Annotated in this window: 35 protein-coding genes and 1 pseudogene (1 of these 36 running past the window's edge); 17 read left to right on the top strand and 19 right to left on the bottom strand. The window is 42.2% G+C overall.

Annotated features, from left to right (window positions below; translation table 11 throughout):
- The 4 genes from HYS07_06660 to HYS07_06645 form a co-directional block, all read left to right on the top strand.
- Positions 1–76, top strand: the end of a protein-coding gene (locus HYS07_06660; GenBank protein ID MBI1870855.1) for a cytochrome C. 797 nt of this gene lie to the left of the window's left edge; the window shows 76 of its 873 coding nt (coding positions 798–873); its start codon lies off the left edge, out of view; its stop codon occupies positions 74–76.
- An 11-nt stretch (positions 77–87) separates the two neighbouring features.
- Positions 88–2,892, top strand: coding sequence for a c-type cytochrome (locus HYS07_06655; protein ID MBI1870854.1), 2,805 nt, complete (start codon positions 88–90; stop codon positions 2,890–2,892).
- A gap of 70 nt (positions 2,893–2,962) precedes the next feature.
- Positions 2,963–3,163 (top strand): hypothetical protein, encoded by a 201-nt coding sequence (locus HYS07_06650; GenBank protein ID MBI1870853.1) that lies wholly within the window; start codon positions 2,963–2,965, stop codon positions 3,161–3,163.
- A gap of 44 nt (positions 3,164–3,207) precedes the next feature.
- On the top strand, positions 3,208–3,606 hold the full coding sequence (locus HYS07_06645; GenBank protein MBI1870852.1) for a hypothetical protein: 399 nt from the start codon (positions 3,208–3,210) through the stop codon (positions 3,604–3,606).
- A gap of 2 nt (positions 3,607–3,608) precedes the next feature.
- Here HYS07_06645 and ubiE read toward each other — a convergent pair whose 3' ends face one another.
- The 4 genes from ubiE to HYS07_06625 all read right to left on the bottom strand — a co-directional run bounded on the left by ubiE (position 3,609) and on the right by HYS07_06625 (position 7,154).
- Complete coding sequence (gene ubiE / locus HYS07_06640; GenBank protein MBI1870851.1) at positions 3,609–4,265, bottom strand: bifunctional demethylmenaquinone methyltransferase/2-methoxy-6-polyprenyl-1,4-benzoquinol methylase UbiE; 657 nt, start codon at positions 4,263–4,265, stop codon at positions 3,609–3,611.
- 96 nt (positions 4,266–4,361) lie between these two features.
- Positions 4,362–4,943: a UbiX family flavin prenyltransferase gene (locus tag HYS07_06635; protein ID MBI1870850.1), complete on the bottom strand. Its 582-nt coding sequence runs from the start codon at positions 4,941–4,943 to the stop codon at positions 4,362–4,364.
- A gap of 185 nt (positions 4,944–5,128) precedes the next feature.
- On the bottom strand, positions 5,129–5,974 hold the full coding sequence (locus HYS07_06630) for a 4-hydroxybenzoate octaprenyltransferase (protein MBI1870849.1): 846 nt from the start codon (positions 5,972–5,974) through the stop codon (positions 5,129–5,131).
- Positions 5,967–7,154: an amidohydrolase family protein gene (locus HYS07_06625; GenBank protein MBI1870848.1), complete on the bottom strand. Its 1,188-nt coding sequence runs from the start codon at positions 7,152–7,154 to the stop codon at positions 5,967–5,969. Before HYS07_06625 ends, HYS07_06630 begins: the two co-directional genes overlap by 8 nt.
- A 194-nt stretch (positions 7,155–7,348) precedes the next feature.
- Here HYS07_06625 and glpX point away from each other — a divergent pair, with 194 nt between their 5' ends.
- Positions 7,349–8,269, top strand: a complete 921-nt coding sequence (glpX, locus tag HYS07_06620; protein ID MBI1870847.1) for a class II fructose-bisphosphatase — start codon at positions 7,349–7,351, stop codon at positions 8,267–8,269.
- A gap of 20 nt (positions 8,270–8,289) precedes the next feature.
- On the opposite strand, the gene HYS07_06615 is transcribed toward glpX, so the two are convergent.
- From HYS07_06615 to HYS07_06545, 15 genes and pseudogenes are all read right to left on the bottom strand, one after another.
- Positions 8,290–8,670 carry a HEPN domain-containing protein gene (locus HYS07_06615; protein ID MBI1870846.1) on the bottom strand — a complete coding sequence of 127 codons (381 nt, stop codon included), beginning with the start codon at positions 8,668–8,670 and terminating at the stop codon, positions 8,290–8,292.
- A complete protein-coding gene (locus HYS07_06610) occupies positions 8,663–8,983 on the bottom strand; it encodes a nucleotidyltransferase domain-containing protein (GenBank protein MBI1870845.1) in 321 nt (106 codons plus the stop codon). The genes HYS07_06615 and HYS07_06610 overlap by 8 nt, the downstream gene beginning before the upstream one ends.
- Before the next feature lie 52 nt (positions 8,984–9,035).
- The gene (locus HYS07_06605; protein ID MBI1870844.1) at positions 9,036–10,454 is read right to left on the bottom strand and encodes an NADH-quinone oxidoreductase subunit N; all 1,419 of its coding nucleotides are present in this window, start codon (positions 10,452–10,454) and stop codon (positions 9,036–9,038) included.
- A 1-nt stretch (position 10,455) separates the two neighbouring features.
- On the bottom strand, positions 10,456–11,913 hold the full coding sequence (locus HYS07_06600; protein MBI1870843.1) for an NADH-quinone oxidoreductase subunit M: 1,458 nt from the start codon (positions 11,911–11,913) through the stop codon (positions 10,456–10,458).
- Positions 11,914–12,097: 184 nt separating this feature from the next.
- A complete protein-coding gene (nuoL, locus tag HYS07_06595; protein MBI1870842.1) occupies positions 12,098–13,951 on the bottom strand; it encodes an NADH-quinone oxidoreductase subunit L in 1,854 nt (617 codons plus the stop codon).
- A 5-nt stretch (positions 13,952–13,956) separates the two neighbouring features.
- Positions 13,957–14,268 carry an NADH-quinone oxidoreductase subunit NuoK gene (nuoK, locus tag HYS07_06590; GenBank protein ID MBI1870841.1) on the bottom strand — a complete coding sequence of 104 codons (312 nt, stop codon included), beginning with the start codon at positions 14,266–14,268 and terminating at the stop codon, positions 13,957–13,959.
- Entirely contained in the window at positions 14,261–14,767 is a 507-nt protein-coding gene (locus HYS07_06585; GenBank protein ID MBI1870840.1) for an NADH-quinone oxidoreductase subunit J, read from the bottom strand. The genes nuoK and HYS07_06585 overlap by 8 nt, the downstream gene beginning before the upstream one ends.
- A complete protein-coding gene (locus HYS07_06580) occupies positions 14,764–15,228 on the bottom strand; it encodes an NADH-quinone oxidoreductase subunit I (protein MBI1870839.1) in 465 nt (154 codons plus the stop codon). Before HYS07_06580 ends, HYS07_06585 begins: the two co-directional genes overlap by 4 nt.
- A 158-nt stretch (positions 15,229–15,386) precedes the next feature.
- Positions 15,387–16,349, bottom strand: coding sequence for an NADH-quinone oxidoreductase subunit NuoH (nuoH, locus tag HYS07_06575; protein MBI1870838.1), 963 nt, complete (start codon positions 16,347–16,349; stop codon positions 15,387–15,389).
- A gap of 95 nt (positions 16,350–16,444) precedes the next feature.
- Positions 16,445–18,073 carry an NADH-quinone oxidoreductase subunit D gene (locus tag HYS07_06570; protein ID MBI1870837.1) on the bottom strand — a complete coding sequence of 543 codons (1,629 nt, stop codon included), beginning with the start codon at positions 18,071–18,073 and terminating at the stop codon, positions 16,445–16,447.
- Positions 18,074–18,086: 13 nt separating this feature from the next.
- The gene (locus tag HYS07_06565; GenBank protein ID MBI1870836.1) at positions 18,087–18,596 is read right to left on the bottom strand and encodes an NADH-quinone oxidoreductase subunit B; all 510 of its coding nucleotides are present in this window, start codon (positions 18,594–18,596) and stop codon (positions 18,087–18,089) included.
- Entirely contained in the window at positions 18,587–18,943 is a 357-nt protein-coding gene (gene ndhC, locus HYS07_06560) for an NADH-quinone oxidoreductase subunit A (protein ID MBI1870835.1), read from the bottom strand. Before ndhC ends, HYS07_06565 begins: the two co-directional genes overlap by 10 nt.
- 153 nt (positions 18,944–19,096) lie before the next feature.
- Positions 19,097–19,447, bottom strand: coding sequence for a hypothetical protein (locus HYS07_06555; protein ID MBI1870834.1), 351 nt, complete (start codon positions 19,445–19,447; stop codon positions 19,097–19,099).
- A 248-nt stretch (positions 19,448–19,695) separates the two neighbouring features.
- Positions 19,696–21,147, bottom strand: a complete 1,452-nt coding sequence (locus HYS07_06550; protein MBI1870833.1) for a HAMP domain-containing protein — start codon at positions 21,145–21,147, stop codon at positions 19,696–19,698.
- A pseudogene (locus HYS07_06545) lies at positions 21,144–21,824 on the bottom strand (response regulator transcription factor). Before HYS07_06545 ends, HYS07_06550 begins: the two are co-directional and overlap by 4 nt.
- Before the next feature lie 190 nt (positions 21,825–22,014).
- Between HYS07_06545 and HYS07_06540 the strand changes: the two are divergent.
- The 12 genes from HYS07_06540 to HYS07_06485 all read left to right on the top strand — a co-directional run.
- Positions 22,015–22,428: a DUF2203 domain-containing protein gene (locus tag HYS07_06540; GenBank protein ID MBI1870832.1), complete on the top strand. Its 414-nt coding sequence runs from the start codon at positions 22,015–22,017 to the stop codon at positions 22,426–22,428.
- 176 nt (positions 22,429–22,604) lie between these two features.
- Positions 22,605–39,098, top strand: a complete 16,494-nt coding sequence (locus HYS07_06535) for a hypothetical protein (protein MBI1870831.1) — start codon at positions 22,605–22,607, stop codon at positions 39,096–39,098.
- A 188-nt stretch (positions 39,099–39,286) separates the two neighbouring features.
- Complete coding sequence (locus tag HYS07_06530) at positions 39,287–39,706, top strand: putative toxin-antitoxin system toxin component, PIN family (GenBank protein ID MBI1870830.1); 420 nt, start codon at positions 39,287–39,289, stop codon at positions 39,704–39,706.
- 111 nt (positions 39,707–39,817) lie between these two features.
- Entirely contained in the window at positions 39,818–41,749 is a 1,932-nt protein-coding gene (locus tag HYS07_06525) for a hypothetical protein (GenBank protein ID MBI1870829.1), read from the top strand.
- A 5-nt stretch (positions 41,750–41,754) separates the two neighbouring features.
- The gene (locus HYS07_06520) at positions 41,755–42,624 is read left to right on the top strand and encodes a ParB N-terminal domain-containing protein (GenBank protein MBI1870828.1); all 870 of its coding nucleotides are present in this window, start codon (positions 41,755–41,757) and stop codon (positions 42,622–42,624) included.
- A gap of 11 nt (positions 42,625–42,635) precedes the next feature.
- On the top strand, positions 42,636–43,376 hold the full coding sequence (locus HYS07_06515; GenBank protein ID MBI1870827.1) for a metallophosphoesterase: 741 nt from the start codon (positions 42,636–42,638) through the stop codon (positions 43,374–43,376).
- Between the two features lie 234 nt (positions 43,377–43,610).
- Positions 43,611–48,206 carry a glutamate synthase large subunit gene (gene gltB / locus HYS07_06510; GenBank protein MBI1870826.1) on the top strand — a complete coding sequence of 1,532 codons (4,596 nt, stop codon included), beginning with the start codon at positions 43,611–43,613 and terminating at the stop codon, positions 48,204–48,206.
- A gap of 131 nt (positions 48,207–48,337) precedes the next feature.
- Positions 48,338–49,822: a glutamate synthase subunit beta gene (locus HYS07_06505; GenBank protein ID MBI1870825.1), complete on the top strand. Its 1,485-nt coding sequence runs from the start codon at positions 48,338–48,340 to the stop codon at positions 49,820–49,822.
- Positions 49,823–49,897: 75 nt separating this feature from the next.
- Positions 49,898–50,263: a hypothetical protein gene (locus HYS07_06500; protein MBI1870824.1), complete on the top strand. Its 366-nt coding sequence runs from the start codon at positions 49,898–49,900 to the stop codon at positions 50,261–50,263.
- The gene (locus tag HYS07_06495) at positions 50,253–50,924 is read left to right on the top strand and encodes a nucleotidyl transferase AbiEii/AbiGii toxin family protein (protein MBI1870823.1); all 672 of its coding nucleotides are present in this window, start codon (positions 50,253–50,255) and stop codon (positions 50,922–50,924) included. Before HYS07_06500 ends, HYS07_06495 begins: the two co-directional genes overlap by 11 nt.
- A gap of 170 nt (positions 50,925–51,094) precedes the next feature.
- Positions 51,095–55,357, top strand: a complete 4,263-nt coding sequence (locus HYS07_06490; GenBank protein MBI1870822.1) for a hypothetical protein — start codon at positions 51,095–51,097, stop codon at positions 55,355–55,357.
- A gap of 80 nt (positions 55,358–55,437) precedes the next feature.
- Positions 55,438–57,671, top strand: a 2,234-nt coding sequence (locus HYS07_06485) for an SAM-dependent methyltransferase (GenBank protein ID MBI1870821.1), incomplete at its 3' end; no start/stop codon positions are given.

Here is a 57,671-nt window from a genome sequence, read left to right as displayed (position 1 = left end):
TTTACCGATCAAAATGATTTTACGTTATGCATTCAATGTCAAATATGTTTGGGTGACGCCCTGGTTTAATATTTAGAAGGATGCATTATGGTTTTGGGACAATTAGGGGCATGGCGGAAAAAACCTACGGAAGAACAGTCTTATCGAATTCCTTTTTTTGCCACGGTTATTCTGCTTATTATTTTGACCCTTTGGGCAGTATGGGATGAAACTTTTCATCGAAGACCCTGGAAGGATTTTCAAAAAGCCTTTTTCAAATTAGAATTAGAGAAAGTAAACAAAGAATATGAAGAGGAAAATAAATTATTTAACTCTCCTCGCATTCAAAAACAATATCAAACTCTTCAAGAAGGGTTAAAAACCCTTGAAAAGGGCCCTCAGGATTCTTCCCAAGCTCGAGCTTATCATGAGGCAAAGGAACATCTCGATCAGTTAAAATTAAAACTTCAGGATTTCTCTCGAGCTTCTCAATTTTCCAAAAGTGAATATGATGCAGCCTATTACAAGTATGAGAAAGCTAAAATAGATCGATCTTCAGATGCTGAGAAAAGAAAAAAGCAAGTAGACAAACTTCAAAAGAAACTGGACGAATTTTCTTTGAAAATTAAAGAAGTTGAATCCCAGATGGCGCCGCTTTGGAGTCAGGTGAAATCGCATGACGAAGAGCTCTCAGAGACTCTAGTTAAAATCGCTCAAATGACTTCTAAACGGGAAGGTCTTCAGAAAAAGATTGCGGATATTAAAGAGAAAAGTCCCAAGATACAACAAATTGTCGTTAACAATTTGAATCGCGTGGATCGCTGTCAAACCTGTCATTTGGCGATTGATCGATCCGGTTTTGAAGATGCTAAAAAATATCCTCAACCTTTTCGAACCCATCCAAAGTTAGATGTTTTACTCAAAAATCATCCTCCAGAAAAGTTTGCTTGCACCATTTGCCATGGAGGGCAGGGTCCAGCTTTAACGGTTCAAACGGCTCATGGAGAGATTCCACATTGGGGAACGCCTCTTTTGAGAGGTGAGAAAGTCGAGAGCTCGTGTCAGAAATGTCATTCAACAGTCCAGGTTCCTGAGGCCCCCCGTGCCACTGAAGGGAAAATTCTTTTTACAAAATTAGGATGTGTGGGATGTCATTTGGCGCCTGGATTTGAAAATGCAAAGAAGGTAGGCCCCGAGCTTAATCATATTCATCAAAAGACAACCATTCCTTGGATGACGCAGTGGATTATGAATCCTAAGGGCTGGAGTCCAAGCACGCGTATGCCTCAATTCAGAGTGACCCAGGAAGAAGCCAAGGAGATGGCTCATTATTTATCTTCTTTGAATGAATCTCAAGCGATGACGGATGAAGAAAAAGAAGCCTTAAAGAAAGGGACCCCCGAAGAAGGCAAAAGGCTTTTTACGGAATTGGCCTGTATTGCTTGCCACCCGATTGGAGAAGAAGGGAATACCTTTGCACCCAATTTGACAAATGTGGGCAGTAAGGTTCGACCCGAGTGGCTTTATCGTTGGTTGAAAAACCCTCGCGATTATCTTCCTCATGGCAAAATGCCCAACATGCGTTTATCGGATACAGACATTGCTCACTTGGTGAGTTTTTTAACTAGCCTAAAACGTGAAGGATCGGATCTTGTTTCCATTGATGAACCCGTGAAACCAGAGTCAGCCGAAAAAGGGAAACAGCTGATTGGAACTTTGGGCTGCTTTGGTTGCCATGATATTCAAGGGATGGAAAATAGCCCCAGGGTAGGTGCAGAATTAACCACCTTCGGTTCAAAGGATTTGGATCTTCTTTATTTTGGTTATGCAGAAAATATTCCTCATACGCTATGGGACTGGACCTTTAATAAAATTAAAAATCCTCAGAGCTATGCCACGGAGAGAATTGCTCAAAAAATGCCTCATTTTCATTTGGCGGATGAAGAGGCGACATCGCTTGTAACCCTTTTGACAGGCTTTACAGAAGAAGCAAAAAGTATTCCTTTAGAGGCTCGTAAAACATTCACTGAAAAAGAAAAAAACATTGAAATAGGGAGGAATCTAGTAAGAGATCTTAATTGTATTGGATGCCATACGATTGAGGGGAAAGGTTCAGAAATTGCTCCCAATTTGAATGGAGAAGGAGCAAAGGTTCAGCCTCAGTGGCTCTTTAACTTTTTGAAAAGTCCATTTGCCATCAGACCTTGGTATACGGTTAGAATGCCCAGATTTAATTTAACGGATGAAGATGCTATTCATTTGGTAAATTATTTTTCATCCGCTTCAGATGCGCCTTATCCTTATGAATCTCCCTTAGTAACTCAGGGAAAAGATTTTCAGAGAGATCGTGAAGCAGGAGGAAAACTTTTTGAAATGTTTAAGTGCATGTCTTGTCATCCCGTGAGTTTGGACCCATTGGCTCAAAAAAATCAGGTCACGACACTAGGTCCAAATTTAGGCTTAGCGAAGGATCGTCTGCGTCATGAATGGATCGCAAATTGGATTTTAAGTCCTGAAGAGTTTCAACCGGGAACTAAAATGCCCACCAATTTTCCTAAAATGAGTGGGAAACGGATTTCTTTTGTTCCCAATCTATTAAAATCTCCTCAAGTTCAGGAAATGAAAAAATTCTTTGAAGACCTTTATGGCTCTGATTTAGAGGCTTTCCTTGCAGATGCTTCTTGGCAGACACGGGCCATTCGAGATTATTTAGTGACGATGGGTCTTTCAACTTCTTCTGAGAAACCTGTTCAGTCTTCTCAACCAGCTCAAGCCTTGTCTGAATCAAAATCTCAAACTGAAGAAAAATCAGTTTCTGTACCTGTCCAAAGTGAAAGCAGTTCAAGTCTTCCAAACACAGCTCATCCCGAGGAAAAAAAGGCTGAAGATAAAAAGGTTGAAGAAGAGTGGTAAAGCTTGTATGCGAATGACATGCCGTTTGATATAATTGCCTCGTGGGATTTTTTTAGGAAAGAATGATATTATGATGAAGCTCATTACGAAGAGATTTGGAAAGGTGGATTTTTTCCGCGATGTATCTATTCTTCTTAGAACCATTAATAAGCTTCGAAAAGGGGCTTTAATTCCAAAGGGAGTCTATCGGTTCTCGTCAATGGAAGAGGCTGATCAATGGATGATCAAAGCAATCGTGACTACTCACGTGCGCCTGAACTCGAAGATTTAGTGTCCCTATGTAAATCTTTAAATGATCAGGGGGTTAAATATTTACTGATCGGTGGATTTGCAGTTATCATTTACGGATTTGTCCGTGGTACCAAAGATATTGATTTACTCGTAGACCCTTCCCCTGAAAATATTGAAAAAATTAAAAAAGCTCTTTCGATCCTTCCTGATAATGCAATTTCAGAAATGAACAATGACGAAGTAAACAAATATTCTATCGTTCGTATTGCCGATGAATTTGTGATCGATTTGATGGCCAAGGCATGTGGAATTGGATATCAAGAGGCTTCACAAGATATGGATTTCATTACTTTTGAAGGTGTCAAAATTCCCGTTCCCAAAAAGCTTCTTCTTATTCGTATGAAAAACACGCTAAGACCCAGTGACAAGATGGATGTAGAGTTTTTAAGGTTAAGTTTGGATGAAGAAAAAAAGATTAAATAAGACTATTTTTCCCCGCTGTAGATAGAAGCAATTCCAAGATGAAGTCGTTCCATTTTGATGTTTTTAAATTTTTCTTTCCTCATCAAATTTAGAAATTCCTCCCCGTCTGGAAATGCCCCGACCGTTTTCGCAAGATAGTGATAGGCTTCTGAGTCATGTGAAATCCATCCTCCCAAGCGAGGGAGAATCTTATTGAGATAAAAGAAATAAATTTTTGAGAAAAAGAGTCTTCGAGGTTTAGAAAATTCTAGAATGACCATTCTCCCTCCCGGGGTTAAAACTCGATACATCTCTGAAAGCGCTTTAGGGACATGAGGAATATTTCTGATTCCAAAACCAATAATGATTTTTTTTATAGAATGATTCTTAAGGGGAAGATTTTCTCCATCGCCGCAGACAAGAGAGTTTGAAATTCTTTTCTGAGCCTCACGAAGCATCTGGAAAGAAAGATCTATCCCTATTCCTGATTTTTGTACTTTTAAAAAATCTCCTGTTCCACAGCAAAGGTCTAACAGTTTTTCGCCTCTTTGATATTGGAGTATCTTAAGGGCTTTTTTTTTCCATCGTCGGTGAATACCCAAACTCAATAAATCATTGGCAAGGTTATAACGTTTGGCAATTCTTGAAAACATGCTTCCGATTTCTTGGTTTTGATTCACGGTTAGGTATAATCCTTTAGGTCACTCAAAATTGAAAATGGATAATTGAGAATTGATAATTTAGGAATTAATTTATTCTACCTTTATTATCAATTCTCAATTATTAATTATCAATTCATGCTCATTTCCCCACGGTTTAAACAGTTGGTGTTCAATTTCTAAAAGATTCATGATTTTTCCAGCAATAAAGTCCGCTAAATCTTCTATTTTTTTCGGCCGTATATAAAATCCTGGATCACAGGGCATAATTTTCCCACCGGCCTCGCAGACACGGAGCATGTTCTCAAGATGGATTCTGCTCAAAGGCGTTTCACGTGTTGCGAGAATTAGCTTTTTTGATTCTTTAAGGCAGACATCAGCTGCACGTTCAATGAGGGTTCTTGACGCCCCTGTAGCAACTGCCGAAAGGGTTTTCATTGAGCAAGGAAGGATGACCATCCCATGGTGGATATGAGTTCCGGAGGAAGGTGGGGCAGCCAGGTCATGAAGATCATAGGTTTTAACCTTTCCCTTGAGAATAGAATCCCCATATTTTTCATGGAGGAAATCAACCAGACTTTGCTTGGGTTTAAGGCCGATTTCAAAGTTCAAAAGATCAAAAGAATTTTCAGAAACAATTAACTCAATCAAATGTCCAGCTTCTAAGAGGGCTTTTAAGAGTCTTTCAGCGTAAAGCATACCGCTGGCTCCCGTGATTGCGATGATAAGCTTTTTCAAAATAGAATTCTCACATTAATGTTATTCTCTAAATGTTTATCAATATAAGCAGATGAGAAGAGTCCACAGTCTACAGTCGATGGTCAACAGTTTTAAAGGAATCATTTATTTCTATGGACTGTAGACCGTTGACGATGGACTCAATCTCATCTCATCCCCATCCATATGGCCAATAAATAAATAAATCCAATGGTTCCATTGGTATTAAAAGCCTTTTCGACTCGAGACAAATCTTTTGGGCTGATTAAATAGTGTTGATAAAGCATCGCGATGCTAATGATGCCACAACCCATAAAGTAAAATAAATTTAATTTAAAAGAAATTCCAACCCAAATAAAACAGGAAATAGTCAGGCCATGAAAAATCATGGCTAATGTCAGTGCTTTAGGAATGCCAAATTTTTGAGGAATACTCAAAAGATGATGGGTTTGATCAAATTCAAGATCTTGACATGCATAAATTACATCGAAACCTGAAACCCAGAAAAGGACTCCCAGGCTTAATAAGAGAACAGGGCCTTGAAGAGAATTTGCAATGGCAAGCCATACCCCGATGGGAGAAAGGGCAAGAGAGAGGCCCAAAAAAAGGTGACAGGTCCATGTGAGCCGTTTGGCGTAAGGGTAAAAGAAAAAGAGAATCAGGGTTGGGATGGAAAGAAGACCGCAGGCAGCATTCAGTTTAAAAGCTGAAAAAATAAAAATAATTGCACATAGGATTGTGAATAAAAAGGCTCCTTGGAGAGTGACAATTCCTTGGGGAAGTTCTCTTTGGGATGTTCTTGGATTTTTTTTATCTATTTCACGGTCAATGATGCGATTAAACCCCATGGCTGCGGATCGTGCACTGACCATTGCGATTAGAATCCAGATTATTTTATGCAGGGTCACTTCATGATAAGGATGAACTAAAATAAGAGTCGACAGTGCAAATGGCAGTGCAAAAACACTGTGGCTCAATCGAATCAGTCGGGCATAATGAACTAGTCTATTCACAAATTTTACCTTCTATTTCATGATCTTCTTCAATTAAAAATGAATAAGGGTTTTTCAATTTTTGATCTGTTTTAATCCAAATTAAGTCAGCTTTTTTCCCCTTTTCGATGGATCCATGCGTCTTCCCAAATCCAAGCGCAAGGGCTCCATGAAGCGTCGCCATGCGTAGGATAGTGGGATAGGAGAGAAAAGGAAAGAGTTTTTTGAGCATTCTCATTTCTTTCCAAAGATTCAGATCGGAGTTGCTTGCGAGACTGTCTGTTCCGATGCAAAGCATGATTTTATTTTGTAAAAGTTGCTTGATGGGAGCTTTCCCTGCCCCTGTATAGAGATTGCTTCTAGGACAAATTGCAATAGGGGCCCTTGTTCTTTGAAGAAGTTTTTGTTCTTTAATAGATAGATGAACACAATGAACACAAAGGGTTTTAGAATTTAAGAATCGGTTCTCGAGAAGGTATTTTACTGGGCCTTTTCCCTTTCCAAATTGAGAATTATTTTTAAGCACTGAATCCTGAATAAGATCTGAAAAGCCTCCTCTTTTATTTTGGATCCACTCCATTTCTTCACGAGACTCAGCGAGGTGAAGGCTTGTAGGAGTTTTTATTTTTTTAAGATAATTTTTTACTTGAATGAGGAGTTTTTCAGGCACTGTATGAGGGGCATGACAAGCCGGGACGATTTCAAATGAAGAAGATGAATAAACATTTTTTAGAATTTTTTCAAAAATATTAAAGGTTTGATTTCCAACCAACTCAAAAAATAGAATGCCAGAGAGTCCACTCTTTTTAAGAAAACTCGTAGAAAGTCCTGTGTTAGTCACTTCTCCTAAAAGAACGGTTCCTGATTTTTGAAGTTGAGTAATACCCTGCTTTATTCCAACTTGTATTTCATTGGTTTGAAGTTCTTTTTTTAATTCAATCATGGGATAGAGCCAATCTAAAAACTTCTCAGAAGGTTTAATCTTTTGATGAAGACAAGAATATTCCAAATGAGTGTGCGCATTAACTAGGCCAGGCATGATAATTGCTTCTTGAAGATCTTCAAAAGGGATTTTAAACTTTTTTAAAATAGCTGAAGCTTTTCCATAATCTTTAATTATGCCACGATCAATGAGAACGGCTCCATCTTTGATAGGAGGTTGATGAATGGGAAGAAGCCACTGTGCACGATATATTTTCATGGTTGTAATAAATTAAAATTTAAAAATCAAAATGACATATTAAAATTCAAAATTTCTAATCCATTGCAAGTAAGATATTTTAAATTTTACATTGTCATTTTGATTTTTGATATTTGATTTTTGGATTTTCATGATTGTAATCATAAACGAAAGTTTATAGGATGGGGTAAAAAATTTATAAAAAGAGGTATTTCGTGAGAGAGATTAATTTGGATATTGTACGTGTGACTGAGGCTGCTGCTCGTGCAGCTGCGACTTGGATTGGGAGTGGTGATAAAGAGTCGGCGGATAAGGCTGCTACGGATGCGATGCGTAGTCGCCTGAATGGAATGGACTTTAGAGGTCGGATTGTGATTGGGGAGGGGATTAAGGATAAGAGCCCAGGTCTTTTTGCTGGTGAAATGCTTGGAAAACTGGAAGGCTCTCAAAATTATGAAGTCTATGATATTGCGGTGGATCCCATTGAAGGGACAAGACCTGTCGCAAATTCAGGGCCGGAGGCCATGAGTGTGATGGCTGTTGCGGGTGAAAACTCTCTTTTTTCTACCCCAGAATTCTACATGAATAAATTAGCTTATGGTCCTGAAATCGCTAAAAAAATTCATTTGGATATTACGGATCCATTGGATAAGACGCTAAAGGTTGTCTCTGCTGTGACAGGAAAAATCCTTGGAAAGATTGTTGTTTGTGTTCTGGATCGACCTCGACATGAGAAGGTGATTAAAGAACTTCGGGGAATTGGAGTTCGTATTAAATTGATTCAGGATTGCGATGTTTCAGGTGCAATCGCAACATGCCTGCCCGATAGCGGGATTGATTTGCTTTATGGGATGGGTGGATCACCTGAAGGAGTCATTGCTGCGTGTGGTATTAAATGTTTAAGAGGTGGTTTTCAGGCTCAAGTAGTTAAAAAAGATTTTTCTTTGGCTGACTCAAAAGTTTATTCTATTGAAGATCTTGTGAAGGGTCCCTGTACTTTTGCAGCAACTGGGATTACCAATGGAAGTCTCCTTAAGGGAGTTCGATATACGAGTCTTGGAGCTGTGACTCACAGTGTTTTTATGAGGTATGAGAGTGGGACTGTGAGGTGGGTGACAGCCTACCACGGGAACTGAGTGCTGATAATTTGATTATTCTATTTTAATTTTTGTTGGACGAAATTCTTAATTTCTTTTGCGAGTGAAAGGGCATATTTTGCCTCTTGGTGATTGGCATCCTCCCCAGGATATCTAAATTCTACTGAGTATGGATTAAGGGATCGAACAAGATCAGCGATAAGTTCGAAGTTGCTTTCCTCTTTAGCACATAACTTTTGTAGCAAAATTAGATCATGAGTTTTAGGGAAAAGAACTTTTTCAGAGCTAAGATACGCCTTGAGGTATTTCTCTGCGGCTTGTTGACTATGAAAGCAAACGGAATTTGAGAAGGAAGGTTTTCTCTTTCGAGATAAAAGAAAGGCAGCTTGAAAATCTTCTTCGGCTTTAGCAAGCCATTCGAGTGAAAGGAGATCACCCATAAAGTACTTTTCCTTTATGGATGATGCTTAAATAAAAAGGGTCTTTAAGTTGTAAACGATGATTAATCTCTTGAGGGGTTCGAACAAGAATATCCATGGGAAAAGGGTAAAACTGGATCGCCTTGGTTATTTCAGGTGCACGTTTAACAGGCCTTTTTCTAGTCTTCATGATGACAAGAAGATCAACGTCACTGTCTTGATTAGGTTTTCCGTAGGCGTAGGATCCAAAAAGAATAATTTTATCAGGATGTACACTTTTTACAATCTGTTGGGCGACATTGGAAATAAGCTGTGATAATTTTTTTTTTCTCATAAACATCTCTCATACCAAGCTATCAAAAATACGGTGAGAAAACGAGCAGGAATTAAAGCAATGGTTTAATGATGCTTTCCAACCAATGAACCAAGCCAGTAGGAAAAACCCCAAGAATGATGAGAGAGGCAATGCTTGCATAACTGAGTAGGCGTGTCTTGATTCCGAGGAAGAGCAATCCTTGCCCTGATTCAGGCTTTCCGAGATAGGCTTCTTTAACCACCATTAAATAGTAATAAAGAGAAATGACGCTGTTAACAACGCCTACCAGAACTAAGATCCAGTGGCCTTTTTCCATGGCGGCACTGAAGAGAAACCATTTTCCTGTAAAACCTGCTAGGGGAGGGATTCCTGCGAGAGAAAGAAGGCTGATCATGAGGGTTAGGGCAAGGAGAGGAGATCGGTCTGCCAGGCCAGAAAAATTTTTAATCGTTGGGTTATCGTTATGAGAGTTGATGCGTGCCATGACCATAAAGGCAGCAAAATTCATGATGAGATAGGCGATGGTATAAAACGTGGCCGCAATAAAGCCTGAGCTTGTTTGAGACAAGAGACCTGCCAGAAGGTAGCCCGCTTGTGCTACGCTTGAATAAGCTAGCATGCGCTTCATGTCTTTTTGAATCATTGCAGCTAAATTTCCAAGGGTCATTGAAACAAAGGACAGAGTAATGAGGATGTAAGTTAAAGAGGCATGATCGACAGAAAAGATTTGGAACAGTCGAATTAAGACGGCGACGGCTGCGGCTTTAGAGGTCGTTGCAATAAAGGTCGTTACTGGAGTTGCAGCGCTCTCATAAACATCAGGGGCCCAAAAATGAAAGGGAAACGAGGCGAGTTTAAAAAGGAATCCAGCTGAGGTTAGAAAAATTCCCACCCCAAAAAGAGGAAGATGAATCAGGGAGGTGATGTTTTGTAAAATTTCATTTAAGAAGAGCGTTTTGGCTGTTCCAAAAATGAAACTGAGTCCGTAGAGGGTTAAAGCGCTTGCAGCCGCCCCGAAAAGAAGGTATTTGATTCCTGCTTCTGCATTTAAGATTTTACCACGTCTTAAAGGGACGAGAATATATTGAGAGATAGAGGCAAGTTCTAAAGATATGAAAAGGCCGATCAGTTCACATGCGCTGGTCAGCATCATCATGCCCAAAGTTGCTGTCGAAAGAAAAAGAAAAAATTCAGGTTTTACTTCCCCTGAGAGAGATTCTGTGTGGTCGCAAATCGAAAGCACTAAAAGGAGTGAGCCTGCAAGAATGAGCTTAAAAGCCTGAGAGAATAAATTAATTTGATAAGTGTTGAAGAAAAGAGATTCCTCTTGGTTTAAGCTGAAAATACTTGAAGTGAGCGTAACAAGCCCTAGAATCAATATCGTTGGATAGAGGAGTTTTTTACCAGTCTCTTCTTTAAAAAATACAAAAAGGAAACTCACAATGGCCATCAAACTTACAACAATTTCTGGGAGAACAAGTTTAATCATTTTAAAATGGTTTCATGAGTAAATACGTTGTAATCGGATTAACAATATCTAAAAATAATTTTGGCCAAACGCCTAAAAGAAGGAGAAAAGCGACAAGAATACTTCGTCCAAAATATTGCCATAAATTAATGTCTTTGATGTGTTCAAAGTGCTTATTAAGCGGGCCATAAAAGGCCTTCATAATGGCTGAAACAATGTAGAAAGTGGTCACGACCACTCCAATGGCTGTACAAATTCCTGAAACAGGATAAGTTTTGATGGCTGCAATTAAAACAAGAAGTTCAGACGGAAAACCGCTCAATCCCGGTAGACCCAGCCCTGTAAGCCCTGCAATGATGAAAAAAGTCGATAGAATGGGTATTTTGTGAGCAAGGCCTCCCAGTTCATCAAAATAGCGGGTGTGGCATTCATCATAGACATGTCCCACGCAAGCAAAGAAAAGAGCGGTCATGATTCCGTGAGAAAACATTTGAAAGAGGGCGCCATTAAGGCCTGTTACGGTTAGAGTTGAAATTCCTAATAGAACAATGCCCATGTGAGAGACGCTAGAATAACCAATGACATATTTTAAATCTTTTTGCTGGGTGGCGACCAAGGCTCCATAAAGAATGTTAAAAGTGGCGAGCGTCACGGTGAAAGGGGCCCAGGTATGGGCGGCCTCAGGAAAGAGAAAAAGGGCAACACGAATAATGCCATAGGCGCCCAACTTCATGAGTACACCCGCATGGAGCATGCTCACAGCCGTAGGGGCAGCCACGTGCCCATCAGGGCTCCATACGTGAAAGGGCCAGCAACCCGCTAAAACACCGCACCCCAAAAAGAGTCCAATATAGGCAACTTTTTGGAAAGCAGGATCGAAGGTGACTTGCTTTTTAATGGTCAATAAATCAAAAGTATGGGCGCCTGCGAGAGAGTAAATTGCAAGGAAGATGGCAAACATGAAGGCGCTCCCCAAAAGGAGGTATAGGGTCAATTTTAATGCTGCATATTCTTTATTCGTACTTCCCCAAATGGCGATCAGAAGATACATGGGGAGAACAGCCACTTCGTAAAAAAGAAAGAAGAAAAAGAGGTTCAGGGTCATAAAAACACCAAAAACTCCAATCACGAGAAAAAGAAGCAGGGCAAAAAATTCTTTGACCCGATAAGAGAGTTTCCAGGAAATGATGACTCCCGTAAAAATGACAATCGAAGTGAGAAGGATCATGCTGATATTTAGGCCATCGACCCCGTTCCAATAGTTAATACCATACTGGGGAAGCCAGGAGATTCTTTCTTCCATTTGAAGAAGCACATTTCTTGGATCAAAGCGATTGTAGGCAATGAAAGAGAGAATGACGGAAAGTCCTGAAACGATGAGAGAAATAATTTTGATCGCCTTTTCAGATTTTCGGGGTGTCAAAAGAATAAGAATCATTCCAATGACAGGGCAAAGCAAAATGTCAGTTAAGATTCCCATAAAAATAGCTCAAAGTTTAAGGTTTAAAGTTTAAAGAAAAAACAAACCCAAAAATCTAAATTCAAGTAGGCTGCTCAAAAAGGTCCCAGAGCTAAGAGCGCCCGCAAGCGACTGCGGAGGCGTACTTTTTTATCGTACGCCGCACAAAGGAGCGCAGCGGGAAACGTTGTCAGATGGGCCTTTTTCAGCGGCCTACAAGAAAATAGATCATGGCAGATGCCACTACAAATAAAATCATCAAATAATCCTGGAGCTCTCCCGATTGAATCTTTGTCAAAATAGCTCCCAGACGAAAGGTGCTGAGGCCCGTTCCATTCACCATCATTCCATTGATCATTTTTTTATCGAACCAGTTTAGAAATCCTGAAAAAGCTAAAACAATTCTTCCCAAAACTTTTTCAAAAAGGTCGTCCATAAAATATTTTTTGTCTAACAAAATGCGCATCCCTTTAGATTCCAGAATAGGCTCTGCTTTTTTATAGAGGTAGTTCCAGTAGGCTGCTCCAAGGCCTAAAAAGGCAATGGCACTTCCGGCCAATGCCATTTTCATTGAAAGTTCGCCCTCAGCTTGAGGCAAAATAAATTTTAAAAGCCAGTAATGAAAGAGCCCTGTTCCCATGAGTCCAACAATGAAAGACCCTATGGCAAGCGTTACAAGAGGGAAGTTGAGGCATACGCTTAAAAAGTCTTTCTTTTCATGATGCCCATGGCCCTCTTCAGGGAGGGCGGACCTGAAATAAAGAATAAAGAGGAGTCTAAAAATATAATAAGAGGTTAAGAAGCTAACAATCATTCCTGCTGAGTAAAAGAGGGGTTTGGTGTGAAGGGCCTCTAAAATGAGGTCTTTGCTCCAGAATCCTGCAAAAGGAAAAATTCCAGCTAAAGAAAGTCCGCCGACGGTAAGAGCAAGAAGTGTCAAGGTTTGAGAGCATGAACCTTTTTTTGCCATTTCCCATATATCATTGGTATGAAAATGATGAATCAGGCTTCCTGCGCATAAGAATAAAAGAGATTTAAAAAAGGCATGGGTTGTTAAATGAAACATTCCTCCCTCGTAGCTACCTCCCCCTAGGGCCATCATCATTAAGCCTAATTGGCTAATGGTCGAGTAGGCCAGAATTTTTTTAATATCATTCTGAATGGTTGCAAGTGTTGCACCGACGAGAGCGGTCAGGGTTCCAAAAATTAAAACGATATTCATGGAGGTAAGAGAAGCGCTGAATAAGGCAAAGTTACGGGCCGTAAGAAAAACGCCGGCTGCAACCATGGTTGCAGAATGAATCAATGCACTGACTGGAGTGGGGCCTTCCATGGCGTCAGGTAACCAAATATGTAAAGGAAACTGAGCGCTTTTTCCCATCACTCCTCCAAAGATAAGGAGGGTGATCCAAGTAATAAAATGAGGGGATAAAGCGTGAATTGCTTCAGGAGAATTTAAATGGGAAAAATTTAAATTGCCAGAAGTGATTGCAAGGAGAGCTACAGCAACGTAAAATCCAAAATCCCCTAGGCGAGTGACCACAAACGCCTTCCTTGAAGCATCGGCTGCTGAGGGCTTATGGTACCAAAAACCAATCAGAAGATAAGAAGCTAGGCCGACAAGTTCCCAAAAAATAAAGGTTTGAAGGAGGTTGTTGGAGATCACCAGGTTAATCATCGAGAAGGAAAAGAAAGATAAGAAAGCAAAATATCGCGATTTACCTTTTCCTTCCTCAGCCATATAACTGATCGAGAAGACTTGAACGAAGAAGCTAACAAGAATGACGATGAAAAGCATGAGAAGGTTAAGCCTGTCGATCAAGAACCCTACATTAAATGTAAATTGGCTTGAAACCATCCATGTCCATTGGACCTCAAAAGGGGTTTGGCGAATTTCGGGATGGCGAAGAGCAAATACGAGTACTGAGAAGAATGAAAGCAGAATGCCTGTAAGGGCAACAGGGATCGCAAAGCCTTTAAGCCTCTTAGGAAGGCTTACAATTTTTAAGAAAGCGATTAAGGGAGAAGCGGTAATGAAAAAAATAAATGCTAAGTCCATTTGTTTTAGCCTTTAAGATTATTTGCCTGTTCTATATTGATTGAAGTCATCCCGCGATAAAGAACGAGAATGATGCTTAAAGCCAAGGTCACTTCTGCTGCTGCAAGGCCAATAATCAAAATTACAACAACCTGGCCGATGCCCTTATCAGGCGCAACAAATTTATTAAAGGCAAGAAAGTTGATGCTTGCTGCATTTAAAATAAGTTCAATCGAAATTAAAATTCCAATCAAATTTCGCCGTTCTAAGAAGCCGTAGACTCCGATGGCGGCTAAGAGTGCTGAAAGAATGAGATAGCTTTGAAGATGATCACTCATTTGAACCTCGCTTTTTAGCCATGATAAGAGCCCCTAAAATGGCAATGAAAAGGATGATGCCAATCACTTCAAAAGGGAGGGTGTAAACTCCCAGGAGAATTTTACCTAAATGTTCAATGGAATAATCTCCATTTTGAGACATGGATTCAAATTCAATCCAGGGGGGGGTCAATGTTGTTGCTTTATAAAGTGCAAGAAAGAAGAATAAACCTACAACGATAGAACGAAGCGTTTTGATCAATTTTCGGTCGGGCTGGGTCATAAAATGGGGAGGAGAAAACATAATCGCAAAAATGATTGCGATGGCAATGGCTCCCACATATACAATAATCTCCATCACCGCCAAAAATTCACTTGAAAGAAAAAGGAAGATCCCGGCAATTCCTGCCAGACATAGCATCAGTGAAAAAGCATTGTATAAAACTTTTTTAAAGGACACGGCCATGATGGCAGAGGCAAGGGTCATCATTGATAAACTGATGAATGCGATGTCTTTCATAAATTTTGCTTGGGTGCTTCGTTTGCCTTCTGTTTTTCTCTAAAAGGTTTTAAAAAATCCATGATCAACTCGCTTTGTGAAAAAGCAGGCAGTTCGTAATCTTTTGCATGAGTGAGAGCGTCCGTTGGACAAACTTCTATACAAAGACTACAAAGGCTACAGAGCGTATAATCAACTTTATAATTTACCAAGTGAAATTTTTTGTCGTCCCCTCTTTCTTTGTCGATCTGGATACAAAGGGAGGGGCAAATTTTAGCGCATAAGTCACAAGCGATACAGCGATGGTCTTTCGTTTTTTCATCCACCACGAAAGAAGTTGGCCCCTTAAAACGAGGAAACATCTCTTTTTTTTTCTTTGGATAGACTTCGGTCACAGGACGGCGCAGCATGTACTTGAGTGTTACGCGCATCCCCGAAAGGAGACTATAAAATCCGGATAGAACATTTGAAATATAGGACATTTAGTGTTTCTTTCAGTTACAGTTTTTAGAGGATTCTCAAAAAGGTCCCAGAGCTAAGAGCGCCCGCAAGCGACTGCGGAGGCGTACTTTTTTATCGTACGCCGCACAAAGGAGCGCAGCGGGAAACGTTGTCAGATGGGCCTTTTTCAGAGTCCTCATCATCTAAAAAAATTGAGTGCTATGGCGGTCGAAATAATATTAAAAAGAGCCAAGGGAATCAAGACCTTCCAGCCAAAATTGATCAATTGATCGCTTCTTAATCTTGGAAAAGTCCATCGGACCCACATAATTACAAAAACGAGAAAATAGACCTTGATCAAAAACCAAATCCATCCTGCGAAAAAAGGACCGTGCCAGCCGCCCAGAAAGAGAGCCGTTGCAACGCATGAATTAATAAAAACATAAGTGTATTCAGAAATGAAAAAGATTCCAAATTTGAGTCCTGAATATTCTGTGTGAAAACCGGCCACCAATTCTGATTCCGCCTCTGGTATATCAAATGGGGTCCGGTTTGATTCAGCTAGCGAAGCAATAAAATAAATCATAAATCCTAGAGGTTGAAGAAAAACAAAGGGAATGTGATTTTGGGCTGTGACGATATCAGAGAGTTTGAAGGATTTTGCAACCATGATCACTCCCAGAGTTGAAAGAAGAAGGGGAATTTCATAAGAGATATTTTGAGCAACGGATCTCATTCCTCCCAGGAGACTGTATTTATTGTTGGAGGCCCAACCGGCCATAAAGATGCCGATAAAAGAGAGACCCGAGAAGGCAAAAATGAGTAAAACTCCGACATTTAAATCGGCAATTTGAAGGTTTTGAGAGAAAGGAATGACAAGAAAAGTTCCAAAAATGGGTGCGAAAACAATTATGGGAGCTATGAAGTAAAGGACTTTGTCGCAATTTTGAGGCATGATCAATTCTTTGCCTAAGAGTTTAATTGCGTCAGCAAAGGTTTGTAAAAGTCCGTGCCATCCTACGTAAAGGGGGCCATAACGTAATTGAATACGGGCGCTGATTTTACGCTCTAACCAGACTAAAATGAGGGCGTTGATCAGAACGAAATTGATTACACTGAAAAGACTGATTCCAATTCGCATAAGTCCCATAAGACAGTTCATCAAAACAGTTTAAAGTTCAAAGTTTAAAGTTTAAAGTTCAAGGAAAAAACACCAGCATGCAGAATCTTTAAACTTTAAACTTTGAACTGTAGTGACTACCGATCAATTTCTGGTATAACTACATCAATGCTTCCCAAAACAGTCACAACATCTGCAACAAGATGGCCGTGGAGAAGGGTTCCCAGTGCACTTAAATTTGCATAGGAGGGAGTTCGCTGCTTGAGCCGGTAAGGATTAGCCCCTCCGTCGCTTACCAAATACTCTCCATAACTCCCTCGTGCTGATTCCACTGCAAAGTAAGTTTCCCCCTTAGGAACTCTGGGAGAGGTTTTTGGCGCCTTATCTCCCTTAATTTGTCCTTCGGGCATCTTTTCAAAAGTTTGCTCTGCGATTCTGAGACTTTGCTCAATTTCTGCCATTCTAACCTGATATCTTGCAAAAGTATCACATCCTGAAAAAACAGGAATTTCAAAATTAAGTTCCGGATAAATCGAATAGGGCTCACATTTACGAAGATCGTAGGGAATGCCACAGGCCCGTAGAGAGGGCCCTGTAATGCCGTAAGAAATGGCATTTTCCTTTGTCACGACTCCAATCTCTTTAGTTCGCTTTTCAAAAATAATATTTTTTTCGATCAGAATTTTGTAATCCTTAAGTCGTATTCTCATTTTTGGAATAAAGGCCTTCAATCGATTTTTGAATTCTTCGGGAATGTCAAAAGCCACTCCGCCAAATCGGAAGAAATTATAAGTGAGACGTTCCCCGGTGAGAAGTTCCAGCATGTCCAAAATATCTTCACGGTCATCAAAGCAATAGAAAAAGGGTGTAAAGGCTCCCAAATCGAGAAGATACGTTCCCAGCCAAAGAAGATGACTGGCAATTCGATTCAGTTCCGTTGAAAGAACACGAATGTATTCAGAACGCTGAGAAGGGATGATTCCCATGGCTTTTTCAATCAGGCCGATGTAGCCAAAATTAAAACTCATCGCCCCCACATAATCCATTCGGCCCATATTAGGGGTAAATTGAAGATAATTCTTTTTCTCGGCCATTTTTTCATGGTCGCGATGAGAATATCCAATAATCGGAAGAACATCCAAAACACGTTCTCCATCCAAATGAAGAAGGAGTCTCAAAACGCCGTGTGTGCTGGGGTGTTGAGGTCCCATGTTAATAAAATAATCTTTCTGATATTTATTTTTAAGATCCGAACTTACACGTTCATAAGCACGATCCTCGTATTCCATAAGCTTTAGAACATCTTCGACGTCGGTAGGTTGTTCTTCAGGTTTAAAATCTTTTCTCATCGGATGAATCGTCGCATTTTCGGGGAGAAGGAGCCGGGTCAGATTTGGATGGTTGTCGAAAATCACGCCAAAAAGGTCATAGCCTTCTCGTTCATACCAGTTGGCCCCCTGATAAATATCAGAAATGGTTGGAAAATGCGGATTGGATTTTTCAGTACGGACTTTCACTAAAATCCGATCGAGTTTTTCCCATCGGTTAAATTGATAACAGGCCTCAAAACGATCGGGATAATCCACAATGCTCAAGACTTCAATAAAATATTTTTGGTCGCGAAATCGCTTGGCTAAATCACGTAAATTGGATTTTGGGACGATGATTTCAAGATTAAAACCCGTTTTGGCATAAGTATGCTCGACCGAAGATTCGACAGGAATTCCCTGAAACAATTGATTTCTTTGAGTGTTTACTTCGGTCATGTACGGGATCCTCTTATACCTTTATTTTCGGTGCTGTGATTTTTTCTTGAAGTTTGAGAATAGCGCTGATGAGGGCTTCAGGTCGAGGAGGACACCCTGGAATATAAACATCAACCGGAATAATTTTATCAATTCCTTCAAGAATCGCGTACTGACCTGGATATTTGAAAGGACCTCCAGCAATGGCGCATCCTCCCATGGCAATCACATATTTGGGGGCAGGCATCTGGTCATAGAGTGTTTTAATTCGGGGAGCCATTTTTCTTGAAATGGTTCCTGAAACAATCATGACATCGGCCTGGCGAGGGGAAGGCCTAAAAACCCCATATCCAAAGCGGTCCAAATCATAGCGAGCGCTTCCAACGGCCATCATTTCAATCGCACAACAGGTGAGCCCAAAGGTTAAGGGCCAAAGAGAATTGGATCGAGCCTTATCTAAAAGGACGTCCAATTTAAAAAGGCCAATTCCCTCTGAAACCTGTATGTCATCGGGGGTTATTTTTTGAGTATCGATTATTTCCATGAGAAAATTCCTTTACGCCATGCGTAGAGAAGCGCCAGAGCTAATATACCGATAAAGACAAGTATTTTTCCGAAATCTGCAAGAGACGGCTCGATTCCATAAGAGAGAAGGACCGGAAACAAATAAACCACTTCGACATCGAACGCGATAAAGATCAGAGCAAAAAGATAGTAAATAATATCAAACTGAACCCAGGCGCTTCCGATGGTGTCCTCACCGCTTTCATAGGTCGTAACTCTTTTTTTGCCCCGGCTGCGTGGACTTAGGATGAGGGGGATATTGGTAAAGGCCAGTCCAAAAAGCACTCCAACCAAAAGAAAAATAAAAATATAGGCATGAAGACCCATAAAAATACTCCTTAATCCCAGATTTTGTTCGCAATAAATTAAGAAAATTAGAGGCTTCCGTCAATCGTTATTTTGTTTTCTCCTCTGTAAATTACAAAGCCGTGGTTTTTACCACGGCTTTGTAAAAATACTGATGAATCGCTTGAGGAAAATTTAGGCCTTGATCTCGATAGATCTGGCTTCCTGCATATCCCCCTTTGCTACGTGACGGATCTTAACTTTCTGGCCTTCTTTCAAATCTTCATGCTTGCCCTTTTTACCACTGGCCCATACGGTTGCCATCTTGTAGGACACATTGACATCCGTACCATTGACATCCAAAACAAGCTTTGATGCTGCGGTGTCCAAAGACTTGATCATTCCTTCCGTCGTTACAACCTTAGGAAGTTTCAGTGAGGTTAATGATGGAGGGGCTTTTTTTGTGCTAGAATCAGTTGTGGTATCCAAGGCAAAACCTGCGGCACAAACCATAAGACTCATCGTAACAATAAGTGCTTTCTTCATATTTAGTTCTCCTTTTTAAAACCTTTTGTGAATTTTTCTCTGGTAGCTGACAGAGCTACAAGGAGTTGAAAATCATCACTCAGGCTTATGAAAAAAGTGTATCAAAGAAAGATGACAGGAAAATGAATTTAAGATTACAAATTTTTAATGTTGCTTCTTACGGTTATAACCCCTCCAGCTCCCCTTTAAACTAAAGGGGAGGGCTCCCCTCTTAAGGTAAGAGGGGATGGGGGAGTTAGATAGGTGGTTTATTTTTTTGCGAGTGGGAGCCACACAGAAAAACAGCATCCTTCGTTATGCTTACTTTGGACTTCAATTCGCCCTTGATGGACCTCTGCAATCCATCGACATAATCCTAAACCAAAGCCTTTGGGATAAGGATCATTTCCCGATGCATGTCGACTAAAAAATTGGTTAAAGACATTGGAAAGTTCTTCGTTGGCAATTCCTGGTCCTGTATCTTTGACCTGAAGACACGCCTCGTCGTTTTGAAGGTAAGCTTGAAGGGTGATCGATCCATTGATTGGGGTATGTTTGATGGCATTATCAATCAAATTAGAAAGAAGTCTTTCTAAAAGTCGCTTTTCTCCATGAATCCAAATAGGTTGAGGATGGATCATTTTAAGCTTGATCGTTTTTCCATTCGCTATTTTTTCCCAAGATGGATAAACTTTTTTGATCAATTGTCCTAATTCGATCAAGCTCCATTCAACAGTTCCAACGCCTGCCTCACTTCGGGCGAGGGTAAGAAGTTCTTCTACAATTCGGACCATTTCGTTGAGCATGTCGAGTTGAACGTGTAGAACGCGGTTGTATTCATTGGAATCTCGAGGTTTTCTGAGGGCGAGTTCTAATTCACCTTTCATCACGGTTAAGGGTGTACGTAATTCATGAGAGGCCGCTGCACTAAATTGTCTTAATCGATTAAATCCACGTTCGATTCTTAAGAGCATTTCATTAAAGGTTTCAGACATTTGCTCAAGCTCATCGTGAGTGTTCGGGACCTCGATTCTTTTGCTTAAATTTTCTACACCAATTTGGCGAACTTGAGAAATCATTCGCCCGATGGGTTTAAGGGCTATCGAAGCCAAAAACCATCCGCCCAGAGAGGTCATCAAAATGGTTAAGGGGATGAGTCCCATCAGCCATAATTTTAAACGATTAAGGGAACGATCAATTTGCTGAAGAGACGAGCCAACTTGAATAAAATAAAGAACTTGTTCATTCTCCATAATGGGTTGTGTGATCCATCTCACTCGATGTTCTTCAAGATCAAAAGTTTGATAGACCCGTCGTCCTTCTTTTGCTTCTCTCAGTGCAGCTGGAGAAAGGGGGATATCAAATTTAGAAAGACTTGCAGAGGAAGATAAAATTTGGCCTTCTCGGGTAATCAGTCTTATGGGTTTACCTGTGTCAAGCTCTCGTGTTTCTCCAGCCCAACGCGCAATTAATTGGGGAAGTCGCCCATGCTCAATTTCACCTTCGATGCCTTCCTTAATGACTTTCGTCTCTTTTTCTGCTTCCCAAAATGCAAAGATTGCATCCGCGACTCCGTCTGCTTGAGAAGCCAAAATTTCATCAACATCTTTGGATAAGTTGAGTGACACTTGAGCGTAAAGAACCCAGCTGAAGAGGGACAGAATCACAATAATGATACCGATATACCAAAGGGTGAGCGTGAACCGGATCGAGCGAATCATGATTTTTGTGGGCCTTGGAGGCTGTAGCCGCTTCCTCGAATGGTTTTTAAAAGTTTGGGTGAAAAATCATCATCGATTTTTCGTCTCAGGCGTGCAATATGGACATCAATCACATTGGTTAGGGAATCAAAATCTTGCTCCCAGATATGCTCAGAAAGCTGAGTTCTTGTGACCACTTGGTCAGCATGTCTTAAGAAAAATTCTAAGAGGGCATATTCTCTCTGGGTGAGAATGATTTCTTTTCCGCTGCGGGTCACCCGATGGCGGAGCGTATCCATTTCAAGATTAGCCACTTTAAGAAGGGTTGGAATTAAATCACCCCGTCGCCTCATCAGGGCCCTGACGCGGGCAAGAAACTCCTCAAATTCAAAAGGCTTGGTCAAATAATCATCCGCTCCACCATCAAGTCCCATTACTTTATCTTTGGGTTCATCTTTCGCTGTTAGAATGAGGACAGGGGTTGTGACGTGATCCGTTCGAAGTTCTTTAAGAACATCAAGGCCCAATTTTTTGGGAAGAAGAAGATCTAAAACGATTAAATCATGTTCACCGGTTTGGGCAAGAAAGAGGCCTTGTTCCCCGTCATGGGCAACATCAACCGTGTAATTTTCCTCTTTCAAACCTCTTTCCAGAAAACTAGCTACACGTGGATCGTCTTCAACTAAGAGAATTCACATTTAATTGATAAACTCCTTTTTGCTAAATGCACCTTACAGTTGCGCCATTCTATAATAATTCATAATAAAATGTTTTGCTTTTTTTATACCATTTCACTACGCTTGACAGTTGTTGCTATGAATTTTTTTTATTCAAGTTACTGGCAACCGGCGACCGGTAACCGCTTTTCGTTATTCTGGAGGTGTTCCTATGCTCAACATGAAATTTTTTAGTATTGAAGGTGCGAGCGAGCTCATTCCCCAATTAGAAGTTTATGTCGAGAAACTTCGCAAAATCAAAAATAAAATTCTTCAAAAGCAAATTCAAATTGATACCCTTCTCATGGTTGGCGGGACGGCCGAACCCATTACTTACGACTCAAGCCAAGCCTCCGTTCAGAAGGATGTAGAAGAGCTTAATCTCCTGATTGAAGAATTTAATCGTGTTTTGGAAGAGATTAATAAACTGGGTTGCCAGTTGAAAGATCCTGATTTGGGCCTTATTGACTTCTTTTATATTCACAATGATAAAATTGTTAACCTCTGCTGGAAATCAGGCGAGTCAAAAGTAGAATTTTTGCATGATCTTGAAAAAGGATATACTTCAAGGCAAAAGATTTCATAGCCTCGTCTGTTGACTTTTGTTTTTGACCCCCTCTTTTTGTATCACTCCCCAATGCAGTGTATATTTGGAAGAACAAAATAATAATAATTTTTTTTGACGATTTGTTCATATTTCGTGTCTTAACTAACGAATACGTGTTGTCTTATATAAAATAATTTTTGTAACTCATTGGTATAATGATGCTTAAATATTATTTCTTTAAAAAAGTGATTTCTTCCATCACAGTGGTGGCCTTTCTTTGTTTAGATGAAGGCTTTCTTTGGGCGTCTATTTCTGAAAGTGCGCCTAGTCTTAATTATCCTAAAGAAACAGATTATCCTAACCTTTTTATTCCAAAGGAATTAGGAAGCATTATTGCCCATGGTGAAGCGACAGGGGCCCAACATACCGTTTTGCTCTTTCAGGATGTACACTCCAATTATAATGCACAAAAAAGTACGGCTGAATTGTTGAAGTACCTAGCCCGAAAATATGGCATTAGTCTGATTAATATAGAGGCAGCTTCAGGTTCTGTTCCGATTGAGAATTTTCGGTCCTTCCCTGATAAAGAGGTTCTAAAAGATGTTAGTGATTATTATATGAGTTTGGGAGAGCTCTCCGGTGCTGAGTTTGAGGCCATCAATGGAGAGGAAAAAATAGACATCAATGGAATAGAGGATGTGGATCTCTATCTAAAGAATTATGAATCCTATCGGAAAACGGCCCCGCTTCGAAAAGAAGTGAAAACGGATCTTGTCCATTTAAGAGATTTGATTATTTGGCTTCAGGACTATATTTATTCCGGAAGTGCAAAGGATTTTGGCCGCCAATTAAGTGATTATGGACAACATAAAATCTCACTTGAACAGTTTGCCCCTCAGCTTGTTAAGAAAGCCAAGGATGCTGGGATTGATTTGAGTTCTTATATGGAGGTGAAGGCCTATATTGAAGTTCTTGACTTAAAAAACAAAGTCGACATGAAAAAACTTCATGATGAAATGGCCAAACTCCTAACCTCTCTAGATGGCAAGGGCAATAAAGAGGAAATGGAAAAATTTTTGGAATTAACTTTGCGTTATCGCCTCAATGATATTCCGCCGCTAGAATTTTATCAGAGGGTAAAGACGCTCGAAGCTCGAAGCTCGAAGCTCGAAGTAAAAACAAAGCCTGCAGAAGATTTTGCCTCGAGCCTCGAGCCTCGAACCTCGAGCTTTCTAAAGACTTATCCTTCCCTTCAATCCTACATGGAATATCTCAAAGCAGATCTTGCGGTGAATGACTTGGAATTATTTGAAGAAATGAAAACGCTGGGCTTCCAGACGCTTCTTTCTCAGTGTTATTCGGATGAAGAAAAAGCTCTATGCCGATATTCCTCTTTTGTAGACACCCTCATTCATGTGGCTGATTTATCGATTCAGAAATCAGTCTATGAAGATTACAAGTCTAAAAAAACTAAAATCATTCCTGAAATTTTTAAATTTATCAAAGAACAGTCAGAACTGTATGGAATCGATGAAAAGCAGCTCGAGGCTCGAAGCTCGAAGCTCGAAGGAAAAACAAAAGCTGCAGGAGCATTTGCCTCGAGCCTCGAGCCTCGAGCTTCGAGCGAAGGAGCTTTAAAAAATCCTGCTATCAATGTAGAACAATATATACAAGAAGCGCTTTCTAAGGTCGAGCGTTACTACGACTTTGCTCTTGAACGAGACAAGGTGATGGGGGCGCATGCCCTCGAAAAATTAAAATCGGAACGATCTCCTTACAGCATTATCATTACGGGAGGCTTTCATACCTTTGGACTCACCGAAATTCTAAAAAAAGCAGGTTATTCGTATGCTGTTATCATCCCTCAATTTAAAAACGTCTCTTCCGATCGATATGAAAAAGTGATGATGGGGGAGAAGACGCCGTTTGAGGAATGGGTGGAGGAGAATATTAAGCTAGAAGCAAAATCAAACGAGCTCGAGGCTCAAAGCTCGAAGCTCGAGGCAAAAACAAAAACAAAAGAAAAAGAAGAAACAGAAACGGCGGAAAATAAATCTCTTCCTATTTTTTCCTCGAGCCTCGAGCCTCGAGCCTCGAGCAAGAAGTCAGCCTCGAGCAAAAAAAGCCTCATGCCCTATCTCTTGACCCTCTCCGATCAAATCAATCAACCTTATCGCAAAATTTGTATGGAAGTTCAAATGGTGGGAGAGGGACTGCGCCGATTATATGAAAAATTAGGCAACAAGAGATTTGACCCCTCATCCTCATCCTCATCATTCTCATCTGCAATGGATGTACTTGATTTAAAGGGAATAACTGTGAGAGGTGATGGAGAAAATCTTAGATGCCTCGTTCCCATCAGAAATTCAGGTTCTGCAATTGAAATTGATCCAAAAATCTTTCAGGTGGATCGAATGACGGGAGAGGTCCAGGGATTAAGTGTAGCTGAGGCTCGTGTTTTACATTCTACTACGGTTTTAAAGAGTTCTCTCTCGCCCGCTCCAGCGTTAGTCGTTCCTGGTGGGCCTGGTCTCGCAGCGGATCTAGGAAAATGTGTTACAGCAGATACAAGGTTGCCGATTTTAAGAAAGCGAGAGAATAGAAGTATAGGAGAAAAAGAAGAAGCCGAAGTTTATTTTTCGCAATCAGTCCCCATCGTCCAAGTTCACCCTGGCGACTATGCCTACTCTCTCAATGAAAACACGGGTCAGGTTGAACCTCATCAGATTATCGGACTCCTCGATATGGGGATTAAGCCGGTGTTTAGGCTCACAACCGTTAGCGGTAGATGCATCAAGACCACAGCGAATCATCCGTACCTTAAAAAGACGGTCGTCAGTCGTCAGTCGTCAGTCGTCAGTGAAAGAGAATGGACAGATGAGAATCAGCTACTTACGACTTACCATTTACCACTTACAACTGTTTCCGAGTGGATCAAAGTGAGCCAGCTTCAGGTGGGCGATGAGATTGCGGTGCCGAGATTAGGATTTTCTAGGGAGGAAGATCACGGTTTTCTTAACATCATCAAATGTTACTATGAAATGGCCAAAGATGTCCTTTCTACCCAGAAGATTAAAACCTACTCCAAGACGGGGCGAGAATCCGATGGTGGCTTTGAAGGAGATATTGCCTATCTTGACGGGCAAGACGTGGAAGTATACTGGGATCAAACTTCCATCGCCGACCGTTGCAAAACTTTGCTTGCCTTTTTGATAATCAATGCCTATCAGTTCTGCATCCTGAATGCAAAATATGGAATAGAAAGCTCCCGAATCAACGTAGGCATCGACACTAAACCACTCATGACGTCCCATCAATTCCAGGGTGATAATGGGGCATGGTATGTTTTTGTAACCTTTATAAGAGAACTTTATAGCGCGCTTAGGGCGCATATAAAATCTCGTGGGGATGGCACCCTCATGCCTAATATTTTAGCGTTGGGGTGTTCTGTCTTTGCTTTTTCTCTTAACTGGGCAGGTGTTCCACCGCGGTATATCTTGCCTTCAGCTACAACGATATATTCTCCTGCAAGTGTATCGACTAACCTCTGGAGGTTATGTTCTAACCACTTATCTGTATCAAATAGCTTTTTCCCTGACATTCAATTATCTCCTTGCCGAGGGAAGGATACCACATTAATTTCACGATTGTCAAACTTTTTCTCTTTTGGAACACTGGCTGAAGCGGCGGTGGTTACGCCCCTCTCCCTTACCCTCTCCCCAGCGGGGAGAGGAATGGGTGAGGGGGATCTCCTTTGGGACACGATTGCTTCTATTGAATATATCGGAAATGAACATGTCTATGACATCGAAGTTGAAGGGACGCATAATTTTATCGGTAACGGCATCTTTGCGCATAATACAGCGATTGGGCCAAATGCTGGGGCGGCGGGGTTAAATGTTGACCAAAGTGTTTCTATCGATAGTGTTTCTATCGATTGGCGAGAGAAGCGTATTCAGGAATTGAGTCTTTTAGAACAACTAGCTCTTCTTTTACTTTTAAAAAGTCGATTCGCTCGTACACCCATTCCCGCCTCCATCTTTGGCCCTGAGCATGCTGAAAAGGCTCACAAAATAGAGACGCTGGCCTATTTTATTCCTGTGCTGAACATTTTTCCTAAGGAAGTGATTGGGTGGATAAATACGAGATATGGTTGGAATTTGCCGATGGAGAGGTTGGGGGCGACGTTAGGAGGGTATCGGGTTTTATCGGGTGTGGGATCGGTGGCGTTTATGGCCGGTATCGTTTTGAGAATTGTTTTGGGTGGTTCCACCCTTGGAACGGTGTCATCTGTAATGGGCTTACTGGTAGTCTGGCCACTCGTGATAGGCACTGTGTTCGGCAGCGCTCATGAGAAGACATGGCCTGAAGCCTATCGGCGTTATTTTTTCGCGGTTGGAACAGGCCTTGCTCTATTGACATCATTGCCAGTTGCGGCTGTTTTACTGGGATGGGTTGTGATTCAAGTTCCGATCTTTTTATCATTGCCTGCGGCGTTTATTGTGGGACTCTCTCTCAATAGGGGGGCTCATTGGCTCCAGAACAAGTTGTTTTTAAAATCTTTCAAACGTCACAGCGAGGCCGATCGAGCTTTGTTTGAGCAATACAAATGGGATTTGATTTATATGGAGTATGCAGATTTGTTGAGAAAATTTAGTAGAGGACGAGTTGCGAGTGAAAAACCAGTTGCGTATGATGATATTGTGAAATATGTGAGATCAGTGTTGAAACAAAACGAAGAGGAAAGTGATTCCCAAGTGCTTCAAAGGATGAATAGGCTTCTTGCGGGGGCCCTTCGTCCTCATCAAAATTTTAGGAGGATGGTAGATTCTCTGAAAGAGGGGAAAATGTCTGTTGTGGTTCGACTGCGGGGGATAAAATATCTCAACGATGTTGTTTTTGGAGGGAGCCAGGCCAAGGCGGATGTGGTTAAAGATAAGTTTTATGAGCTTTCAAGAGAGATTTTAGGGCGAGTTATTCATGGTAAAGGCTATGCCTCTACGTTCAAGTCCATTGAATTTGCGCTTGAACCTCGTGCCAGTGAGATTAAAATTTTCACAAGCGCGGATGGTTCTGAAACAGGTCTTTATCAAATAGGTGATGAATATTGGCATATTACTGAAACAGAAGGTGGAAATTTCGATTGTAACCGGTTAGGAGAAGATTCTGGACAGACTGAAAGTCAGGCTCAAGGTTCTTGGACCACGATTAAAGTGGTGGATGCCTTAAAAGGGGAGTTAACACATGCCCTGCAAAGTTGGACGAAGGGAGAGGAAAACTATATTGTTTTTAATGGGATTTCCCTGGTGAATGGAGAAGGTGTTGTCCATACAAAATATAGTGCTAGGGCTGGAAAAGCCCTTCAGTTGGCGTTTTCAAAGGAGCCTCCTTCCCGCAAAAGTGAGATCCAACTAAATCCGAGAGAAGACATCATAAATGCTTTTCGAAGGTATCCGACGAATATCACCCTAGCGATTGGGGTTTGCGCTGTTCAGAAATCTTCCTCGATTGAGACCTCGTTTAAGGCCAATATTGCATCTCTCTTCCAGGATCTTTATCCCTTGGCTCCTCGAGAATACGATGAGGAGTGGATCTCCAAAGCCATCTCCACTTATCAATTGATTCATGAGCACTTCTTGAAACTGACATCATCTGTTTGGTTTCCAGACCCTGTTGCGAAGGGGGCTTTTTCTGAAGTTTCGGCCCGTGTCATTCGTGGGGAAGAAAATTTTCTATATGAAAAGCTTTTTGGAGAGATCACTCCAACCGATGAACAAAGGGAATCCGTACAAAGTTTAAGAAATATTCTGAGTAAAGAATTGATAGGGACAAAGTTTTCAGAAAGTGGAACAAAGATTCGCTCAACGGGGCCAACGGATGTCAGTTTTTCACATGATCAATATCGAGGTCAAACTTCTCTCGATGAAAAGCAGTTTAAAATAGTGAGCGAGTTGGTTCTTTTGGAACGGGCATTTAATATTAGAGAATCGATTTTAGGTGTGTTTCATGAATTTCCTCAGAGAAAGGAGATAGGAGAAGGGGATAACGGTAACCTTTACAGGAGCGGCGTTTTGGAACAAGCGAGGCGTGTCGAGGAAATCGAGTCAACTTTAAAGACTTTAGAAGGGGAGCTTTTAAGTACGGATATGACGATGGACAAAGTTTCTGAAAATTTAAAGAGAGTTGGAGAGACTTTATACAGTGTTCTCTCTCAAGATCCTCGTTTTTTATCTAAAGAAGAGGTTAGCCTTCGCATGAGTTCCAGGGCTTTTATTTCAAATGCCGTTTCAGCCTATGAGGCCTATCAGGATAAAAATCAAAAGCAGCAGTTTTTTGTAGGGTACGCGGATTTAAAGGGCTTTGCGCTTGGAAATCATGCAGGATTTCATGAGCGAATGATGCGTTTGGTGGAGGCCAATAAGGACTTGAAGGTGAAGTTAGGTAAAGGCATCACTCCTCATCTCATGAAGGAACTAGAATATGAATTATCTACCGATCAACTCCTTCGAAATTTGACCATTGATTTTCTAAAAGTTTTAATGGCTCAAAAACTTCATTTAATGTATCAGGCAGCTGCTCTATCAGGATTGATTGGAAGTGAGCAGGTGATGAGTTTGCAGAATTGTTACGACAAAGTTTCTGGCACCGATCCCCCAGCCGGAGAAGAAATATCATTCTATGATGACAAATTTTTATCCACGCAATTTCAAAAATTAAACCCAAGTCTGAGTGCCCCTGATTTATCGTCTGATAAGACGCCATTCGTGATTGTGAATGGAGAGCTTCGTAAGGTTGTAAATGGAAAGTCAGGTTTTACCTTGGCAGAACTTTTTGCTCCAAAGAGTAATTCCATTCGCATTGGGGGCGATGAAATTTATTTTGCCAGTCCTTTGATCTCACGAGATGTTTTGACCTTGTTCTCAGATGTCACGAGATTACGAAATGAGGCCGTACGTATTTTTGCATCTGATCCCATGACGTATCGGGATCCTCTGAGATCTAAGAAAGTGGACGTTCTCAAAGCCATTTCAGATGGGCGCCCGATTGATCAACTTAAGAAATATGAAAAGGAACATCTAGATGCGGTGCCATCCACTCGAGTTCGTCAAATGGATTGGAAACCGGACGGAAGCTATGAAAAAGTTATCCTCATGCACAACGGTAAGGGTTTTGATAGAACCGTTCTGCGCAGTTCTAACTCTACTTTGAGGAAAACAGACATTCTTTTAATGAGCTTGAGTTTAATTGTTCCTATCATTATTCTTCTTGGAAAATCATATATGGGACACATTCATCCCGAGATCTTGACGGCTGCAGCAGGTCTTTTTAATTTTATTCTCTTGGCAAGATTTCTCTCCCATGTCAGAAAATGGATCGCACAGGTCTTTGCGCAATTTAAAATGGCCGGGTGGCTTCTCAGGTACAGTGGTGACTTCCGTTGTGTGAAACTCCTCTTTCCTCACATTCAGATTCGACATTTCCCTGGGGGCCCTGAAGCAACCTTTGCCATTTTAAGCGTTGCGAATAGCGAAGAAGCGACTTCGACCATTTCGACTCAGACCAAAACCGTGAGCGGGGCGCATCCGGTGAATGCTTTAGTGGTTAATGCTGCGACAAATGCGATTGATTTAGTTATGAAAGCTGGTGGAAGGATCAAAGGAGAGACTTTGACTCGAGATAATGAATTTATAGCGAAGGTGGAAGAAATAGCAGATCCATTCTTGAGAAATTTTGGAATTATGACAGATAGAATTAAAAGCGGAGGAGTGGAGGGAGTCGTGGTGGTGGATGGATTTGGATCCATTGAAATACCCGATGACGTGGTTCTGACCCTTTCTCCAGGAGACCCTTTCTTTACGGTCACGGAAGTAGGGAAAGAGCCTGTCCAGGTTGCACTCTTCCGTGCTGAAGATGGAAGAATTTTTGCCCCTAGAGTGCTTCATAATCACTTTAAAGAGATGGGCCCTCAAGGAATTGAAGCTTTTGCCCAAGGGACGATTCACGAGAATGTGGAGAGATATACTCGAGAAAAAGATTTTAAACAGGTTGTTAATAGTATCCTTGCCAGTCCTGCTGTAAGGGTGATGAGCCAAGAAGACCAGAAAAACTTTGCAGAGGCTTTACAAGTTTTTTTCCGTGATAAGGAGGGAATTGAAATTAATTTAACTCCCCTAGCCCCTCTTTTAACTAAAGAGGGGAGTCCGACGAATAGGTTCTGCACAAGTGTGACTATCCGAGAGGGTGTAGACCCGACCCACATCCTCGCTGAGTTTTTTGAGGTGGTCAGAACATTACAAGTTCAAAAGAGGGAGGTTAGTGTTGAGGCGATTCTAACCACGACGAGTCATTTGGATCAAGAGATCTATTTTCTTACACGATATTTGTTGCGATCAACAATGATAAGGGATTTTTCAATTTGGGAGGGTTTAAGCTCCTTAAGCAGTCGAGTGAGAACTGTGTGGACATCTTCAATGGCTTGGAAATCATTGGATCGGGGTCTGAGGACGATAATTCCGTCATGGGTACCCAAAGGATATACCGAAAGATTTCCAAGCCCGACGTCTGCGGTGATGAGAACCGTTTTAAGATCCTTTGAGAGATTAAGTACTTTTCCATTGCTGATAGATGATTTACCTAACTCTTGGATCGTGACCAGTGAAAAGCCTTGGGCCTTAAGAAGCCTGGTTGTTTTTCCAAGAACACATTCATCGATGAGAAATTTCATCTTAATGGGCTTTTATTTCTTCGTAGAAATGTACTTCTTCGTTTTGGACCAGCTGGTTCGCATAGGCGATCGAGGCGTAGACGTCTTCAATCGTAATTTGTGGGAAATAATCTTCCCCCGTAATTTCTTCAGGGCTGACCCCAGCCGAAAGCAGGTCCAGGATTTGGTGTACCATAATTCTGTGCCCCCTGATGCAGGGTTGGCCATGACAGATAGACGGATTGACAGAAATGCGATGGAGCAGTTTTTCCATAATTTTGCCTCCTTTGTTAAGGATATCACCTCCTATAGGGTTTTTCAACTGCAACCGGGCTTGGAGATGATGGAAGAGGTGCAAGTACCTACTTTCACCAAAGCCGCGGGCGGGACACATCCTCTTTCTTCAAACAGAGTCACCGAAATTTTGGGCAAGATGAAGGAAAGGGGAATTCAAGGACGGGTGATCGCTAGAGATGATTCTCGCTTTAAGGGCACCGAATCTAAAACAGATTATTTTTTAAGACCTTTAGGGCTTGCGGGTGAAGGAGACAAGGGTCTGGAAAGCATCACCACTTTTGATGCGGTGGATTTGTCTTACACCTCGACGGATGGAACCGAAGTGCGTGTGAGCCTCAAGAAAGGCGATTCTGTTTTCACAGTGACAGAGACAAAGAAGGGAGAATCTCGAACGACCCAAATCGTTGCTTTTAGAGATGATGAAGGCGGCGTTTATACAACGGCGAAATTTTGGGATAAAGCGTCTGACGAGGCTTGGGTCGAGCTCTGTGTTCATGAAATCAGCGAAGTCAATGCGAGGACGAACCAGAAAATTATTTCTGCGCTTAATCAAATTCAAGTGGATGCTTCTGCTTCCGATGCTCGAGTCGAGTTTTTTAAGCGATTTGATGTTTCTCTAACAATTCAAAAAAATCAGATCACGAGTCTTAAATCTTCTAATGAATCCGATCCGGCTCACGTTCTGGCTGAGTTTCTGGAAAGAGTTCATACCTTGCAGCATCAAGGTCTTCCGATTACGGCTCAAAATATTTTGAATACCATGAGTACTTTAGACATCGAAGAAATTGCGGTCAGGCCTAAGAATGATAAGAATGAAGGAGAGATCGCCCAAGAGCATGTTGGCACAGAAGGGGTGAGGGAGAAGCTGCCGGGAGCGACAGAAACGTCTGGCCAAATCGGAAAAGCGGATGACGTCAAGGAAAGACTTGAACATCTTTTGAAAACCATGGGATTATCAGAGGAATTGTTGAAAACTCAAAGCGAGGAAATAAGCCAACGGAATCTCGGTGATCTCGCGATCAAAACTATTCGAATCAATAAGCGTGCCAACCCTCTTTCCATTCCCAAAGGAATAGAAATATTAGATAACGAGCTTGCCCCCGTCGGGAATTTTGATTTGCTTTACCGAGAGGGAAGACTTATCGCGGTATTTCCTATTCTTAATCTCGAGGAAATCAAAGAGGCTTTAAAAGGGACGTCGGAAGAAAAGATAACCGCCACACGGGCCGGTTTTAAGCCGTATGTTTTGAAACACGCCAAGTTTTTTGACTTAAGCCCTTATTATTTTGATGTGCCAAAATTCGGCAGCCAGACATCCGAAGACAAAATAAAAAAGGCGTGGAAAGATTTTGGAGAGCAATGGAAATCTGATCGAGCTGCCATTGAAAGGTATAAAAATACACCTGATGCTCAAAATCCGCTTAAGAAAGACATCGCAAGCCATACCGAATATACTACCGAGCCCGGTTTTAAGCCAAAGCCCTATGTCTACGTTGAGCTGTCATCAGAGGGTGGGTTATGGACAATCTCCCAGTTTAATCCGAATGAGTATGATCATGAGCGATATAAAAAGAAACCCGGTACTCATCAACTGATCTTTCGCGTGTTTCCGGGTATTTATCATCCCGCCCATTCTGCATCTGTCAGAACCAAACAGGTGTTTTTCAGAGCCATTGCGGGTCTTGAGCTTAATCTGAATAAAGGACACACAGCACTCGACGTTGGTTCGGGAACAGGGATTATAGCATGGGCCCTATGGCTTAGGACAAAACGGCCGGGTTATGCCATAGGTTTGAGCGATATGGAAACAGCAAATATTCTGGATACCGCTGAAATTGCCGGTATGCCTATTACTGCTGTTACAAACGATAATGTTGTAACAAACGGCAAACCTCTTTTTGAAAAAGTGGATCGCTTAACCTGGGATATGCCGTATATCTTGAATAATGTCATAAAACCTATTTTAGGAAGAATAAAACTTTCTGAGTACTGGGATGGTGGCCAAAAGGCGCGAAGGGTGCTTGAAACGTTCGGGGCTAATCTGCGCCAGGTATTGAAAGATAGCGGCAGATTGTTGATTTGGCATAAACCCTATAATGAGAGAAGAAGTCCGCCAGGTATGCTGCCGCACGATGTAGATGTTGTAAAAGAAACATTAGAAGAAGGAGGAATCAGCGTAGAGGATCGAATATGGATCGGTTATTTGGATATAGAAGGGCTACTTTACTATGGTGGGCTTGTACCTAATTCACCGACTCCAACATCCACTAATTCCGGGGACACAATACTTAATTTATCGGCTTTAACCTCCACCAAAACCATCGCTGGGTCACATCCGGTGAGTACGCCTGCGGTGAATGGGGCGATTGATGCGATTGAGGATAAATTGGGGGATGCGATTGGCCGAAATACATTGACCCGAGAGAATAGCCCAGAGTTTATTGGGGAGGCGGAGAATATAGCGGATCCATTCTTGAAAGAGTTTGGAATTATGACAGATGAGGTAGAGGGTGGAGGAGTGCAGGGAGTGGTGGTGGTGGATGAAGGCGAACCCTTTTTCACAATTACAGAGCCAGGCAAAGCTCCAGTTCAGGTTGCATTCTTCCGTGCTGAAGATGGGAGAATCTTTGTGCCCAGAGTGCTCCATGATCACTTTAAAGAGATGGGCCCTCAAGGAATTGAAATCTTTGCCCAGGGGGCGATTCATGAAAATGTGGAGAGGTATACTCAAGGGAAAAATTTTACACAAGTTATCAATAAAATTCTTGCGAGCGATGCTGTAAAGAAAATGGGTCCAGAGGCTCAGAAAAACTTTGCCGAGGCTTTACAAGTATTTTTCCGTGATAAATCGGGTATCGAAATTGTTTTAACTCCCCCAGCCCCTCTTTTAACTAAAGAGGGGAGCCAAACTCAAGTTGAGAGTCTGCCCCAAACAGGGAACTGGTCTTGCACAAGTGTAACTGTCCGAGAAGGCATAGACCCGACCCATATCCTCGCTGAATTCTTTGAGGTGGTCAGGACGCTGCAAATCGAAAAGCAAAATCTTTCTTCACAGAATGTATTACGAACAGTGAGTATTTTAGATCGATCGATCCTGATGACGTCTATTTCTACTGTTCTGACAAATCTCAATCCTACGTATCCGGATCTTTCCCATGTTGAAAAGTCTTCTTTGCTAACAAATCCAATTTATAGAGAGGCCCCTCTTTTTAATTACTTTACTGAGCTGGAATCCTTCTTGAGACTCAATGCTCAAGCTTTAAAGACATTGAAGGCGCCTTCCGGTTCAGGTTTAACACAAGAGGCCTTATTGGGTTTAACGACGGACTTAAGGCATTTAGATGCTTTATTGGGGAATATTGCAGCTGAAGATGATTTTAATAATCCTTTCGTTCTGATGGCGATGAAAATTTCCAGAATCCTTGATAGTGTCAGGGGTTCTCTTGTCAATGAATATGAGGCTCATTATATCGGAGAAGATTTTGGGTCGCCTTTACCCCAATCGGTCGTTGACCCATTTAGTTTGCAGGCTCGTACATTGACGATGGAAAATTCGCAAAGTGGGAAGTCGCTTCAGGGAACATTGGCGATGGGAAAGGCTATTGCAGGGGATGAAGCGATGAGGAGCGTTCTAGGGGGATCTTTAAACCTTGCCTATCCTGGCTATGGAGGTCATCACATGCCGCTTCTTCTCGCTTTTGATTTATTGGAAAGAGGAGTGGTGAAAGAAGCCAATCTTTATTTTATTGATAAGGGAGATGATTCTCAAAATTATTCAGAATTGCTTCCTCAGTATTTAAGGGGGTTGGCTGAAAAAAATGTGATCAGTGGTCTTGAAATAACCAATGGAGATTCTGGAGTTGAGTGTCATTTTAATTACGTGACGCATGGAGAAGAAAAGAGAAGTTTCCCTGTACAGGTTATTTTTAGAAAAACGGATTACTGGAAATTTGATAAATGGATCCCGCAAGATCACCCCGTCAATTTTCTCTATGCTCACATCCCTGCAAATAATACCGGGGGACGTGCCATTATTCCTTTGCTTGGAGAAAGGGAAGCATTCCATCAGAATCGCCCAATCATCTATGCAGTCGAAGACGCTAGATATGTTGTTCCTGAAGCTTTAGGAAAAGTAATCAAAGAAATTCCTATTCCTGGAGTTCAATACGGCTCTCACGAAGTTTCTGATCCCGATAAAACAGCGCTTGGTTTGAAATTATTTGTGGTGGAGCCAGCTCAAACGTCTGGAGTTTCTGAAATTCATAGAAAAATAATGACTGAAACTGCTCTACCTTTAGTTCAACTCATGGGCAAGGTTTATCAAAAAGGTGGAAGGCCGAAGGTCGAAGGTCGAGGGTCGGAGGAGTTTGAGTTATACACTGGGTCTTTGACTCAAACAGGACCTGATGCGGAAAATGTGATCACATTGAGTACACAATCAGGTGAGGCGCTGTTTTTAGAGGATGGAAAACCCGCCCAAGTTGTGTGGAGAGGTAAGACCGAGACCTTGGATCAGGGTTTTGTGAATGAGAGGGTGCTGGGAAGAATTGAAGCTGAGGTTCCTGGGTTGAAAACAGCAGTTGAATCTTTATTAAAGAGCGGGGCCAAAGTCAAAGTCCTTCAAGATAACCCTTATATTCACGGTTTCCCAAGCACTACGGCTGGGGATGATTCTATTTATTTGACTCATACAGTTGTCGCAAGTGATATTGCGTTTGTACATGAGGTAAGTGAGCGGGTGTTGCCGAATGATCCGACATTTTTAGGGATTCAAGAAGATTATCCTGAATTGAATGTGCATACTTTTACAAGAGGGGCAGGAAAGAAAGCAAGAGAGGTTGCAAAAGGTTTTTTTGCCTCTAGCCTCGAGCCTCGAGCTTCGAGCTTGCCTGTAGAAAATGACAAAACAGAAACTGAGAGCCTCATCGCTTATCTCAAACAAGAACTTCCCGAGTCCCGCCAAAACGAATCCGAATTCGCCCTCATTCGCTATAACGCATCTCGTCATCACGCCACTGGCCCAGCCCTTCTTTGGGGACTTCAGGATCGGGTGTTTGGGGAGGCAGCAAATCTGAAGTTTAGTCGTCATTTAGATTCAGCCTGGCTTTCCTCTTTAGAAAAGAAAGTTTTGGGACCTCGTACTTTTAAAGAAGGTGAAAATATTGGTTTATTAAAGAAATATATTTCTAGCATCAGAGACAATATTGCAGGAACTTCGTTTCATGTGAACTCCATGGATATTACAGCGTTTCGCATTTTGCGGCAGGTTCAAAGAATTATAGAAGAGGGGAAAAGATTAGAGCCTGATTATCTAAAAGTTTTAATGGGAACCTTACTTCAGATGGAGACACTAGGTCCTAAGAATCATCTTGATGAGGGGGATAAAACACACTTAAATAATGCAAAGGTGAGAATTCTCGATGCCATTCAAAAAATAGTTGAAAATAGTCCAGAAACACATCGTCAAATAATGGATCGTTTTTTAAGAAGTGCTCCAATTACATTTTCTGTAGGTCGTAATGAGCTGAGTTTGGGTCAGTATCGACGAGATGCCGCTCGGGTAGCTGGAACCTCTGGAGAAGAGACGCTCAAGACTCCGGCTTGGAATGAATGGACGTCTTATGAGCTAGGTATTGAGGCTGAATTGAGGCAGGGAATGATTAGGATGGCGAAAGGGATTCTCGCATCCGAAGCAAATGTCAAAACTCCTCCGGGTCGATCCCCACCTCCGGGTGAGAAAAGACATCTAATTTATCATGGCATGATGACAGCTCTGCTTGGGGCTTTAGAGCAAAATAATCCGGGTCAAGAACTTGTTCAAATTCGATATGCAGATTTAGGTGAAAATGTGGATGCCCAAAGAGAGATTGTGCATGAGGGGGGTCGAGATATTTTGCGTATTATGGTGAATGGTTCTCGGTGGCCGCTTAAACGCTTGAATTCATCTGAAGGAATTGAATCCCTTCTTTCCATGGCGCTTCATGAGGCTGGGGAGGAGGAAAAGCACGAAGGACGAACGACTTCGCTTTCTTGGATGCCTCAAGCTCTCTCTCATCCCGAAATGGCGGATGGGGCTGAGGCCTGGGTCCGATGGGTTCGTTCAGAGGGAAGAGAGTTTATCCCCCTTCGAATTCAAAGTTCGATTCGTGAAGTTGTCGGAAGGGCTGTGGGCGAGGCTCAAGATGCTAAGGATTTAATCCAACAATGGCTTAGACCTTATACCTACGATCAAGTTTTATATGGGAATGATGGCGAAGCTGAAATGATTTCTAAAACTTTTGCCATTTCTTTTGCAGAGTTGACTCAAAAAGCGATTGTAGTGACCCTCTTAGGAAAAACACTCGCCCTATCTGCGGAAGGTTTGAAGGATAGAGCCATGTCTTATGGTATTACTCAAAAAGACTTTGAAAGAACTTGGGCGAGACTCATTTTCGAAGAGAAAATTTCAATTGTGAATCCAGTGATTCCTGGCGTTGATTTTACCGAAAAGACCGTGAGAAATGTGAAGGGAAACATTGAGAATGGAGCTTTGCAGGATGGGGAAGGCAGGGTCGTTAAACCGACCCGTGTAGAAGAAGAGAGCAAAGTTCTTAACATTAGACATTTAATTCCAACACAGGAAAATGTTTATTGGGGACTCACTGCGTTTCGGATTCCTGAGTTCAAAAAACGTTCTTCAGATCGCAAGAAGGTGATTGCTGTTGAACTTTTGGATGATCGTGGAAATAAAAAATATTTTATCTGGTTTGGTCATAATTTAGTCAAGGCCGCTCAGCTTTTGGCTGAATCACAGGTTGATGTTATTGTGATAAGACCTTTGATAGAAGATGAAAGGGGTGTGTATGAGACTTATTCCAGATTGCAAACCAATAATATGGGAAAATGGGTACCCAATGGCATGCAGGACATTGTAGGAACGGTCAATACTGCATTGAATGGGGATAGAAAATTTAAAGGATTTCGTGATATTAACACGATGAAAAAAGGAATGGAAGAACATCATGACCGTCGTGACAGGAATTGTTGGACCCATTTTACATTGAGCACTTTTATGGGACGACGATCGACTTGTCTGTTCATGAAATATCTCATTGACCCTGCTCGTATCGCACGAAGAGACAGGGAGAAGGAAGTGCTTGTCATTGATGCAGAAACAGTTTTCCCAAAGGGAGATTTTTCGGATGAAAGGATTCAGGATCTAAAGCGACATCTCAATTTTATTCGTGGGAAACTAGGTCAGGGTCAGGAGCGCCTAAAGATATGGATTAAGAACTTTGATTTTAATGAGGATGGATTGGCAACGATCAGAGATAATTTATCTGAATATGGTGAGTGGATTCGCTGGCTCAGGCCAGAAGAGGATCTTAGAGTAACATTGCAGACGGCTGAATATTCATTAAAGCATGTCATTTTGGCTTATGATGGTTCCCACAGAGAAACATTAGAAGCCATTCTGGGTGATGATGAGCTTCAACGTGCCATCCTTATGAAGCAGCCGGCCTCCTTGTCGGCTACTTTACTCGCCTGCCTGATTCGTGAAGAGGGTTTCAAAGACGCTTTCACTGATGAAGAAAAAGCAGAGGTAAAAGAAATGATCGAAGGACTTGAAGTAGGTGATTGGAAAGCCCTCACTGTAAAACCCATTGAGGCCAGTCAAAGTATTGAAGAAGAGCGTCAGGGAAGGAAAGCTGCAAGTACAGCGATGTAAAAAATCAAAAGAAACGTAGCAGTTTAGTCCCGGGAACTGAGGCTGGTTTCTGACGGGGCGCTCGGGTGAGCCCCCCGGCGGCCTGTCGCTCGACGGAGCCGTTCGCTAGTTTCATCCAAAGAGCTTGAAAAGTTGATTCTAGAAGCTTCTCAGGTCAAAGGTCAGAAGAACCGGTCGCGGTTTTCCAGATGATCAAGGCTGTTATAGATGCAAATGTTGTTGTAAGTGCATTGATCAATAAAAAGGGTACACCTGCCAAAATATTGGATCACCTCCAATTTGATCGATTTGTCATGGTGGTTTCAAAGGAAATTCTCTTCGAGATTCGTAGGGTCTTAAAATATCCCAAATGGGTCAAGATTCATCAGCTCTCTTTTATTGAAATTGATGAATTTGTAAACAATCTTGAGACTTTATCGCTTAGTGTAATCCTTCGGGGCGGCCATCAATTTCCTGTTAGAGATATCAATGATGTGATTTATTTAGAAGCTGCTGAGGTTTCTCAAGCTGACTACGTTGTGTCCGGAGATAAGGATTTACGGGCTCTTGAGCAGTATCATTTCATACCTATTCTCTCTCCACGAAAATTCCTGAATCTATTAAAATAGCCTTCTGTATTCCGGGGACATCATACTTAATGATAAACCCAAGGACAGAGATTGGAGAATTAATACCTCATTCAACCCCTCCTCTTGCTCCAAGGCTATAAAAAGGGTAAAATGAAACAAGAAAAGGGGTTGCAAATGGTGAAAAAAAAGATCCGAGATGGGCGCCTTCAAAGTCAATTTCAGGTGACTGAAGTTGCTTCTTGGACCTTGGTTGCGACCCTGATGGGTTTGGTTCAAAGTGGGTTAGTGAAGGTTGAAACCTCGTTTTTTCTTACCACTTTTCTTTTGGCCTTTCTTGTGTCCAGTGTGCTTCTTCATCATGTGTTTCCTCGTTGGTTTTCTGTTGAAAAGATGAGGATGATCGAATCTTTTAACTTCTTCATTTTCTCAGCGTTATTAATTCACTTAACGGGAGGGTCCCATAGCCCGTTTTGGTTGTTGTCCTATTTGCCCATTATGATTTCCTTAGGTCTACTCCAGACAACTTTAAGTTTTTGGATTTTATCCTTAACGGTTGCTTTATGTCTTTTAGAAATGGGTCATGATTATCTGCATGAAGACTTGAGTCAACTGTCGATCATGATTCTGAATATTTTTAGTTTGACCTCTTTAACAACTTTAGGATATTTCCTCATGCGTACCGTGGTTCAAGAGAGAAAATTAAAAGATTTGGCCTTGGGAGATAGGGAGATAGCGCTTAAAGAGCGAGATCGCAATTATCAATTGCTTCAAGAACGGCAGGGAGAAGTTGAAGAATTTAGCCGAAGGCTTTCTGATATTAATCAGGAGCTCATGACTCAGCAAACCCAACTTTTACATATTACAGAGGATCTTGAACAGACCAATCGAGAGCTCAAGAAAATTGATCGGATGAAGAGTGATTTTGTTTCAATGGTGAGTCATGAGTTAAAAACCCCTTTAACTGTGATTAAGGAGAGCATTGCCCTTCTTTTAGAAGATGCTGCTTCTACCTTTTCGGCTGAACAACAAAAATTTTTGAACATTACGAGTCACAATACGGAAAGGCTTTCTCATTTGATCCAAGACATTTTGGATTTTTCAAAATTAGAGTCTAAAAAGATGAAGATGAAAAAAGAGAAGGTGAAAATCGAACCTATTTTTTCTCTTTTATGGGAACAGTACAAGAGAATGGCTGAGGAAAAGAAAATTAAGCTTACTTTTTCATCGGAAGATTCCTTAGAAGTTTATGCGGATCCGGGACGTCTCCGTCAGATTTTAGATAATTTTTTAAGCAATGCCTTTAAATTTACCCCTCTTCAGGGTTCAATTGAAATTGAAGCAAGTCTTACGGATCGTGAGTGGGTGTTGAATCAACTTCGTCAATGGAGAGGAGAAGAAATGATTAAAAATTTTGACATTGTCCAATTGATGTTTTGGAAGCAGTTTGTTGTCTTGGGGGTTAAAGATTCAGGGCAAGGGATCGCTCGAGCAGACATCCCTAAAATTTTCGAGAAATTTTTTCAGTTGGATCATCAAGAGGCACGTCCTCGGGGGACAGGATTGGGATTGGCGATTGTAAAAGAGTTGGTGCTTGCCCATCAAGGAGCGGTGTGGGTTGAAAGCGAGATTGGAAAGGGGACAACGTTTAAGGTTGGCCTTCCTGTTTTTCAAGAAGCTGTTCAGCCTATTTTGGCTTTGAATCAATGGCTAGATCGTTCTAAGCAACTTAAAGAAAATGTGATGTTTATGTTTTTAGATTTTAGAAGGTCTTCGGAAATGAAGAAGGATTTTCAAGAGCGAATGATTTTTCTAGATGGATTTCAAGAGCTTTTAAAATCTTCAATGAATCATGCGAAAGATACGGTCGCTCGCATCGGGACGGATCAATTTTTAATGGGTGTTTTGGAGGCCCGTCATGATCAAATGTTTAGTCTGTTAGAGAAAATTCAAAAGGGCATGCGTGAAAAAGGATGGGGAGAATGGGAATCAATGATGCGCTATCATCTTCAAGGCTTTTCTTATGATAAAATGAATGATAAATCTATTTTAGAACAATTTGATAACATCCAAGAGCAGAGATAGAAGATATGAAGACTGAAGAAGGTCAACTCGTCGATTTTCAAACGGTTCAGTCGAATCTCGATCGCGTTTCAGAAATTCGAAGGGGAATGATGCCCATTCCTATTCGAAAAATTGTGGGAAGTTTGGGGCGGTATCGGGATTTTAACAACGAGTTTTTACCCAATAAGAAGCGCATGGATGCAAAATATTTAAGTGTGCTCATGGCCGTTCGCTCGGGCCTTGAGCTTCCCCCCGTTCAAGTTTATCAAGTGAATGATAAATATTTTGTGATTGATGGACATCATCGGGTGAGTGTTGCAAAGTTTGAAGAAAAAAAAGAATTTATTGATGCGGAGGTCATTGAAATTCGCTTTGATTTTAAGTTAGATCCACGAAAACGCTATAAAGTTTCAACAGAGGAAGCGCGTCAATTTCTCATTGCCTTAGAGGAAGAAGCTTTTCAAAAAAAGACATTTTTAAAAAATCGTATTTTGATTTACCCATTGAAAGTTTCTGAATTAACAAGTTATGCAAAGCTTTATGAGGAGATTTTGGATTTTAAAAAGAATTATGAAAGTGGTGCCTTGACCTCTAAAGATGTGATTTATGCCAGTTACAGTTGGTATGAAAAAAGATTTTTCCCTGCGGTTCAGACGATTTTTGAAGAAAAAATTTTGGAACATTTTCCCAAAAGAACATATACCGATCTTTATGTCTGGATGAATTTACACAAGTATTACCTTAGTCAGAAGGCTGGACACGACGTGGGATTTGATTTTACGAAGAAGGATTTTTTGGAAAAATATAGTCCGCCGGGTTTCTTGGAAATTTTACCAGGTCGTGTGAAGGATCTCTTGGGAGTTTTGAGAAGGAAAAAGGAAATCGCTGTACGCTGAACGCCCTTTTTATGAAACTCTTAGCTGTTTCAGATAAAGAAAGTACAACCCTTCTTCATTGGATAGAAGAGGGGGAGCCTTCTTTGAAAGAGGTTGATCTCGTTATTTCCTGTGGGGACCTTTCCAGTTCTTATTTAGAATTCGTTGAGGGCTCTTTGGGAAAACATTTAATTTATGTGAGAGGCAATCATGATCCGGTAGAGGAAAAGAACGTAGGGCCGTTCATTGCCCATAAATCCTTGTTTCAGGAACCGGTTTATAAAGAATTTCTTGGAACATTTGAAGGGTTGGAGAATCTCCATGGTCGTCTGTTTATTTTTTCTGACTGGGTGATTGTCGGATTGGAGGGATCCCTATGGTATAACGGGGAAGGCCCTCAATATACGGAAGAAGCGATGTCAAAGGTGGTCCGCCATATTGAACATTGTTTAAGGTGGAGGCAGATAATCGATTTTGTGCGAGGATTGTCTAAGAAAGTTCTTGTCATTTCTCATGCACCTCCACGGGGGATTCATGATGGTGAAGATTTATGTCATCGAGGTTTTGATTGTTTTCATCATTTGTTTAAAAGTTTTTCTCCCCATTTATGGATTCATGGTCATACATCGACTCATAGTTTGACCCAGAATCAAGTGAGTCTCTTAGGAAAAACAACCTTTTTAAATGCCTACGAGCACAAATTTATTTCTCTTAACGAAGGTTGTGATCCGGTTATCTCATACAAGCCAACTGTTTTAATAAATCAGTTGTAAGCTACTTTTTGTTCATTCTGATGAGAATGTGTCCTTCTCAATCACTTGCTTTCAATTTCTCAATCTCAAAATAAATTCTGGAACAATTCTTGCTGTAATAGCTTCCACGTCTTTGTGTCTCTACGAGTTTGCAAATCTCTCAGATTGACAGAATTTGAAACTCATGGTGAGATAGTAAGAATTTTTTAAAAATAGTGCTTAGGTGTCTAAGTGCTTAAGCACTTAAATATAACTATGAACGGGTTACCACAAAAACAAGGGCTTTATGATCCGCGCTACGAGCACGATGCTTGTGGGGTGGGTTTTGTCGTGAACATCAAGGGGCGAAAGTCCCACGATATTGTTCGCGAGGCCCTGACCGTGCTTTTGAATTTACGCCATCGAGGGGCCTGTGGTTGTGAAGCCAATACAGGGGATGGGGCAGGCATTCTATTTCAAATTCCGCATACCTTTTTAAAACAATCTGCTCGAAAAGAAAAAATTGATTTGCCGGGTCCCTCTGAATATGGCGTCGGAATGGTTTATTTGCCCCAAGATACCTCTAAGAGAAAAAATTGCGAGAAAATTTTTGAAGAAATCATCATTCAAGAGGGCCAGAAATTTTTAGGTTGGAGAACCGTTCCCACACAAAATGCGTCGCTTGGAAATAGTGCAAAAGTCTCAGAACCCGTGGTCCGTCAAATGTTTATCGCCAGAAATCCAAAACTGAAAGATGATTTGGCCTTTGAGAGAAAACTTTATGTGATTCGTAAAAGAGCGGAAAATGCGATTCGCTACGGAAACGTAAAAGGTGGAGATTCCTTTTATATCACCAGCCTTTCCTATAAGACCCTCGTTTACAAGGGCATGCTCATGTGCGAACAAGTCCAGCCCTTTTATCCAGATCTCTTGGACCCTTCTGTTGAGAGTGCCCTGGCCTTGGTTCATTCCCGCTTTAGCACGAACACATTCCCCAGTTGGGAACGGGCTCATCCTTATCGTTACATGGCCCACAATGGCGAAATCAACACCCTTCGAGGCAATGTGAATTGGATGCATGCCCGAGAGGCGATGCTCGAGAGCGATCTTTTCGGCGATGATTTAAAAAAACTCTTTCCTATTATTTGCGAGGATGGAAGTGATTCTGCGATGTTTGACAATTGCTTAGAATTTATGGTTCTGGGCGGGCGGTCTTTGCCTCATTCTATGATGATGATGATCCCAGAGCCTTGGTCGAATCACGAGAGCATGTCGGATGAGAAAAAATCTTTTTACGAATATCACAGTTCTCTCATGGAACCTTGGGATGGCCCCGCTTCGATTGCCTTTACAGATGGAGTGAAGATTGGTGCGGTTCTGGATCGCAATGGCCTTCGCCCTTCTCGTTATTATGTCACGAAAGACGATCGTGTCATTATGGCGTCTGAAGTGGGTGTACTTGAGGTAGCTCCTGAAAATGTGCTTCAGAAGGGACGCCTTCAACCTGGGCGCATGTTTTTGATTGATACGGAAGAAGGAAGAATTGTCGCGGATGAAGAAATTAAAAATAATATTGCAACGGAACACCCCTACCGGTTGTGGTTGAATGAACATTTGGTCAAGTTGGAGGATTTACCCCAACCTCCTCATGTGCATGAACCGGATCACAAGACGGTGCTTCAGCGTCAGCAAGCGTTTGGCTACACCTTTGAAGATTTGCACATTATCATGTCTCCCATGGCCCAAAATGGGGTGGAACCCGTGGGTTCGATGGGAACGGATACGCCTTTGGCCGTTCTATCGAATCGTCCTCAACTCCTTTATAATTATTTTAAACAGCTCTTTGCCCAGGTCACAAATCCACCGATTGATTGCATCCGAGAAGAAATTGTGACAGCGACAGACACCCCCATTGGTTCTGAAAGGAACCTTTTGGATCCAACTCCAGAAAGTTGTCATCAGATTAAATTAAAGACACCGATTTTGGACAATGATGAATTGGCCACGCTTCGTCATGTCAATGGACATAGGGGTTGTAAGGCAGTGGATTTGCCCATTCTCTTTGATCCGACAAAGGGAGGGGTCGAATTAGAGAGGGTGTTGGAGAATCTTTGTCAAAAGGCGAGTCTTGCGATTCGGGAAGGCACGAACATTTTAATTTTGACCGATCGAGGCATGGACGCGACAAAGGCTCCAATTCCTGCGCTCTTGGCGGTGGCAGGCCTTCACCATCATTTGATTCGAGAGGGAACCAGAACACGGGTCGGACTCATTTTGGAATCAGGAGAGCCTCGGGAGGTACACCATTACTCTCTTTTAATCGGCTATGGGGCCGGTGCGATCAATCCTTATTTGGCCTTCGAAACTCTGGATGACATGATTCGTCAGAAAATGCTGAACGGAATGGATCACAAAACGGCTGTGAAAAATTATGTCAAGGCCGTCACAAAGGGCGTCGTGAAGGTCATTTCCAAAATGGGCATTTCTACCATTCAAAGTTATCGAGGCGCTCAGATTTTTGAAGCTGTGGGCCTCCATCAAAAAGTGATCGATAAATATTTTACTTGGACGGCTTCTCGCATTGAAGGGATTGGTTTGGATGAGATGGCCAAGGAAGTGTTATTACGACATCAGCATGCCTATCCCCGCTTTTCGGTGAATGGAAAAACGCTTGATCCGGGGGGTCAATATCAGTGGCGTAAAGAAGGGGAGTATCATCTTTTTAATCCCCAGACCATTCACAAACTTCAAAAGGCTTGCCGGACGGCGAACTATGAAGTTTTTAAGGAATATGCTGCCTTGGTCAATCAACAGGAAAAAAATTATTGTACGTTGCGAGGACTTTTAGATTTTAAATCAGATGCCAAGCCCATTCCGATTGAAGAGGTGGAATCCGTTGAGACGATTTGCAAGCGCTTTAAATCAGGGGCCATGTCTTATGGCTCCATCAGTAAAGAAGCCCATGAGTCTTTGGCCATTGCCATGAATCGCTTGGGCGGAAAAAGCAATACGGGAGAGGGCGGTGAGGATGCGGCCCGTTATACACTCGATCCAAATGGGGATTCTCGAAACAGTGCCATCAAGCAAGTGGCCTCTGGGCGATTTGGGGTGACCAGCCTTTATTTGGTGAAGGCGTTGGAGCTTCAGATTAAGATGGCTCAGGGCGCCAAACCAGGCGAGGGGGGACAATTGCCCGGCCAAAAAGTTTATCCCTGGATTGCTCAGGTGAGGCTTTCGACTCCGGGTGTAGGGCTTATTTCTCCGCCACCGCACCATGATATTTATTCTATTGAAGATTTGGCAGAGCTGATTCACGATTTGAAAAATGCCAATCACCATGCCCGCATCAGCGTGAAGCTGGTGTCTGAAGTTGGTGTGGGAACGATTGCGGCTGGAGTGGCCAAGGCCCATGCCGATGTGGTTTTGATCAGCGGCTATGATGGAGGGACCGGTGCTTCACCCCAGACCAGTATCAAGCATGCGGGACTCCCCTGGGAATTGGGACTGGCTGAGACGCATCAGACACTTGTCCTTAATAATTTGCGCAGCCGAATTGCGGTAGAAACAGATGGCCAATTGAAAACAGGTCGTGATGTGGTCATCGCTGCACTTCTCGGTGCGGAGGAATTTGGTTTTGCAACGGCTCCCTTGGTGGCCTTGGGTTGTATCATGATGCGCGTTTGTCATTTGGACACCTGTCCTGTGGGCGTTGCGACCCAAAATCCAGAATTGCGCAAAAAATTTACGGGAGATCCGGCGCATGCCGTGAATTTTATGCGATTCATTGCCCAAGAAGTTCGGGAATGGATGGCGAAGCTTGGATTTAGAACGCTCAACGAAATGGTGGGTCGAACAGACCGGCTTGAACCGAAAAAGGCTGTAGATCATTGGAAGGCAAAGGGGCTTGATTTCTCAAAAATTCTTTATCGGCCTGAAGTGCCCAAAGAAGTGGGGCGTTATTGCCAGATTCCTCAAGATCATGGTTTGGATCAGGCGTTGGATCATCAAAAACTTTTGAAACTTTGTAAAAAAGCATTGGAAAAAGGTGAGAAAGTCGAAGCTGCACTTCCGATTCAAAATGTGAATCGTGTGGTGGGAACCATTTTAGGGAGTGAAGTGACGCGTCGTTATGGGGTCAAAGGTCTTCCTGAAGATACTATTCGCCTTCATTTTAAGGGCTCTGCAGGTCAGAGTTTCGGAGCGTTCATCCCGAAGGGGATGACCCTTACATTAGAAGGGGATGCGAATGATTATGTAGGGAAAGGTCTTTCGGGAGGGAAAATCATTCTTTTTCCACCTAAAAATTCTTCTTTTGTCCCCGAGGAAAATATCATCATTGGAAATGTTGCTTTTTATGGTGCAACCAGTGGAGAGGCTTATATTCGAGGCATGGCTGGAGAAAGATTTTGCGTGAGAAACAGCGGTGTTCATGCGGTGGTCGAGTCTGTGGGGGATCATGGTTGTGAATACATGACGGGTGGACGCGTGATTGTTCTAGGGCCCACGGGCCGTAATTTTGCGGCGGGGATGTCGGGGGGTATTGCCTACTGTCTGGATCAAGACGGCTGTTTTAAAAAGAAATGTAATCTTCAAATGGTCGAACTATCTAAAGTTGAAGATAAGGATGAAATTGAAGAGCTGGAGCGAATGATTCGTCGTCATGCCGAGTACACCCAGAGTGATCATGCCTGGAAGATTCTTGCCTTATGGGAAGAAATGATTCCGAAATTTGTGAAGGTCATGCCTAAGGATTACAAAAGGGTCCTTCAAACGTTGAAGAAGGTCAAAGAAGCAGGTTTGACGGGCGATGAAGCGGTGATGGCCGCTTTTGAAGAAAACAAAAAAGATTTGGCAAGAGTGGGAGGGAATTAAATCCAAAGATCAAATATCAAAAATCAAAATGACATATCAAAATCCAAAATGTTTCGCGTGTCGTTGCGTTTAAAAATTTTGATTTTTGGATTGTCATTTTACATTTTGATTTTTGGATTTTGAATTTTTCTATGGGTAAACCAACAGGCTTTATAGAATATCTAAGAGAACTCCCAGCGGATCGGCTACCGAAAGAGCGTGTTCACGATTGGAATGAATTTCATCTGCACCTTTCTGATGACAAACTTAGAGAGCAGGGAGCCCGCTGCATGGATTGTGGGATTCCCTTTTGTCATACGGGAACCCTGATCAGTGGCATGGCCTCGGGATGTCCGATCAATAATCTTATTCCGGAATGGAATGATTTAGTGTTCCGCGGCCTTTGGGAAGAGGCGCTTGAGAGGCTTCATAAAACCAACAACTTTCCTGAATTTACGGGTCGCGTGTGTCCGGCTCCTTGTGAAGGCTCCTGTGTGTTGGGCATCAGTGAACCTCCGGTCACGATTAAAAATATTGAATGCTCAATCATTGACAAGGGTTTTGATGAAGGTTGGGTCAAACCTGAACCTCCCAAAACCCGTACCGGAAAAAAAGTAGCGGTGGTGGGATCAGGTCCTGCAGGGCTCTCTTGTGCTGCTCAACTTAACAAGGCGGGTCATTGGGTCACCGTTTTTGAACGGGCGGATCGCATTGGCGGACTTTTAATGTATGGGATTCCCAGCCCCAAGCTTGAAAAATCTGTAGTCCAGCGTCGCGTGGATTTACTGAGCCAAGAAGGCGTGGAATTTGTCACGAACGCAGAAGTCGGAAAAAATTATCCCGCTGAAAAATTATTTAAAGAATTTGATGCCGTCGTTTTGTGCACAGGCGCAACCAAACCCAGAGATCTGCCTATTGAAGGAAGAAATTTAAAAGGTGTTCATTTTGCCATGGAATTTTTACACCTCAATACCAAAAGTCTTTTGGATAGCCATCACAAAGATGGAAATTATATTTCCGCGAAAGGCAAGAATGTCGTGGTGATTGGGGGAGGAGACACGGGGACGGATTGTGTGGGAACGGCCATGCGACATGGATGCAAAAGTTTAACTCAATTTGAAATTTTGCCCAAGCCGCCTTCGGATCGTGCAACTGACAATCCCTGGCCGGAATGGCCGAAGGTGTATCGCTTGGATTATGGGCAGGCGGAGGCTGAAGCTGTTTTTGGACAAGATCCGCGCGTTTATTCTATTTTAACCAAAAAGTTTGTAGGGAACACAGAAGGAAATGTCAAAGAATTGCACACGGTCAATGTCGAATGGAAAAAGGGGGCCGATGGCCGCTTTGGCATGGTGGAAATTCTAGGAAGTGAAAAAGTTTATCCAGCCGAGTTGGTTCTTCTCGCCATGGGATTTTTAGGCCCCGAAGAAAATCTACTCAATCAACTCAACATCGAAAGAGATGCCCGCACCAATGTCAAGGCCGAGTGGGAGGAATACACCACCCGTGTCAAAGGTGTTTTTGCCGCAGGAGACGCCCGCCGTGGACAAAGCCTCATCGTTTGGGCGATTAATGAGGGTCGTGGTGCTGCCCGCGAATGTGATCGCTATCTGATGGGTGCCACGGAACTGCCTTGAATTCTTATCTTAACTAAAATTTCAGTTTCTTGAACCTATTGACAATGCTTACCCCCTAAGTATAGAATATAGAACATGCCTCGATTATCAAAATCCACGCGGTCCATTTTTAGGGAATGGGGGAGAGAGGGAGGAGAAAAAAGGGCTCGCCTTCTCTCGAGAGAACGGCGTTCCAGAATTGCAGCCAAGGCGGCTCAGAAGAGGTGGGGAAGCTATTCCATACGACTTAAAAGTGCCTACTGGAATGACCCTGTTTACCTTGAGGAAATTTTGTCTGAAGGAACCCTCCAAACTTGGCGAAAACTTTACCATCGTCTTAAGAAGAAACCCATGGGTCCTACGGCCTTATCTTTGGAGAAAGTTTTAGCTTCTGTGAAACTCTACGGAGTGATTTCTTTGTGGAGGGAAATTTTGAAGAAGATCAGGGACCATGAATCTTAAGAAAGATATTCCAGCGTGGGAAAAACTAATTTCTGCTCAGGAAATTTTCCAGTCTCACTTTCCAGAATGCGTTCTTGTGGGGGGAACCGCTGCTTCACTTCATGTGGGACACCGAGTTTCTTTAGATGCAGATTATGTCCTCCCAGATTTGAAGAAACGATTTGGTGAAATCTTGAAGAAAGTGGAAAAAGAGGCTGGGTGGCATACAAAAAGAATTGAGCCTCCTGTTCTTATTTTGGGACATTTTCAGGGTGTTCGAACAGGTATTCGACAGCTCATAAGATCAGCCCCTCTGAAGACAACCACGATACGAGGAATTCGAGTTCCTGCACTGGAAGAGATGCTAAGAATCAAGGCCTACTTGATTGTTCGCCGGAATGCGACGAGAGATTTTATTGATTTTGTCGCCCTCTTTGATCATTTGGGGGTAAAACGAGCGACTCAGGCATTAAAAACCTTAGATAAACTTTACCCTCAGGAAGAAGGCTTTTCAATCAGTCAACAACTCGCCATTCAGTTGGCTGAGCCCAGGCCTTGGGATCTTTCTCAAACAGATTTAAGTCGCTACAGAGCGCTTCGAGCTCCTTATTCTGAGTGGAGAAAAGTTGAACGCCTGGCATTGCTTGCCTCTCAAAAAATCATGACGCAAAAACTTGAATGATACATTGATTTTATTATAATTCATTCTTAATCAATGAGATATACCACTTCTCTTATCGAAATTTAAAGTCATTCATTTTTTGACTTTTCTCCCTTCAGAGGTGTCTAATGATTTGAATCCTTTAATGGTTTTTTTATTCTTTGCTGCAATGACTTAGGAAAAAGGTAAAAATGTTATTCAAAAGCTTTCAAAGAGCGGTCCGTATTTTTTTGTGCATTTATTTTATAACTTATGATATTTCAATAGGTTATGCACAAGATTCCCCTATCCTAGGCCCCCTGGCAGTATCAAGTCTGGGTGGAATTCCCCTTCAAAATCAGCCCGTTGAAACAAAGGCCCTCCTAGAAAGCATCAAAATCCCAAGTGATGTAGGCGAAATCATTGATCAAAACATCATTTCAGAGAGACCCCTTCTTTTTATCCTCGAAGATATTCATTGTAATACGGAGGTCGAGGGGAATGAGGAGAAAATATTGAGAGCATTGGAAGCAGAAATAAAAGATGCTGGGAAGTTAGGAAGCTGGGAGGCTAAAAAACAAAAGGTTTCTCCCAGCTTTCTAGCCTCCCAGCTTCCTAGCCAGCCTTTCTATGTCTTTTCCGAGGCTGCCAGTGGCCCCATAGACATGTCCTTTTTCACAGCCTTCCCAGATCAGAAAGCGCTTGCCGAAGCACAAAAGAAATTCTTGATGAATCACGACATTAATAGCCTGGAATCCTTTTTAATCAGTGAGGGAGATAAAGTAAAGGGTTGGGGTGTGGAAGATGTTCGGACTTATGTGGACAACGCTAGGGCCATGGGTGCTCTGATGGAAGAACGGGAGCTTCAGGAACCTGTGTGGGCGGATTTGGATGAGACGATTAAAAATTTAAGACTGAAAATTTATCCAAAAGAATTATGGGAGTTGATGGAGAAGAGGGAGAAGTATCGGGAGTACAAGATAGGGGTGGGGGAGTATGTAAATCAAATATCAAAAATCAAAGATCAAAATGACAGATCAAAAATCAGAAATGACCAGTTTGTCATTGCGAGCGAAGCGAAGCAATCTCAGCTTTATCTATATCCCAGCATTGAGAAATTTCTTGAACTTCAAACGCTTGAGAAAAAAACAGATGCATCAAAGATTGAGTCCGAATATTTAAAATTTCTTTCCAAATTAGAAAAGAAACTTCCAAAAGAAGAGTTGAATGAAGTTTTAAAGAATGTGTTGGAGTATCGGTTGGGGAGAGTTAGTGATGAGGAGCATTATTTGTTTTTGAGCAAATATCTAGAACCAGAAGATGGAGAGAGTTTCTCCCCTCTTAAGTTAAGAGGGGAGGGGGGAGTTATGGAAGAAAACAATAACCCCTCCGACTCCCCCTATGGTTTTCGCCTCTCGGCTTCAACCACTTCCTCGTTCACCCATAAGTGGGTACCCGAACTCGGTCGCCTTAAGGGGAGAGAAAAACAGGAAGAAAAAGAACTCTATCCCAATCTCAAGCTTTTCATCCAGCAAATGTCCCTCATGAAACAAATCTCCTGGGAAAAATTGGATGAAGAGATTGAAAAACGTGAAGAAGATATGATTGAAGAGTTAGCGATAACCGATCAAGCGAAGCAACTGATCGAATTAGAAAAGAATTATGACGTTTTAAAGCGTGTGGTATCGATGGAGGGGAACAGAGAAGATTTAAAAGTTGTGTGGAGTTCCCCTCTTCATACAATACCCCCTCTTAAGGTAAGAGGGGCCTGGGGAGTTACTCCCTTAAAGGGGCCTGGGGAGTTAGGGGTTAGGGGAGTTATGAAAGAGGAGGAAGTAACCCCCTCAATCCCCCTTAAAAAAATAAGGGGGAGGAAAAACTTACAAGGAGAGGAAGAGTACATAGAAAAATTTTCTCAAGCCTTGAAAAAATTATGCGAGAAAAACAACCTCTCCTTTGAATCCCCCGACTTCGGCGATATCTTCAAAATCGCAGAAAAATTCTACGAAAAAGTTCTTGAGCGCGATCCAATCATGTATGAAAAGACAGTCAAACTTTTGGAGCAAAGAAAGCTTAAATATGCAGCGATCATCATGGGAGGCTTTCACACAGAAGGATTCAGAGAGCGCCTCAAAGCGGCCAATATTGGCTATTGTGTCATTTCTCCTCGCATGAATAAGATGGATGACCGAAGTGGATATTTTAGAAAGATTAAAGAATTTGACGATCTTTTAGAAAACCCCATAAATACCAGCTTCAGCGACATCATGAAGAATTTGGCCAAAGAAATGTTGAAGGATGCACATTTGACGGATAGCGATTTTGAAAAATGGAAAAATCGCGCGACCCATTTCTCAAACATCATTCAGGATTTAACCCTTCAATATTCTCAAACAGGCCAATGGATCAGAGACCCTACCCAAATGAATTTCATTAACCAACTTCGCAAGCTTCTGGCTCGAGGAGGAACAGCGGCTCGACTGACGCAAAGTTATTTGAAGAAGGCTTTGGGGGAGGATGATCAAGATTTTGTCACATTTCTTGAAAGCGATGCTTCATCAAATCCAAAGAATCAGAAGCAAAGTCACAGTGCTTTCGCCAATCAATTTATGCCGCCGACGGTGACTAATATGTTGCCACAGGCGTTAGCGCTTGAGGTGGGACAAGAACCAGGTGATCAACTAGGAACAACTTTAGACATAACTCACATGCGGGGGCCTGTTTTGCATCAGGCTGGAACAATTACGGTGACGGGTGAGGGATTGCCAGCGGAGGTTGTCGAATGTGTACTTTCCCTCAAAAAACGCTTGGCCAATGCTACGAGAGAGCTTTGGGAGGCAGTACCCACTCTTGATCGTATGGAGCTTAATCTTGTTACAAGAGAATTTAATCAGAGATATCCCGAACTGTTTAAGGAGGCCACCGAATACTTTGGTACAGAATGGCAGGTAGCTGATTTCCTGGTCCTCTTGGCAAAGCCCATTCAAAATGCTGAAAGCTATACCAATCCTGAAGTGTTAGAGGAATTGCTTGAAAGACTGAAAACAAAGAACGGACGTTGGATCATTGCGATTGATGGAGCCAATGGAAGTGGCAAAACAACTTTTTGGTCAAGTATTCGCAGCAAAAATAATGTTCTTGGCGAATTATCGGAGGAAATGGCTTTTGTCGAAGGGGAAAAGCAATTATGGGATTTGCACCAACAAGTGACTCATGATACAGAACTTCCTTTTGATGTTGCTTATGGTATTGAACATGATCCTACCGTTGTTCAAAGTTGGGTTGATAAGATGCTCAAGAAGCATGGGCGTTTCATGAGAGACCTCGGTTTTTTGGGAGGACCTGACCGACAGAGAGAGACGATAAATCTTATTTTAAGGTATCCCAAAGACATTGATGGATTTCGCAAGGCCTTTCTCGAGAGTGTTGAAGACCGTATCATTGTTTATAACGCAAACGGAAGTCATGACTATGTAGATAAGCAGTTGGCATCAGATACAGAGTTTCCAACCACTCGGGTGGCAAAGGTAAAGGTGATTGCGAATTCAGATAGGACACGTAGGTTGGAAATCAGCTATAAAATTGTAGGACAAGCTTTAGATGATTTAGAACGTAGACTTGTAGAACAAGACGGAGCGACGACAGGGGCGTCTGTTCCCTCTTCTGACGATCCGTTAGGTCGGTGCGTAACAGCAGATACGATGCTGCCGATTGTGAGAAAGCTAGGGGCTAAGAGCTTTGGGCTAGGCGAAAAAGAAGAGACACCTATTGTTATTCCCCAACTTATCCCGATTGTCCAGGTTCGGCCTGATGATTATGTTTTTTCGCTCAATGAAGAGACGGGGAAACTTGAGCCGCACAGGATTGTGGGACTGATGGACATGGGGGTTAAGCCTGTTTTTAAGCTCACCACCGCAAGTGGAAGGAGCATTCGGACAACGGCGAATCATCCGTATTTAAAGAAGGTGGAAGGAAATGAAAAGCAGGTGGAAGGTGGAAGCTCGAAGGTGGAAGGAAAAGATAAAAACACCTTCATACCTTCGACCCTCGACCTTCGAGCTTCGGCCAGTCTTTTCCCTTCCACCTTCAGCCTTCCAGCTTTGACCTATTCTCATTGGACTCCCGTGAGTCAGCTTCATGTCGGGGATAAGATTGCGGTGCCATCGAGAAAATTTTTTTTACGTGCTCAGGGGATTGAGCGTGGAAAGATGACAGGCGATGGCTGCGTTCAACAACCTAGATCTGACGTCGGCACAAACGAAGATGGGATTGAACTCTCTCAGCTCAAGGGCAGTTGCGAGGATAATCGCATCGGCAGCGGTGAGGTTATGTCTCATAATAAGATCGTACGACGCAAAGATCTGAGCTTTTCCGACGTCCCAGATTCCAATTCTCTCGTTCGCAATGTCTTTGGCGAATCGAGCCAGAGCCACTCTTCAGCCAAATCAACTTTTATTTTTCTAAGACGTTGGTGAACTGTGCCCAGCAGTGGAACTTTCCTAGAAAGCCATTCCTTTGGAATGAATTGACTTCCTGGATAAACGGGGAATCCTCTGTGCCGAAGGCTTTGAACTGTGATTTTCTCCGTGGGCTTTGTGACCGTATTGGCTTTCATAACTGGATTCAGTATACCACTCTTTTCCATCTCGTATCAATGTCCTTCTTTCATTGGACGCAAGTGAGCCAGCTTCATATTGGGGATGCGATTGCGGTGCCTACGGGCTCTTTCGGTGATTTTTCAGCGTTCGTACGCTCGGTCGCGGATTTGAACACGCTCCACAAAGAGGGTATTGCCTTTGAGATAGAAAGAAGCGCGATGTTTTCCTATACGAAAGCGATGTGTGCTGGGTGGCAGATTAACCAATGGCTCAGCACGAATCAAGGGATTATCAAGTTGGGCATTATCTTCCAATTTCTTCGAAATGCGCTTTTGAATATCTTTAGACAAAGCGCAAAACTCGCGATTGGCTCTAGGGGTGAATTGAATCTTGAACATAAGGGGATTTATACGAGCCCTAATTTCTTCTTAACTTTTTCAAAAGGGATGTATCCCTTCTTTTCTGCTTCGGAGATGGATTTGCGTAAAGAGGTCTCAAAACCAGGATCTAGCGGTAATTTTGATTCTATTTCATCAATCAGCCATCCAGAAGGATTGACGCGTTTATCGTGGTATTCCTCGGTGGAGAACCGGTCCACGAGTGCTTCATCGATGTCTGAGAGCACATCCAGCAATGCAAATGTGTCAAAGATAAAAAATCTTGGCGCTTTATTTTTGTCAACAATGACAGCAGCCTTTGAATGTTTCCCAAATTTAAAAAGGGTAGAAGCTATTGCTTTTCGAAAGGGTAAAAGTTTCTCAGCACCCCGTTTTGACAAGGCTTTCATGTTACATCCTCCTGGAATCAATCGTATCCAAAATGAGATCCATCTGTCGAGTAAATATTCTGCAAAATCTCATATTTTCTGGGACCGTATTCAATCCATAGAATTGACTGGCTTCGAGAGGGTTTATGACATTGAAGTGGAAGGAACTCACAATTTTATTGGCAATGGAATTGTCGCGCATAATACTTATATGACTTCACCAGACCCGTCATCCCCGAAGGTTTCAATCGGGGATCCAGAAGTTGGGGTCCTTAACCCACTTGTTCCGGAAGGAGTAGGTGGGCAGTCTAAGGCAGAACCAGCTATGACGGTGACAAGCACATCTGAGCCTGAAGCGGAAGTTGAGAGGGGAAATGTCATAAGTAGAGAACTGACCCCAATACAAGGTATGTTGTTGAAAAAGGAGCGGTCTTTAAAACGAGATGGCCATCATGCGTGGCTTTCAAGGTTGCTTGTTGAAAAACAGATTCAATTGGCAGAGCAATCGATTTTGATTGTTCAGAATGCCTTGAATGATGAGCTTTATCTTTTTGAATTTGTGAAGGCCATGGCAAATTTAGAACGGGTTGCTACCTTTTTTGAGGTTTCCCGGGACGGACTTCAAGAGATTTTAGGTCATCCATTATCGTCTCAAGAAATCTATTTTCGCTATCGCGCTTTTATTGAGTTTGCTCGGACACAACCTGAAGATGTTCGTAAAGAACTTGAGAAAAAAGATGGAAAATTTCCCAAAGAAGAGATTGATCCGGGAAATTTTCAAGCGCATTTGGCTGAGCAAATAAAGTTTTTTAATGGAGAGCGGCCCAATTTGAGACAGAGTCTCAATAAAATATTAAGTGAGAACCCAGACAAGAAAAAACTGAAAGAAGAGGCTTTGCAGTGGCTGGATTATTTTTTATATTCGACAGAATTCAGTTTTGATTTTTATCTTGAACTCTCTGACCTAATGAAGCTTGCGGGATTTAAGTCTTTTGAGGGACTTCTCCGTTCCAGGAAATCAAAATCCTCTCCTGCAGAATTAAATATCATGGAGAAAATTCGTGAAAATCAAGAGGGGCGAATGACCTACCATGAATTTATGAGAATGGCTTTGTACGACCCAGAACATGGTTTCTATACCAAGCCGAGAACGACACCCATTCCTTCCGCAAAGGCAGGCGAGGGCGGAGAGTTTCGGACATTGCCTGAGGAGTTTGGACAGTTTGGGAGAGGGCTTGCTTATGATCTTATGGACCAATGGAAGGCCATGGGAAAACCTACCCGTTTTCAGATCATTGAGATGGGCGCGGGTCAAGGGACGATGGCGGAGCAGATTTTAAGCACGATCAAAACTTTGTCTGACAAAGGAATTGAAGATTGGCCCGGATTTTTTAAGGCAATTCAATACACGATTGTGGAAATCAG

This window comes from Chlamydiota bacterium, assembly GCA_016178055.1.
Taxonomy (GTDB): domain Bacteria; phylum Auribacterota; class JACPWU01; order JACPWU01; family JACPWU01; genus JACOUC01.
The sequence above is the reverse complement of the archived record's forward strand: the minus strand, read 5'-3'. Positions and strand labels throughout refer to the sequence as shown.

What these genes read in the sequence shown, in the direction of transcription:
- HYS07_06655 (MBI1870854.1), top strand. Translation starts at nt 88, where the DNA reads ATGGTTTTGGGACAATTAGGGGCATGGCGGAAAAAACCTACGGAAGAA.
- HYS07_06650 (MBI1870853.1), top strand. Translation starts at nt 2,963, where the DNA reads ATGATGAAGCTCATTACGAAGAGATTTGGAAAGGTGGATTTTTTCCGC.
- HYS07_06635 (MBI1870850.1), bottom strand. Translation starts at nt 4,943, where the DNA reads ATGCTTTACGCTGAAAGACTCTTAAAAGCCCTCTTAGAAGCTGGACAT.
- HYS07_06625 (MBI1870848.1), bottom strand. Translation starts at nt 7,154, where the DNA reads ATGAAAATATATCGTGCACAGTGGCTTCTTCCCATTCATCAACCTCCT.
- HYS07_06615 (MBI1870846.1), bottom strand. Translation starts at nt 8,670, where the DNA reads ATGGGTGATCTCCTTTCACTCGAATGGCTTGCTAAAGCCGAAGAAGAT.
- HYS07_06610 (MBI1870845.1), bottom strand. Translation starts at nt 8,983, where the DNA reads ATGAGAAAAAAAAAATTATCACAGCTTATTTCCAATGTCGCCCAACAG.
- HYS07_06605 (MBI1870844.1), bottom strand. Translation starts at nt 10,454, where the DNA reads ATGATTAAACTTGTTCTCCCAGAAATTGTTGTAAGTTTGATGGCCATT.
- HYS07_06600 (MBI1870843.1), bottom strand. Translation starts at nt 11,913, where the DNA reads ATGGGAATCTTAACTGACATTTTGCTTTGCCCTGTCATTGGAATGATT.
- nuoL (MBI1870842.1), bottom strand. Translation starts at nt 13,951, where the DNA reads ATGGACTTAGCATTTATTTTTTTCATTACCGCTTCTCCCTTAATCGCT.
- nuoK (MBI1870841.1), bottom strand. Translation starts at nt 14,268, where the DNA reads ATGAGTGATCATCTTCAAAGCTATCTCATTCTTTCAGCACTCTTAGCC.
- HYS07_06585 (MBI1870840.1), bottom strand. Translation starts at nt 14,767, where the DNA reads ATGAAAGACATCGCATTCATCAGTTTATCAATGATGACCCTTGCCTCT.
- HYS07_06580 (MBI1870839.1), bottom strand. Translation starts at nt 15,228, where the DNA reads ATGTCCTATATTTCAAATGTTCTATCCGGATTTTATAGTCTCCTTTCG.
- nuoH (MBI1870838.1), bottom strand. Translation starts at nt 16,349, where the DNA reads ATGAACTGTCTTATGGGACTTATGCGAATTGGAATCAGTCTTTTCAGT.
- HYS07_06570 (MBI1870837.1), bottom strand. Translation starts at nt 18,073, where the DNA reads ATGACCGAAGTAAACACTCAAAGAAATCAATTGTTTCAGGGAATTCCT.
- HYS07_06565 (MBI1870836.1), bottom strand. Translation starts at nt 18,596, where the DNA reads ATGGAAATAATCGATACTCAAAAAATAACCCCCGATGACATACAGGTT.
- ndhC (MBI1870835.1), bottom strand. Translation starts at nt 18,943, where the DNA reads ATGGGTCTTCATGCCTATATTTTTATTTTTCTTTTGGTTGGAGTGCTT.
- HYS07_06555 (MBI1870834.1), bottom strand. Translation starts at nt 19,447, where the DNA reads ATGAAGAAAGCACTTATTGTTACGATGAGTCTTATGGTTTGTGCCGCA.
- HYS07_06550 (MBI1870833.1), bottom strand. Translation starts at nt 21,147, where the DNA reads ATGATTCGCTCGATCCGGTTCACGCTCACCCTTTGGTATATCGGTATC.
- HYS07_06540 (MBI1870832.1), top strand. Translation starts at nt 22,015, where the DNA reads ATGCTCAACATGAAATTTTTTAGTATTGAAGGTGCGAGCGAGCTCATT.
- HYS07_06535 (MBI1870831.1), top strand. Translation starts at nt 22,605, where the DNA reads ATGATGCTTAAATATTATTTCTTTAAAAAAGTGATTTCTTCCATCACA.
- HYS07_06530 (MBI1870830.1), top strand. Translation starts at nt 39,287, where the DNA reads ATGATCAAGGCTGTTATAGATGCAAATGTTGTTGTAAGTGCATTGATC.
- HYS07_06525 (MBI1870829.1), top strand. Translation starts at nt 39,818, where the DNA reads ATGAAACAAGAAAAGGGGTTGCAAATGGTGAAAAAAAAGATCCGAGAT.
- HYS07_06520 (MBI1870828.1), top strand. Translation starts at nt 41,755, where the DNA reads ATGAAGACTGAAGAAGGTCAACTCGTCGATTTTCAAACGGTTCAGTCG.
- HYS07_06515 (MBI1870827.1), top strand. Translation starts at nt 42,636, where the DNA reads ATGAAACTCTTAGCTGTTTCAGATAAAGAAAGTACAACCCTTCTTCAT.
- gltB (MBI1870826.1), top strand. Translation starts at nt 43,611, where the DNA reads ATGAACGGGTTACCACAAAAACAAGGGCTTTATGATCCGCGCTACGAG.
- HYS07_06505 (MBI1870825.1), top strand. Translation starts at nt 48,338, where the DNA reads ATGGGTAAACCAACAGGCTTTATAGAATATCTAAGAGAACTCCCAGCG.
- HYS07_06500 (MBI1870824.1), top strand. Translation starts at nt 49,898, where the DNA reads ATGCCTCGATTATCAAAATCCACGCGGTCCATTTTTAGGGAATGGGGG.
- HYS07_06495 (MBI1870823.1), top strand. Translation starts at nt 50,253, where the DNA reads ATGAATCTTAAGAAAGATATTCCAGCGTGGGAAAAACTAATTTCTGCT.
- HYS07_06490 (MBI1870822.1), top strand. Translation starts at nt 51,095, where the DNA reads ATGTTATTCAAAAGCTTTCAAAGAGCGGTCCGTATTTTTTTGTGCATT.